The organism is Paraburkholderia sp. EG304 (assembly GCF_046543485.1).
In the GTDB taxonomy this organism is placed as follows: domain Bacteria; phylum Pseudomonadota; class Gammaproteobacteria; order Burkholderiales; family Burkholderiaceae; genus Paraburkholderia; species Paraburkholderia youngii.
The window spans coordinates 1-55,593 of the sequence record NZ_JBKGUA010000016.1; the positions used below are offsets into that span (position 1 = coordinate 1).

At 61.1% G+C, this 55,593-nt stretch carries 60 protein-coding genes and 4 tRNA genes (1 of these 64 only partly in view); 59 read left to right on the forward strand and 5 right to left on the reverse strand.

Annotated features, from left to right (window positions below):
- Positions 1–241: 241 nt before the first annotated feature.
- The 49 genes from ACLFKU_RS19745 (at position 242) to dsbD (ending at position 38,196) form a co-directional block, all read left to right on the forward strand.
- Positions 242–327: transfer RNA gene (locus tag ACLFKU_RS19745), tRNA-Tyr, on the forward strand.
- 39 nt (positions 328–366) lie between these two features.
- Positions 367–440 (forward strand) — tRNA-Gly (locus ACLFKU_RS19750).
- A gap of 16 nt (positions 441–456) precedes the next feature.
- Positions 457–531 (forward strand) — tRNA-Thr (locus ACLFKU_RS19755).
- Between the two features lie 62 nt (positions 532–593).
- Entirely contained in the window at positions 594–1,784 is a 1,191-nt protein-coding gene (gene tuf, locus ACLFKU_RS19760) for an elongation factor Tu (protein WP_013090760.1), read from the forward strand.
- A 64-nt stretch (positions 1,785–1,848) separates the two neighbouring features.
- Positions 1,849–1,924 (forward strand) — tRNA-Trp (locus ACLFKU_RS19765).
- A 34-nt stretch (positions 1,925–1,958) separates the two neighbouring features.
- A complete protein-coding gene (gene secE / locus ACLFKU_RS19770) occupies positions 1,959–2,339 on the forward strand; it encodes a preprotein translocase subunit SecE (protein ID WP_410850202.1) in 381 nt (126 codons plus the stop codon).
- 1 nt (position 2,340) lies between these two features.
- Positions 2,341–2,898 carry a transcription termination/antitermination protein NusG gene (nusG, locus tag ACLFKU_RS19775; protein WP_075303275.1) on the forward strand — a complete coding sequence of 186 codons (558 nt, stop codon included), beginning with the start codon at positions 2,341–2,343 and terminating at the stop codon, positions 2,896–2,898.
- Positions 2,899–3,058: 160 nt separating this feature from the next.
- A complete protein-coding gene (gene rplK, locus ACLFKU_RS19780; protein WP_008922976.1) occupies positions 3,059–3,490 on the forward strand; it encodes a 50S ribosomal protein L11 in 432 nt (143 codons plus the stop codon).
- A complete protein-coding gene (gene rplA, locus ACLFKU_RS19785) occupies positions 3,491–4,189 on the forward strand; it encodes a 50S ribosomal protein L1 (protein WP_013090766.1) in 699 nt (232 codons plus the stop codon).
- A gap of 303 nt (positions 4,190–4,492) precedes the next feature.
- A complete protein-coding gene (gene rplJ / locus ACLFKU_RS19790) occupies positions 4,493–4,996 on the forward strand; it encodes a 50S ribosomal protein L10 (RefSeq protein WP_115781228.1) in 504 nt (167 codons plus the stop codon).
- A 63-nt stretch (positions 4,997–5,059) separates the two neighbouring features.
- Positions 5,060–5,437 (forward strand): 50S ribosomal protein L7/L12, encoded by a 378-nt coding sequence (rplL, locus tag ACLFKU_RS19795; protein WP_018420143.1) that lies wholly within the window; start codon positions 5,060–5,062, stop codon positions 5,435–5,437.
- A gap of 369 nt (positions 5,438–5,806) precedes the next feature.
- On the forward strand, positions 5,807–9,913 hold the full coding sequence (rpoB, locus tag ACLFKU_RS19800) for a DNA-directed RNA polymerase subunit beta (protein WP_410850203.1): 4,107 nt from the start codon (positions 5,807–5,809) through the stop codon (positions 9,911–9,913).
- A gap of 21 nt (positions 9,914–9,934) precedes the next feature.
- Positions 9,935–14,173 (forward strand): DNA-directed RNA polymerase subunit beta', encoded by a 4,239-nt coding sequence (rpoC, locus tag ACLFKU_RS19805; RefSeq protein ID WP_410850204.1) that lies wholly within the window; start codon positions 9,935–9,937, stop codon positions 14,171–14,173.
- Between the two features lie 226 nt (positions 14,174–14,399).
- Positions 14,400–16,247: a DNA helicase RecQ gene (gene recQ, locus ACLFKU_RS19810; protein ID WP_410850205.1), complete on the forward strand. Its 1,848-nt coding sequence runs from the start codon at positions 14,400–14,402 to the stop codon at positions 16,245–16,247.
- Between the two features lie 220 nt (positions 16,248–16,467).
- A complete protein-coding gene (rpsL, locus tag ACLFKU_RS19815; RefSeq protein WP_006053290.1) occupies positions 16,468–16,848 on the forward strand; it encodes a 30S ribosomal protein S12 in 381 nt (126 codons plus the stop codon).
- A gap of 180 nt (positions 16,849–17,028) precedes the next feature.
- Complete coding sequence (rpsG, locus tag ACLFKU_RS19820; RefSeq protein ID WP_006053291.1) at positions 17,029–17,499, forward strand: 30S ribosomal protein S7; 471 nt, start codon at positions 17,029–17,031, stop codon at positions 17,497–17,499.
- 133 nt (positions 17,500–17,632) lie between these two features.
- Positions 17,633–19,735, forward strand: coding sequence for an elongation factor G (fusA, locus tag ACLFKU_RS19825; RefSeq protein WP_368587865.1), 2,103 nt, complete (start codon positions 17,633–17,635; stop codon positions 19,733–19,735).
- A 48-nt stretch (positions 19,736–19,783) separates the two neighbouring features.
- On the forward strand, positions 19,784–20,974 hold the full coding sequence (gene tuf / locus ACLFKU_RS19830) for an elongation factor Tu (protein WP_013090760.1): 1,191 nt from the start codon (positions 19,784–19,786) through the stop codon (positions 20,972–20,974).
- Between the two features lie 127 nt (positions 20,975–21,101).
- A complete protein-coding gene (gene rpsJ / locus ACLFKU_RS19835; RefSeq protein ID WP_006998489.1) occupies positions 21,102–21,413 on the forward strand; it encodes a 30S ribosomal protein S10 in 312 nt (103 codons plus the stop codon).
- Between the two features lie 199 nt (positions 21,414–21,612).
- A complete protein-coding gene (gene rplC / locus ACLFKU_RS19840; RefSeq protein ID WP_368584403.1) occupies positions 21,613–22,272 on the forward strand; it encodes a 50S ribosomal protein L3 in 660 nt (219 codons plus the stop codon).
- On the forward strand, positions 22,272–22,892 hold the full coding sequence (gene rplD / locus ACLFKU_RS19845) for a 50S ribosomal protein L4 (protein WP_008923346.1): 621 nt from the start codon (positions 22,272–22,274) through the stop codon (positions 22,890–22,892). The genes rplC and rplD overlap by 1 nt, the downstream gene beginning before the upstream one ends.
- A complete protein-coding gene (rplW, locus tag ACLFKU_RS19850) occupies positions 22,889–23,203 on the forward strand; it encodes a 50S ribosomal protein L23 (RefSeq protein WP_008923345.1) in 315 nt (104 codons plus the stop codon). The genes rplD and rplW overlap by 4 nt, the downstream gene beginning before the upstream one ends.
- Positions 23,204–23,205: 2 nt before the next feature.
- Entirely contained in the window at positions 23,206–24,033 is an 828-nt protein-coding gene (gene rplB, locus ACLFKU_RS19855; RefSeq protein ID WP_008923344.1) for a 50S ribosomal protein L2, read from the forward strand.
- A gap of 10 nt (positions 24,034–24,043) precedes the next feature.
- Entirely contained in the window at positions 24,044–24,319 is a 276-nt protein-coding gene (gene rpsS / locus ACLFKU_RS19860) for a 30S ribosomal protein S19 (protein ID WP_006998484.1), read from the forward strand.
- A gap of 12 nt (positions 24,320–24,331) precedes the next feature.
- Positions 24,332–24,661 (forward strand): 50S ribosomal protein L22, encoded by a 330-nt coding sequence (rplV, locus tag ACLFKU_RS19865; RefSeq protein WP_007730533.1) that lies wholly within the window; start codon positions 24,332–24,334, stop codon positions 24,659–24,661.
- A gap of 11 nt (positions 24,662–24,672) precedes the next feature.
- Positions 24,673–25,479, forward strand: coding sequence for a 30S ribosomal protein S3 (gene rpsC, locus ACLFKU_RS19870; protein ID WP_008923343.1), 807 nt, complete (start codon positions 24,673–24,675; stop codon positions 25,477–25,479).
- Between the two features lie 2 nt (positions 25,480–25,481).
- Complete coding sequence (gene rplP, locus ACLFKU_RS19875; protein ID WP_008923342.1) at positions 25,482–25,898, forward strand: 50S ribosomal protein L16; 417 nt, start codon at positions 25,482–25,484, stop codon at positions 25,896–25,898.
- 10 nt (positions 25,899–25,908) lie between these two features.
- Complete coding sequence (gene rpmC / locus ACLFKU_RS19880) at positions 25,909–26,103, forward strand: 50S ribosomal protein L29 (protein WP_007180130.1); 195 nt, start codon at positions 25,909–25,911, stop codon at positions 26,101–26,103.
- Positions 26,100–26,372: a 30S ribosomal protein S17 gene (gene rpsQ, locus ACLFKU_RS19885; protein ID WP_410850206.1), complete on the forward strand. Its 273-nt coding sequence runs from the start codon at positions 26,100–26,102 to the stop codon at positions 26,370–26,372. Before rpmC ends, rpsQ begins: the two co-directional genes overlap by 4 nt.
- A 290-nt stretch (positions 26,373–26,662) precedes the next feature.
- On the forward strand, positions 26,663–27,031 hold the full coding sequence (rplN, locus tag ACLFKU_RS19890; protein WP_006998478.1) for a 50S ribosomal protein L14: 369 nt from the start codon (positions 26,663–26,665) through the stop codon (positions 27,029–27,031).
- 9 nt (positions 27,032–27,040) lie between these two features.
- Positions 27,041–27,349: a 50S ribosomal protein L24 gene (rplX, locus tag ACLFKU_RS19895; RefSeq protein WP_410850207.1), complete on the forward strand. Its 309-nt coding sequence runs from the start codon at positions 27,041–27,043 to the stop codon at positions 27,347–27,349.
- A 16-nt stretch (positions 27,350–27,365) separates the two neighbouring features.
- Complete coding sequence (rplE, locus tag ACLFKU_RS19900; RefSeq protein ID WP_008923339.1) at positions 27,366–27,905, forward strand: 50S ribosomal protein L5; 540 nt, start codon at positions 27,366–27,368, stop codon at positions 27,903–27,905.
- A gap of 7 nt (positions 27,906–27,912) precedes the next feature.
- The gene (gene rpsN, locus ACLFKU_RS19905; RefSeq protein ID WP_090802162.1) at positions 27,913–28,218 is read left to right on the forward strand and encodes a 30S ribosomal protein S14; all 306 of its coding nucleotides are present in this window, start codon (positions 27,913–27,915) and stop codon (positions 28,216–28,218) included.
- Positions 28,219–28,232: 14 nt separating this feature from the next.
- Positions 28,233–28,628 carry a 30S ribosomal protein S8 gene (gene rpsH, locus ACLFKU_RS19910; RefSeq protein WP_006052216.1) on the forward strand — a complete coding sequence of 132 codons (396 nt, stop codon included), beginning with the start codon at positions 28,233–28,235 and terminating at the stop codon, positions 28,626–28,628.
- 18 nt (positions 28,629–28,646) lie between these two features.
- Positions 28,647–29,177, forward strand: coding sequence for a 50S ribosomal protein L6 (gene rplF, locus ACLFKU_RS19915; RefSeq protein WP_368584394.1), 531 nt, complete (start codon positions 28,647–28,649; stop codon positions 29,175–29,177).
- A 12-nt stretch (positions 29,178–29,189) separates the two neighbouring features.
- Positions 29,190–29,555, forward strand: a complete 366-nt coding sequence (gene rplR, locus ACLFKU_RS19920) for a 50S ribosomal protein L18 (protein WP_008923336.1) — start codon at positions 29,190–29,192, stop codon at positions 29,553–29,555.
- A gap of 14 nt (positions 29,556–29,569) precedes the next feature.
- Complete coding sequence (rpsE, locus tag ACLFKU_RS19925) at positions 29,570–30,088, forward strand: 30S ribosomal protein S5 (protein WP_004197945.1); 519 nt, start codon at positions 29,570–29,572, stop codon at positions 30,086–30,088.
- An 11-nt stretch (positions 30,089–30,099) separates the two neighbouring features.
- A complete protein-coding gene (rpmD, locus tag ACLFKU_RS19930; RefSeq protein WP_008923335.1) occupies positions 30,100–30,282 on the forward strand; it encodes a 50S ribosomal protein L30 in 183 nt (60 codons plus the stop codon).
- A 29-nt stretch (positions 30,283–30,311) separates the two neighbouring features.
- Positions 30,312–30,746, forward strand: coding sequence for a 50S ribosomal protein L15 (rplO, locus tag ACLFKU_RS19935; RefSeq protein ID WP_368584393.1), 435 nt, complete (start codon positions 30,312–30,314; stop codon positions 30,744–30,746).
- A gap of 46 nt (positions 30,747–30,792) precedes the next feature.
- On the forward strand, positions 30,793–32,139 hold the full coding sequence (gene secY, locus ACLFKU_RS19940; protein WP_013090753.1) for a preprotein translocase subunit SecY: 1,347 nt from the start codon (positions 30,793–30,795) through the stop codon (positions 32,137–32,139).
- Between the two features lie 8 nt (positions 32,140–32,147).
- The gene (gene infA / locus ACLFKU_RS19945; protein WP_004521905.1) at positions 32,148–32,366 is read left to right on the forward strand and encodes a translation initiation factor IF-1; all 219 of its coding nucleotides are present in this window, start codon (positions 32,148–32,150) and stop codon (positions 32,364–32,366) included.
- A gap of 20 nt (positions 32,367–32,386) precedes the next feature.
- Entirely contained in the window at positions 32,387–32,503 is a 117-nt protein-coding gene (rpmJ, locus tag ACLFKU_RS19950) for a 50S ribosomal protein L36 (protein WP_004199844.1), read from the forward strand.
- A 41-nt stretch (positions 32,504–32,544) separates the two neighbouring features.
- Complete coding sequence (rpsM, locus tag ACLFKU_RS19955; protein ID WP_008923332.1) at positions 32,545–32,910, forward strand: 30S ribosomal protein S13; 366 nt, start codon at positions 32,545–32,547, stop codon at positions 32,908–32,910.
- A gap of 28 nt (positions 32,911–32,938) precedes the next feature.
- Positions 32,939–33,343 (forward strand): 30S ribosomal protein S11, encoded by a 405-nt coding sequence (gene rpsK, locus ACLFKU_RS19960; protein WP_006052224.1) that lies wholly within the window; start codon positions 32,939–32,941, stop codon positions 33,341–33,343.
- 147 nt (positions 33,344–33,490) lie between these two features.
- Positions 33,491–34,114: a 30S ribosomal protein S4 gene (rpsD, locus tag ACLFKU_RS19965; RefSeq protein WP_013090752.1), complete on the forward strand. Its 624-nt coding sequence runs from the start codon at positions 33,491–33,493 to the stop codon at positions 34,112–34,114.
- Positions 34,115–34,238: 124 nt separating this feature from the next.
- On the forward strand, positions 34,239–35,216 hold the full coding sequence (locus ACLFKU_RS19970) for a DNA-directed RNA polymerase subunit alpha (RefSeq protein WP_040050462.1): 978 nt from the start codon (positions 34,239–34,241) through the stop codon (positions 35,214–35,216).
- 191 nt (positions 35,217–35,407) lie between these two features.
- On the forward strand, positions 35,408–35,800 hold the full coding sequence (gene rplQ / locus ACLFKU_RS19975; protein WP_013090750.1) for a 50S ribosomal protein L17: 393 nt from the start codon (positions 35,408–35,410) through the stop codon (positions 35,798–35,800).
- A gap of 190 nt (positions 35,801–35,990) precedes the next feature.
- Complete coding sequence (gene cutA / locus ACLFKU_RS19980) at positions 35,991–36,323, forward strand: divalent-cation tolerance protein CutA (RefSeq protein ID WP_410842521.1); 333 nt, start codon at positions 35,991–35,993, stop codon at positions 36,321–36,323.
- Entirely contained in the window at positions 36,316–38,196 is a 1,881-nt protein-coding gene (gene dsbD / locus ACLFKU_RS19985; RefSeq protein WP_410850208.1) for a protein-disulfide reductase DsbD, read from the forward strand. Before cutA ends, dsbD begins: the two co-directional genes overlap by 8 nt.
- A gap of 127 nt (positions 38,197–38,323) precedes the next feature.
- Here dsbD and hemB read toward each other — a convergent pair whose 3' ends face one another.
- Both hemB and yihA read right to left on the reverse strand, forming a co-directional pair.
- Positions 38,324–39,322: a porphobilinogen synthase gene (hemB, locus tag ACLFKU_RS19990; protein ID WP_410850209.1), complete on the reverse strand. Its 999-nt coding sequence runs from the start codon at positions 39,320–39,322 to the stop codon at positions 38,324–38,326.
- Positions 39,323–39,607: 285 nt separating this feature from the next.
- Complete coding sequence (gene yihA, locus ACLFKU_RS19995) at positions 39,608–40,270, reverse strand: ribosome biogenesis GTP-binding protein YihA/YsxC (RefSeq protein WP_410850210.1); 663 nt, start codon at positions 40,268–40,270, stop codon at positions 39,608–39,610.
- 220 nt (positions 40,271–40,490) lie between these two features.
- Between yihA and ACLFKU_RS20000 the strand changes: the two genes are divergently transcribed.
- From ACLFKU_RS20000 to msrQ, 5 genes are all read left to right on the forward strand, one after another.
- Positions 40,491–41,144 (forward strand): c-type cytochrome, encoded by a 654-nt coding sequence (locus ACLFKU_RS20000; protein ID WP_026228372.1) that lies wholly within the window; start codon positions 40,491–40,493, stop codon positions 41,142–41,144.
- Positions 41,145–41,262: 118 nt separating this feature from the next.
- Positions 41,263–43,473: a cytochrome c biogenesis protein ResB gene (locus ACLFKU_RS20005; protein ID WP_410850211.1), complete on the forward strand. Its 2,211-nt coding sequence runs from the start codon at positions 41,263–41,265 to the stop codon at positions 43,471–43,473.
- A 4-nt stretch (positions 43,474–43,477) separates the two neighbouring features.
- Positions 43,478–44,683 carry a c-type cytochrome biogenesis protein CcsB gene (gene ccsB / locus ACLFKU_RS20010; RefSeq protein ID WP_368584386.1) on the forward strand — a complete coding sequence of 402 codons (1,206 nt, stop codon included), beginning with the start codon at positions 43,478–43,480 and terminating at the stop codon, positions 44,681–44,683.
- A gap of 206 nt (positions 44,684–44,889) precedes the next feature.
- On the forward strand, positions 44,890–45,885 hold the full coding sequence (gene msrP / locus ACLFKU_RS20015) for a protein-methionine-sulfoxide reductase catalytic subunit MsrP (RefSeq protein WP_410850212.1): 996 nt from the start codon (positions 44,890–44,892) through the stop codon (positions 45,883–45,885).
- A gap of 10 nt (positions 45,886–45,895) precedes the next feature.
- Complete coding sequence (msrQ, locus tag ACLFKU_RS20020; RefSeq protein ID WP_410850213.1) at positions 45,896–46,597, forward strand: protein-methionine-sulfoxide reductase heme-binding subunit MsrQ; 702 nt, start codon at positions 45,896–45,898, stop codon at positions 46,595–46,597.
- A gap of 122 nt (positions 46,598–46,719) precedes the next feature.
- Here msrQ and lysA read toward each other — a convergent pair whose 3' ends face one another.
- Positions 46,720–47,982 carry a diaminopimelate decarboxylase gene (lysA, locus tag ACLFKU_RS20025; protein ID WP_368584383.1) on the reverse strand — a complete coding sequence of 421 codons (1,263 nt, stop codon included), beginning with the start codon at positions 47,980–47,982 and terminating at the stop codon, positions 46,720–46,722.
- A gap of 9 nt (positions 47,983–47,991) precedes the next feature.
- Positions 47,992–48,336 carry an LPS translocon maturation chaperone LptM gene (gene lptM / locus ACLFKU_RS20030; RefSeq protein WP_368584382.1) on the reverse strand — a complete coding sequence of 115 codons (345 nt, stop codon included), beginning with the start codon at positions 48,334–48,336 and terminating at the stop codon, positions 47,992–47,994.
- Between the two features lie 35 nt (positions 48,337–48,371).
- Between lptM and cyaY the strand changes: the two genes are divergently transcribed.
- Positions 48,372–48,692 (forward strand): iron donor protein CyaY, encoded by a 321-nt coding sequence (gene cyaY / locus ACLFKU_RS20035; RefSeq protein WP_176110110.1) that lies wholly within the window; start codon positions 48,372–48,374, stop codon positions 48,690–48,692.
- A 101-nt stretch (positions 48,693–48,793) separates the two neighbouring features.
- On the opposite strand, the gene ACLFKU_RS20040 is transcribed toward cyaY, so the two are convergent.
- Positions 48,794–51,190: a penicillin-binding protein 1A gene (locus tag ACLFKU_RS20040; RefSeq protein ID WP_410850214.1), complete on the reverse strand. Its 2,397-nt coding sequence runs from the start codon at positions 51,188–51,190 to the stop codon at positions 48,794–48,796.
- A gap of 249 nt (positions 51,191–51,439) precedes the next feature.
- On the opposite strand from ACLFKU_RS20040, the gene pilM reads away from it, so the two are divergent.
- The 4 genes from pilM to ACLFKU_RS20060 form a co-directional block, all read left to right on the forward strand.
- The gene (gene pilM, locus ACLFKU_RS20045) at positions 51,440–52,429 is read left to right on the forward strand and encodes a pilus assembly protein PilM (protein ID WP_368584379.1); all 990 of its coding nucleotides are present in this window, start codon (positions 51,440–51,442) and stop codon (positions 52,427–52,429) included.
- 136 nt (positions 52,430–52,565) lie between these two features.
- Positions 52,566–53,120: a fimbrial assembly protein gene (locus ACLFKU_RS20050; RefSeq protein WP_410850215.1), complete on the forward strand. Its 555-nt coding sequence runs from the start codon at positions 52,566–52,568 to the stop codon at positions 53,118–53,120.
- Positions 53,117–54,043 carry a hypothetical protein gene (locus ACLFKU_RS20055; RefSeq protein WP_410850216.1) on the forward strand — a complete coding sequence of 309 codons (927 nt, stop codon included), beginning with the start codon at positions 53,117–53,119 and terminating at the stop codon, positions 54,041–54,043. Before ACLFKU_RS20050 ends, ACLFKU_RS20055 begins: the two co-directional genes overlap by 4 nt.
- Positions 54,040–55,593, forward strand: partial view of a type IV pilus secretin PilQ gene (locus tag ACLFKU_RS20060; RefSeq protein ID WP_410850217.1) — the 5' portion only. 165 nt of this gene lie beyond the right edge of the window; 1,554 of the gene's 1,719 nt are visible here — the first part of the coding sequence; it begins with the start codon at positions 54,040–54,042; its stop codon lies off the right edge, out of view. Before ACLFKU_RS20055 ends, ACLFKU_RS20060 begins: the two co-directional genes overlap by 4 nt.

Consider the following 55,593-nt stretch of genomic DNA (forward strand, 5'->3'; position numbering starts at 1 on the left):
CTTCCCATCCCGAACAGGACCGTGAAACGACTCCACGCCGATGATAGTGCGGATTGCCCGTGTGAAAGTAGGTAATCGTCAGGCTCCCCCACAAGCCAGAAACCCCACCCCCAGCGGTGGGGTTTTTCCGTTTACGGAAAGCTAACAGCCAATCACTATATAAGTGAGAGCTTTGCGATCGGAACGGTCAAGCAGGTCTTGACAAAACGATGTTGTTCCCCCATAATCGTTAGTTCTCTGCGGAGGGGTGCCCGAGTGGCTAAAGGGGGCAGACTGTAAATCTGTTGGCTTACGCCTACGTTGGTTCGAATCCAACCTCCTCCACCAGAATGCAAGTTGTAGCAGTTGTTGGGAATCCATGGCCTTGCGGGTGTAGCTCAATGGTAGAGCAGAAGCCTTCCAAGCTTACGACGAGGGTTCGATTCCCTTCACCCGCTCCAGCAACACAGATGTAACGCCCATGTGGCTCAGTGGTAGAGCACTCCCTTGGTAAGGGAGAGGTCGGCAGTTCGATCCTGCCCATGGGCACCAGAAGTACTCGGTGATTGTTTGCGCCCGGCGCAACGTACGGAAAATCCTCTTAGGAGTCGAAAATGGCCAAGGGTAAGTTTGAGCGGACCAAGCCGCACGTGAACGTGGGCACGATCGGTCACGTTGACCACGGCAAGACCACGCTGACGGCAGCGATCACGACGGTTCTGACGCAGAAGTTTGGCGGCGAGGCGAAGGCCTACGACCAGATCGACGCGGCGCCGGAAGAAAAGGCACGTGGCATTACCATCAATACCGCGCACGTCGAGTACGAAACGGCTAACCGCCACTACGCACACGTCGACTGCCCGGGCCACGCTGACTACGTGAAGAACATGATCACGGGCGCGGCACAGATGGACGGCGCGATCCTGGTGTGCTCGGCTGCTGACGGCCCGATGCCGCAAACGCGTGAGCACATCCTGCTGGCGCGTCAGGTTGGCGTTCCGTACATCATCGTGTTCCTGAACAAGTGCGACATGGTGGACGACGCCGAGCTGCTGGAGCTCGTCGAGATGGAAGTGCGCGAACTTCTGTCGAAGTACGACTTCCCGGGCGACGACACGCCGATCATCAAGGGTTCGGCCAAGCTGGCGCTGGAAGGCGACAAGGGCGAGCTGGGCGAAGTGGCGATCATGAACCTGGCCGACGCGCTGGACACGTACATCCCGACGCCGGAGCGCGCGGTTGACGGTTCGTTCCTGATGCCGGTGGAAGACGTGTTCTCGATCTCGGGTCGTGGCACGGTGGTGACGGGCCGCGTCGAGCGTGGCGTGATCAAGGTCGGCGAGGAAATCGAGATCGTCGGTATCCGGGCAACGGCCAAGACGACCTGCACGGGCGTGGAAATGTTCCGCAAGCTGCTCGACCAGGGTCAGGCCGGCGACAACGTTGGTATCCTGCTGCGCGGCACGAAGCGTGAAGACGTGGAGCGTGGTCAGGTTCTGGCCAAGCCGGGTTCGATCAACCCGCACACGCACTTCACGGCTGAAGTGTACGTGCTCAGCAAGGACGAAGGCGGCCGTCACACGCCGTTCTTCAACAACTACCGTCCGCAGTTCTACTTCCGTACGACCGACGTGACGGGCTCGATCGAGCTGCCGAAGGACAAGGAAATGGTGATGCCGGGCGACAACGTGTCGATCACGGTGAAGCTGATCAACCCGATCGCGATGGAAGAAGGCCTCCGCTTCGCAATCCGCGAAGGCGGCCGTACGGTCGGCGCTGGTGTCGTCGCAAAGATCATCGAGTAACGCCAGACAGTTCTCGATAATCGGCTGTATCGGGGTTGGCGGTGTCGTCAACCCCACATGGTTTAGGGGTATAGCTCAACTGGCAGAGCGTCGGTCTCCAAAACCGAAGGTTGGGGGTTCGATTCCCTCTGCCCCTGCCAACTATCGCGTCGTAGTGGCGCTCGTTAAGGTGTTATGGCGAATCCTTCCGTCGAAACTGTGAATACATCCGGCGACAAGATGATGTTGATCGCCGGTGTGTTGCTGGTCTTGGCCGGGTTCGTGGGGTTCTTCTGGCTTAGTGGCCAGGAATGGTACATCCGCGGAGCCGCCTTGGCTGTTGGTGCGATCGCGGGTGTCGCAGTCGGGCTTCTCTCAGCGCCGGGCAAGGGTTTCATCGCTTTCGCCAGAGACTCGTACAAAGAAGTCCGTAAGGTCGTTTGGCCGACTCGCAAAGAAGCCACCCAAACGACGCTTGTAGTGTTCGGCTTCGTAGTCGTGATGGCCATCTTCCTCTGGATTTGTGATAAATCCATTGAGTGGGCGATTTTCTCGGCGATTCTGGGTTGGAAATGATATGAGTGATACTCCGGCATCCCCGAGCGGCAAACGTTGGTACGTGGTGCACGCATACTCAGGTATGGAGAAGAGTGTGCAGCGAGCGCTCCAAGAGCGCATTGAGCGGGCTGGCATGCAGGATCAGTTTGGCCAGATCCTCGTTCCCACAGAAGAAGTTGTTGAGGTAAAGGGCGGTCACAAATCAGTGACGGAACGCCGTTTCTTCCCCGGCTACGTTCTAGTCGAGATGGAAATGACGGATGAAACGTGGCACCTGGTGAAGAACACGGCCAAGGTGACCGGTTTTGTAGGGGGGGCGCGCAACCGCCCTAGTCCGATTTCCCCGCGGGAAGTCGAAAAAATCATGTCGCAAATGCAGGAGGGCGTGGAGAAGCCACGTCCGAAGACCCTGTTCGAAGTGGGCGAGATGGTGCGGGTAAAAGAAGGCCCGTTCACAGATTTCAACGGCAGCGTCGAAGAAGTGAACTACGAAAAGTCGCGAGTCCGTGTTTCCGTTACGATCTTCGGCCGGGCAACGCCGGTCGAGTTGGAATTCGGTCAGGTCGAAAAGTTGTAGTCCTAGTTTTACGGAACGCACCGCTGGGTGCGTTCCGTATTTCGCGCTTACGGTCCGCGTAATGGCCGTTGAGGAGCGTAATTAGCCAAGCGTCGGCGAACACGCGCTACTACTCACTGAGCGTCCGCACGTAGGTCGGCGTTCCAAAGAGGTTCTCGAAATGGCAAAGAAAATTATCGGCTTTATTAAGCTGCAGATTCCTGCAGGTAAAGCCAACCCGTCGCCGCCGGTTGGTCCGGCACTGGGTCAGCGCGGCCTAAACATCATGGAGTTCTGCAAGGCGTTCAACGCGCAGACTCAAGCAATGGAGCCGGGTCTGCCGATTCCTGTTGTGATCACGGCATTCGCAGACAAGAGCTTCACATTCGTTCTGAAGACGCCGCCGGCAACGGTTTTGATCAAGAAGGCAGCGAAGCTCGACAAGGGTTCAAGCAAGCCGCATACCGACAAGGTCGGCAAGATCACCCGCGCTCAAGCCGAAGATATCGCCAAGACCAAGATGCCCGATCTGACGGCTGCTGATTTGGACGCAGCGGTTCGTACGATCGCTGGTAGCGCCCGCTCGATGGGCATCACCGTGGAGGGCGTGTAAATGGCTAAGCTTTCGAAGCGTCTGCAAGCATTTGCAGCCAAAGTGGATCGTCAGAAGCTGTATCCGATCGAGGATGCTTTGTCGCTCGTGAAGGAATGTGCAAGCGCGAAGTTCGACGAGTCGATCGACGTCGCCGTGCAACTCGGCATCGACGCAAAGAAATCGGATCAAGTGGTTCGTGGCTCGGTCGTGCTGCCGGCTGGTACTGGTAAGTCGGTCCGTGTCGCTGTGTTCGCGCAGGGCGACAAGGCTGAGCAGGCTCGTGCGGCTGGTGCTGACGTCGTCGGTATGGAAGACCTCGCTGAACAGGTCAAGGCCGGCAACCTGAACTTCGACATCGTGATCGCTTCGCCGGACACGATGCGTATTGTCGGTACGCTCGGTCAGATCCTCGGCCCGCGCGGTCTGATGCCGAACCCGAAGGTCGGCACGGTCACGCCGGACGTCGCGACTGCGGTCAAGAACGCCAAGGCGGGTCAGGTGCAATTCCGTGTCGACAAGGCCGGTATCATCCACGCAACGATCGGCCGTGCTTCGTTCGAACCGGCAGCTCTGCGCAACAACCTGAACGCGCTGATCGAAGCGCTGCAAAAGGCGAAGCCGGCAACGAGCAAGGGTGTGTACCTCCGCAAGGTCGCTCTGTCGAGCACGATGGGTGTTGGCGTTCGCGTCGACCAAACGTCGATCGCTGCACAGTAATGAATTTGGCCGCTCCGGTGCGAATCGGAGCGGTTTTTATGGGCTTTGGGCGGTTGCGAGGTGGCAGTCTGCACTGCGCAACCGGTTGTCAAAGACCGTTGGCGGGCACGCAGCAGGTAGGCGGGTCCTTAATGTAAAGCCAACGCAGATGGCGAACCCGAAAAGGTTTTGTAGTGATGAAGCCGTCGGATGTCCGTGGGAATGCGGGCTTCGGACGGTCGAAATACTCCTGACTGGTCGGACGCCGTTATTGAATGCGGTACACATGGCGCACGCTGCGTGTATCGAATCTGGAGGTTAACCGTGCCACTCAACAAAGAAAGCAAGCAGGCCGTCGTCGCTGAGGTTGCCGCGCAAGTCGCGAAAGCTCAGACCGTGGTTCTGGCTGAGTATCGTGGAATCGCGGTTGGCGATCTGACCAAGCTGCGCGCGAAAGCGCGTGAGCAACAGGTTTACCTTCGCGTGTTGAAGAACACGCTGGCGCGTCGCGCCGTTGAGGGTACCCCGTTTGCTCCGCTGGCAGAGCAGATGACTGGCCCCCTGATCTACGGCATCTCGGAAGATGCAATTGCTGCTGCTAAGGTCGTCAATGACTTCAGCAAGAGCAATGACAAGTTGGTCATCAAGGCTGGTTCCTACGAAGGCAAGGTGATGGACAAGGCGGGCGTGCAAGCGCTGGCAAACATCCCGAGCCGCGAAGAACTGCTCTCCAAGCTGTTGTTCGTTATGCAGGCACCTGTTTCTGGCTTTGCGCGCGCTCTGGCCGCGCTTGCAGAAAAGAAACAAGGCGAAGAAACCGCTGCGTAATGCACTTCAGTCGAGCGTAATTGATCGCTGGCTGTATCCGAATTCAATTTAGGAGTATTTCAAATGGCAATCGCAAAAGAAGACATCCTCGAAGCCGTAGGCTCGATGTCGGTTCTGGAACTGAACGAGCTGGTCAAGGCGTTCGAAGAAAAGTTTGGCGTGTCGGCAGCTGCTGTTGCAGTGGCAGGCCCGGCAGGTGCAGCCGGCGGCGCAGCTGCTGCTGAAGAGCAGACCGAATTCACGGTCATCCTGGCTGAGACCGGTGCAAACAAGGTTTCGGTCATTAAGGCTGTTCGCGAACTGACGGGTCTCGGCCTGAAGGAAGCGAAGGATCTGGTCGACGGCGCACCGAAGCCCGTTAAGGAAGCGGTGCCCAAGGCTGCTGCTGAAGAAGCCAAGAAGAAGCTGGAAGAAGCCGGCGCGAAGGTTGAAATCAAGTAAGCTTCAGCGCGCTGTGCGAAGGCTGGCGGTTTTCCACCGCCGGCCTTTTTGTGCTTTGTGGAGGACGCGTTTTTGCAGGTGTATGCCAGCAGGAATGTGATTTCCAGAAGCCAAAGAGAAACGCCCTCGGTAATATTGACCGGCGTTTCTCTTTGTCTTCTGAAGCGACTGCAGAAGGCAAGTTTGGTCGGGTAGCGGGCAACACAGGCATCCGCTGCCGTCAGCCAGCGGTTGGTAGCGGCCAACCACCAAGCTTCTAGGCTCGTTCAAGCCATCGGACGGCCATCGGGTCTCAGTCGGTGAACACTCGGGTTGTCTCATCAAGGTATCCTGCCTCGACAACTATGCCCGCCGTGATTCGGAGATCGTATGCAATATTCCTTCACCGAGAAGAAGCGTATTCGCAAGAGTTTTGCGAAGCGCCCCATCGTTCACCAAGTACCTTTCCTGCTGGCTACCCAGCTTGAATCATTCAGCACGTTTCTGCAAGCAGATACGTCGTCTACTCAACGCAAGCCGGAAGGCCTGCAGGCCGCGTTCACTTCCGTTTTCCCGATCGTTTCGCACAACGGTTTCGCGCGTCTCGAGTTCGTCAGCTACATGCTGTCTCCGCCGGCATTCAACATCAAGGAATGCCAGCAGCGCGGTCTGACGTACTGCTCGGCGCTGCGCGCCAAGGTGCGTCTGGTGCTGCTCGACAAGGAATCGCCGAGCAAGCCGGTCGTCAAGGAAGTGAAGGAACAGGAAGTATACATGGGCGAAATTCCGCTCATGACACCGACCGGTTCGTTCGTCATCAACGGCACGGAACGTGTGATCGTTTCGCAGCTGCACCGTTCGCCGGGTGTGTTCTTCGAACACGACAAGGGCAAGACGCACAGCTCGGGCAAGCTGCTGTTTTCGGCACGTATCATTCCTTACCGTGGCTCGTGGCTCGACTTCGAGTTCGACCCGAAGGACGTGCTGTACTTCCGCGTCGACCGCCGCCGCAAGATGCCGGTCACGATCCTGTTGAAGGCAATCGGCCTGACGCCGGAACAGATCCTCGCAAACTTCTTCGTGTTCGACAATTTCACGCTGATGCCGGAAGGCGCGCAGATGGAATTCGTGCCGGAGCGTCTGCGCGGTGAAGTCGCGCGCTTCGATATCACGGACCGCGACGGCAACGTGATCGTCCAGAAGGACAAGCGGATCAACGCCAAGCATATTCGCGACCTCGACAACGCGAAGACCAAGTTCATCTCGGTACCGGAAGACTATCTGCTCGGCCGCGTGCTCGCGAAGAACGTGATCGACGGCGATACGGGTGAAGTCATCGCGAACGCGAACGACGAAATCACGGAATCCGTGCTCGAGAAGCTGCGCGAAGCGAAGATCAAGGACATCCAGACGCTCTATACGAACGATCTGGACCAGGGTCCGTACATCTCGTCGACGCTGCGTATCGACGAAACGGCCGACAAGATGGCCGCGCGCATCGCAATCTACCGCATGATGCGCCCGGGCGAGCCGCCGACCGAAGAAGCGGTCGAGGCGTTGTTCAACCGCCTGTTCTACAGCGAAGAAGCGTACGACCTGTCGAAGGTGGGTCGTATGAAGTTCAACCGCCGCGTCGGCCGTGACGAAATCGTCGGCCCGATGACGCTGCAGGACGACGACATCCTCGCGACGATCAAGATCCTCGTCGAACTGCGCAACGGCAAGGGCGAAGTGGACGACATCGACCACCTCGGTAACCGTCGTGTGCGTTGCGTCGGCGAACTCGCGGAGAACCAGTTCCGTGCGGGCCTCGTGCGTGTCGAACGTGCTGTGAAGGAACGCCTCGGCCAGGCCGAAAGCGAAAACCTGATGCCGCACGACCTGATCAACTCGAAGCCGATTTCGTCGGCGATTCGCGAGTTCTTCGGTTCGTCGCAGCTGTCTCAGTTCATGGACCAGACCAACCCGCTGTCGGAAATCACGCACAAGCGTCGTGTTTCCGCACTTGGCCCGGGCGGTCTGACGCGTGAGCGCGCCGGCTTCGAAGTCCGCGACGTGCATCCGACCCACTACGGCCGTGTGTGCCCGATTGAAACGCCGGAAGGACCGAACATCGGTCTGATCAACTCGCTCGCTCTGTACGCGCACCTGAACGAATACGGCTTCCTCGAAACGCCGTATCGTAAGGTTGCCGACGGCAAGGTGACCGACCAGATCGATTACCTGTCGGCGATCGAAGAAGGCCGTTACGTGATCGCTCAGGCGAACGCGGCGGTGGCCGACGACGGCACGCTGACCGACGAACTCGTGTCGTCGCGTGAAGCGGGCGAAACGCTGATGGTCACGCCGGACCGCATCCAGTACATGGACGTGGCGCCGTCGCAGATCGTGTCGGTCGCAGCTTCGCTGATCCCGTTCCTCGAGCACGACGACGCGAACCGCGCATTGATGGGCTCGAACATGCAGCGCCAAGCTGTGCCGTGTCTGCGTCCGGAAAAGCCGGTCGTCGGTACGGGCATCGAGCGCACCGTGGCGGTCGACTCGGGCACGACGGTTCAGGCACTGCGTGGCGGAGTGGTCGATTACGTCGACGCGGGCCGTATCGTGATTCGCGTGAATGACGACGAAGCGGTCGCAGGTGAAGTCGGTGTCGACATTTACAACCTGATCAAGTACACGCGTTCGAACCAGAACACGAACATCAACCAGCGTCCGATCGTGAAGATGGGCGACAAGGTTGCGCGCGGTGACGTGCTGGCTGACGGCGCATCGACCGATCTGGGCGAGCTCGCGCTCGGCCAGAACATGTTGATCGCGTTCATGCCGTGGAACGGCTACAACTTCGAAGACTCGATCCTGATCTCGGAGAAGGTGGTTGCGGACGACCGTTACACGTCGATCCACATCGAAGAACTGAACGTCGTTGCTCGCGACACGAAGCTCGGACCGGAAGAAATCACGCGCGACATCTCGAACCTCGCGGAAGTGCAGCTTGGCCGTCTCGACGAGTCGGGCATCGTTTACATCGGCGCGGAAGTCGAAGCGGGCGACGTGCTGGTCGGCAAGGTCACGCCGAAGGGCGAAACCCAGCTGACTCCGGAAGAGAAGCTGCTGCGCGCGATCTTCGGTGAGAAGGCGTCTGACGTGAAGGACACGTCGCTGCGTGTGCCGTCGGGCATGAGCGGTACCGTGATCGACGTTCAGGTGTTCACGCGTGAAGGCATCCAGCGCGACAAGCGCGCCCAACAGATCATCGACGATGAACTGAAGCGCTATCGTCTCGACCTGAACGACCAGCTGCGTATCGTGGAAGGCGATGCGTTCCAGCGTCTCGCGCGTATGCTCGAAGGCAAGGTCGCGAACGGCGGTCCGAAGAAGCTCGCGAAAGGCACGAAGATCGAGCGCGCTTACCTTGAAGATCTGGACCACTACCACTGGTTCGACATCCGCCTCGCGGATGAAGAAGCAGCAGCCCAGCTCGAGGCGATCAAGAACTCGATCGAAGAGAAGCGTCACCAGTTCGATCTCGCGTTCGAAGAGAAGCGCAAGAAGCTGACCCAGGGCGACGAACTGCCGCCGGGCGTGCTGAAGATGGTGAAGGTGTATCTGGCGGTGAAACGCCGTCTGCAGCCCGGCGACAAGATGGCAGGCCGTCACGGTAACAAGGGTGTCGTGTCGAAGATCGTGCCGATCGAAGACATGCCGTACATGGCCGACGGCCGTCCGGCTGACGTCGTTCTGAACCCGCTTGGCGTGCCGTCGCGGATGAACGTGGGTCAGGTTCTCGAAGTGCATCTCGGTTGGGCCGCGAAGGGTCTCGGCTGGCGTATCGGCGAAATGCTCCAGCGTCAGGCGAAGATCGCAGAACTGCGCGAATTCCTGATCAAGATCTACAACGAATCAGGCCGTGCCGAAGAGCTGGATAGCTTCAGCGACGACGAAATCCTCGAACTGGCGAAGAACCTGCGCGAAGGCGTGCCGTTCGCAACGCCGGTGTTCGACGGTGCGACGGAAGAAGAAATGTCGCGCGCGCTGGATCTGGCGTTCCCGGACGACATCGCTGAAAACCTCGGCATGACGCCGTCGAAGAACCAGGTGCGTCTGTTCGACGGCCGCACGGGCGAGATGTTCGAACGTACGGTGACGGTCGGCTACATGCACTACCTGAAGCTGCACCACCTGGTCGACGACAAGATGCACGCGCGTTCCACGGGCCCATACTCGCTCGTGACGCAGCAGCCGTTGGGCGGTAAGGCGCAGTTCGGTGGCCAGCGTTTCGGTGAGATGGAAGTGTGGGCGCTCGAAGCGTACGGCGCATCGTACGTGCTGCAGGAAATGCTGACGGTGAAGTCGGACGACGTGACCGGCCGGACCAAGGTTTACGAGAACCTGGTGAAGGGCGATCACGTGATCGATGCCGGCATGCCTGAGTCGTTCAACGTGTTGGTGAAGGAAATCCGGTCGCTGGGTATCGACATCGACCTGGACCGGAACTAATCGGACTACTGGAGAGAAGCGATGAAAGCTTTGCTCGATCTATTCAAGCAAGTCCAACAACCTGAAGTTTTTGACGCGATCAAGATCGGTCTGGCCTCGCCTGACAAGATCCGTTCGTGGTCGTTCGGTGAAGTCAAAAAGCCGGAAACCATCAACTACCGCACGTTCAAGCCGGAGCGCGATGGTCTGTTCTGCGCGAAGATCTTTGGTCCGATCAAGGACTACGAATGCCTTTGCGGCAAGTACAAGCGCCTGAAGCACCGCGGCGTGATCTGCGAGAAGTGCGGCGTCGAAGTGACGCTCGCGAAGGTGCGTCGCGAGCGCATGGGCCACATTGAACTGGCCTCACCGGTCGCGCACATCTGGTTCCTGAAGTCGCTGCCGTCGCGTCTGGGCATGGTGCTCGACATGACGTTGCGCGATATCGAGCGCGTGCTGTACTTCGAAGCATACGTGGTGATCGATCCGGGCATGACGCCGCTCAAAGCGCGGCAGATCATGACCGAAGAGGATTACTACAACAAGGTCGAGGAATACGGTGACGAATTCCGTGCCGAAATGGGCGCGGAAGGTATTCGCGAGCTGCTGCGTGCGATCAACATCGACGAGCAGGTCGAAATGCTGCGCACGGAACTGCGCAACACCGGCTCGGAAGCGAAGATCAAGAAGTACGCGAAGCGCCTGAAGGTGCTTGAGGCGTTCCAGCGTTCGGGCATCAAGCCGGACTGGATGGTCCTCGAAGTGCTGCCGGTGCTGCCGCCGGAACTGCGTCCGCTGGTGCCGCTCGACGGCGGCCGTTTCGCGACGTCGGATCTGAACGACCTGTATCGCCGCGTGATCAACCGTAACAACCGGTTGAAGCGTCTGCTCGAGCTGAAGGCACCTGAAATCATCGTCCGCAACGAAAAGCGGATGCTGCAGGAAGCCGTCGACTCGCTGCTCGACAACGGCCGTCGCGGCAAGGCGATGACCGGTGCGAACAAGCGTCCGCTGAAGTCGCTCGCTGACATGATCAAGGGTAAGGGCGGTCGCTTCCGTCAGAACCTGCTCGGTAAGCGTGTCGACTACTCCGGCCGTTCGGTGATCGTGGTCGGCCCGACGCTGAAGCTGCATGAGTGCGGTCTGCCGAAGCTGATGGCGCTCGAACTGTTCAAGCCGTTCATCTTCAACAAGCTCGAAGTGATGGGTGTCGCTACCACCATCAAGGCTGCGAAGAAGGAAGTCGAGAACCAGACGCCGGTGGTGTGGGACATCCTCGAAGAGGTGATCCGCGAACATCCGGTCATGCTGAACCGTGCGCCGACGCTGCACCGTCTCGGCATCCAGGCTTTCGAGCCCGTGCTGATCGAAGGTAAGGCAATCCAGCTGCACCCGCTCGTCTGCGCGGCGTTCAACGCCGACTTCGACGGTGACCAGATGGCCGTTCATGTGCCGCTGTCGCTCGAAGCGCAGATGGAAGCGCGCACGCTCATGCTCGCGTCGAACAACGTGCTGTTCCCGGCAAACGGCGATCCGTCGATCGTGCCGTCGCAGGACATCGTGCTCGGCCTGTACTACGCGACGCGCGAAGCGGTGAACGGCAAGGGCGAAGGCCTGACGTTCACGGGCGTGTCGGAAGTGCTGCGCGCGTACGAGAACAAGGAAGTCGAGCTTGCCTCGCGCGTCAACGTGCGGATCACCGAAATGGTCCACAACGAAGACAAGTCGGAAGGCGCGCCGGCGTTCGTGCCGAAGATCACGCTGTACGCGACCACGGTTGGCCGCTCGATCCTGTCGGAAATCCTGCCGCCGGGTCTGCCGTTCTCGGTGCTGAACAAGCCGCTGAAGAAGAAGGAAATCTCGCGTCTGATCAACACCGCGTTCCGCAAGTGCGGTCTGCGTGAGACGGTGATTTTCGCCGACCAGTTGATGCAGTCGGGCTTCCGTCTGGCAACGCGCGCTGGTATTTCGATCTGCGTCGACGACATGCTCGTGCCGCCGCAGAAAGAAACTATCGTCGGCGATGCCGCGAAGAAGGTGAAGGAATACGACCGTCAGTACATGTCGGGTCTCGTCACCGCCCAGGAACGCTACAACAACGTGGTCGACATCTGGTCGGCAACGTCGGAAGCAGTCGGCAAGGCGATGATGGAACAGCTGTCGACGGAACCGGTCACGGACCGTGACGGCAACCAGACGCGTCAGGAGTCGTTCAACTCCATCTACATGATGGCGGACTCGGGCGCTCGTGGTTCCGCGGTTCAGATTCGTCAGCTGGCAGGTATGCGCGGCCTGATGGCGAAGCCGGACGGCTCGATCATCGAGACGCCGATTACGGCGAACTTCCGCGAAGGTCTGAACGTGTTGCAGTACTTCATCTCGACCCACGGTGCACGTAAGGGTCTGGCTGATACGGCGCTGAAGACCGCGAACTCGGGTTACCTGACGCGTCGTCTGGTCGACGTGACGCAGGATCTGGTCGTCGTCGAGGAAGATTGCGGCACGTCGAACGGCGTGGCGATGAAGGCGCTGGTGGAAGGCGGTGAAGTGGTCGAAGCGCTGCGTGACCGTATTCTGGGTCGCGTGGCCGTGGCTGACATCGTCAACCCGGAATCGCAGGAAACGCTGTTCGAAGCGGGCACGTTGCTCGACGAAGACGCGGTCGAAGATATCGAACGCCTCGGCATCGACGAAGTGCGCGTGCGCACGCCGCTCACCTGCGAAACGCGCTACGGTCTGTGCGCGGCCTGCTACGGTCGCGACCTCGGCCGCGGCTCGCTGGTGAACGTCGGCGAAGCGGTCGGCGTGATCGCGGCGCAGTCGATCGGTGAACCGGGCACGCAGCTCACGATGCGTACGTTCCACATCGGTGGCGCGGCGTCGCGTGCGGCGGTGGCTTCGTCGGTCGAAGCGAAGTCGAACGGTACGGTGCGTTTCACGTCGACGATGCGTTACGTCACGAATGCGAAGGGCGAACAGATCGTCATCTCGCGTTCGGGCGAAGCGATGATCACCGACGATCACGGCCGCGAGCGCGAGCGTCACAAGGTGCCGTACGGCGCGACGCTGCTGCAGCTCGACGGTGCGCAGATCAAGGCCGGCACGCAACTGGCCACGTGGGATCCGATGACGCGTCCGATCATCACCGAGTACGGTGGTACGGTGAAGTTCGAGAACGTCGAGGAAGGCGTGACGGTCGCGAAGCAGATCGACGACGTGACGGGTCTGTCCACGCTCGTCGTGATCGACGTGAAGCGTCGTGGTTCGCAGGCGTCGAAGACGGTGCGTCCGCAGGTCAAGCTGCTCGATGCGAACGGCGAGGAAGTGAAGATCCCGAACACCGAGCACTCGGTGCAGATCGGCTTCCAGGTCGGCGCGCTGATCACCGTGAAGGACGGTCAGCAGGTGCAGGTCGGTGAAGTGCTTGCACGTATCCCGACCGAATCGCAGAAGACGCGTGACATTACCGGTGGTCTGCCGCGTGTGGCGGAACTGTTCGAAGCACGTTCGCCGAAGGACGCAGGTATCCTGGCGGAAGTCACGGGTACGACGTCGTTCGGTAAGGACACGAAGGGCAAGCAGCGTCTCGTTATCACGGACCTCGAGGGCAACCAGCACGAGTTCCTGATCGCGAAGGAAAAGCAGGTTCTGGTGCACGATGGTCAGGTCGTCAACAAGGGCGAAATGATCGTCGACGGACCGGCGGATCCGCACGACATCCTGCGTCTGCAGGGCGTCGAGGCGCTGTCGCGTTACATCGTGGACGAAGTGCAGGACGTGTACCGTCTGCAGGGCGTGAAGATCAACGACAAGCACATTGAAGTGATCGTGCGTCAGATGCTGCGCCGCGTCCAGATCACCGACAACGGCGATACGCGTTTCATCCCGGGCGAACAGGTCGAGCGGTCGGACATGCTCGACGAGAACGACCGTATGATCGCGGAAGACAAGCGTCCGGCAACATACGAAAACGTGCTGCTTGGTATCACGAAGGCGTCGCTGTCGACCGATTCGTTTATCTCCGCGGCGTCGTTCCAGGAAACGACCCGCGTGCTGACCGAAGCGGCGATCATGGGCAAGCGCGACGACCTGCGTGGCCTGAAGGAAAACGTGATCGTCGGCCGTCTGATTCCGGCCGGTACGGGTCTCGCGTTCCACAAGGCGCGCAAGAGCAAGGAACTGGCCGACCGCGAGCGTTTCGATCAGATCGCAGCGGAAGAGTCGTTCGAATTCGGTACGCCGGAAACCCCGGCCGCCGAACAGCAGCACTCGGGCGAGTAAGTGCTGGCGGCGCAAGCCGCCTTGCCTGACGCGCCACCAAAGCCGCTCAGTTTCGACTGAGCGGCTTTTTTTTGCTCATTTTTTGCGCGTGCATCGGCGCCATGCGCGGGAGCACCCCTAGGCCGGATGGCCACGGTTGTCGCAAAGCGCGGGCGCGGCGCAAATGCGTTGGTAAAATTCGTCTCACCGCCTGCGTGCCGTTCCCTTCGCCGTCTCTGTCAAATACATGTCCCGTCCGCTCGAAATCCTCAACGAAGTCTTTGGTTATCCCGCGTTCAGAGGGCAGCAGGGCGAAATTGTCGAGCACGTCGCCGATGGCGGCGATTGCCTCGTGCTGATGCCGACGGGCGGCGGCAAATCGCTGTGCTATCAGATTCCGTCGCTAGTGCGGCGCGAACGCGGCTTTGGCACCGGCATCGTGGTGTCGCCGCTGATCGCGCTGATGCAGGATCAGGTGGCCGCGTTGACCGAAGTCGGCGTGCGGGCCGCGTATCTGAATTCGACGCTGTCGAGCTCGGAGGCGATGGCCACCGAACGGGCGCTTCGCGACGGCGAGATAGATCTGCTCTACGTCGCTCCGGAGCGACTGATGACGTCGCGCTTCCAGGAACTGCTCGAGCGCACGCGCATCGGCCTTTTCGCGATCGACGAAGCGCACTGTGTGTCGCAATGGGGACACGATTTCCGGCCCGAATATATCCAGCTGTCGGTACTGCACGAGCGCTTTCCTAATGTGCCGCGCATCGCGCTGACGGCGACCGCCGACGCGATCACGCGCGACGAAATCATTCACCGTCTCGCGCTCGAGGACGCGCGCGTGTTCGTGTCGAGTTTCGATCGGCCGAACATCCGCTATCGCATCGCTGAAAAAGACAACGCGCGCACGCAGCTGCTCGACTTCATCCGCGCCGAGCACACGAGGGCCGACGGCACGACCGACGCGGGCGTCGTCTATTGCCTGTCGCGCCGCAAGGTCGAGGAGACCGCGGAGTGGTTGAAGGAAAAGGGCATGCGCGCGCTGCCATACCACGCCGGCATGGAATTCGAAGTGCGCCAGAAGCATCAGGAAATGTTCCAGCGCGAGGAAGGCATCGTGATGTGCGCGACGATTGCGTTCGGCATGGGCATCGACAAACCCGATGTGCGGTTCGTCGCGCATCTGGATTTGCCAAAGAGCGTGGAAGGGTACTACCAGGAGACCGGCCGGGCGGGCCGCGACGGCCTACCGTCGAATGCGTGGATGGCCTACGGGCTCGGCGACGTCGTGCAGCAGCGCAAGATGATCGACGAATCCGAAGCCGATGACGCCCACAAGCGCGTCCAGACCGGCAAGCTCGATGCGTTGCTCGGTTTGTGCGAAACGGCGACATGCCGGCGGGTGCGCCTGCTCGCGTACTTCGGCGAAACGAGCCAACCGTGCGGAAACTGCGACAACTGCCTCGAGCCGCCTCCGACCTGGGATGCGACGCGCGAGGCGCAGATGGCGCTGTCGTGCGTGTTTCGCGCGCAGCGTGCGAGCGGCTTTCATTTCGGCGCCGGACACTTGATCGACATTTTGCGCGGCAACCGCAGCGAGAAAATCCTGCAGCGCGGGCACGAGAAGCTGACCACGTTTGGGATTGGCGCGGCGCTCGGTGAGCCGGAATGGCGCGCGATCTTCCGTCAGCTTGTCGCATTCGGCTACCTGACGGTCGACCACGAGGGCTTCGGTTCGCTCGTGCTCACGGAGGCGAGCAAGCCGGTGCTCAAGGGCGAGCAGAAGGTGACGATGCGGCGCTACGTCAAGCCCACACGCACGCGTCAATCGTCGGGGCGCACGAGCGAACGCGCCGATCCGACCATTGGGATGGGCCCTCGCGAGCGGGCCCGCTGGGAGCGTCTACGCATGTGGCGCACCGAAACCGCGAAGAGCGACGGCGTGCCGGCTTATGTGATTTTCCATGACGCGACGCTTGCGGAAATTGCCCGTCTCGGCCCCGATTCGATCGAAGATCTGCGTGGGATTCCAGGCATGGGCGCCCGTAAACTCGACCGTTTCGGTTACGAACTGCTGAACGTCGTAGCGGCCGACTGACCCCATCTGGCTATTTCGCCGGATTGACAGCGATGCGAAACATCGCAACCTGTTGACTCCCTTAGTATTTTCGGAATATTATGCTAGGTTCCGGTTCTTGGGATGCGTGCGCGCGGATTCAGTTCGTGCGTAGGTAGGCCAACCGGAAGTTCGATGCGCAGGCGTTTCCGCTTTGCCCGGAAACAGATGCGTCGATTTTGTTCAATTTCAGGAATAAACAATGCCAACCATCAATCAACTGGTTCGCAAAGGCCGCACGTCGGAAACGACGAAGAGCAAGAGCCCGGCTTTGCAGGACTGCCCCCAGCGTCGCGGCGTGTGCACCCGTGTGTACACCACGACGCCGAAGAAGCCGAACTCGGCACTCCGTAAGGTCGCCAAGGTTCGTCTGACGAATGGCTTCGAAGTCATTTCGTACATCGGTGGTGAAGGCCACAACTTGCAGGAACACTCGGTCGTGCTGATTCGCGGCGGCCGTGTGAAGGACTTGCCGGGTGTGCGTTACCACATGGTTCGTGGCTCGCTGGATACCCAGGGCGTCAAGGACCGTAAGCAGGCTCGCTCGAAGTATGGTGCGAAGCGTGCTAAGGCTGGCAAGTAATTAGTCGGTCAATCGTAGTTTCAGGTCGCCTGCAAAGGCGGTAATAGCGATGGTGCCGGAATCGCCGGTGCTGTCGAGTAAGTGGTCACCCGACCAGGCTGGTTAGTCTTACGGATGAATCGGGTTAGTTGGTGGCCGCGGGGCTGCAAGCAGCTCCAACTGAAAAGTAAAGGAAGAAACATGCCGCGTCGTCGCGAAGTCCCCAAGCGGGAAGTGTTGCCGGATCCGAAGTTCGGCAACGTTGATGTAGCAAAATTTATGAACGTGCTGATGCTCTCCGGCAAGAAGTCGGTTGCCGAGCGTATCGTGTACGGCGCTTTCGAACAGATCCAGACCAAGGGTGGCAAGGACCCGCTGGAAGTGTTCACGGTGGCGCTCAACAACGTCAAGCCGGTGGTCGAAGTGAAGAGCCGCCGCGTTGGTGGTGCGAACTATCAGGTTCCGGTCGAAGTGCGCCCGTCGCGTCGTATGGCATTGGCGATGCGTTGGCTGCGTGAAGCCGCGAAGAAGCGCAGCGAGAAGTCGATGGCCCTGCGTCTGGCAGGTGAACTCTCCGAAGCGGCCGAAGGCCGTGGCGGCGCGATGAAGAAGCGCGACGAAGTTCACCGGATGGCAGAAGCCAACAAGGCGTTCTCGCACTTCCGTTTTTAAGCTTTCCCGACCCCGGGTTTAGCGGAAAAGCGGAAAGAAATTCCGGGCGGGTGCGCTTCAAAGGCGCCTCGCCCGTTTGTGTTACAGCGCGATGGGCATCTCACGCATCGCGTCATCCCAATAGAGGATCAAAGTGGCTCGCAAGACTCCTATCGAGCGCTACCGTAACATCGGTATTAGCGCTCACATCGACGCCGGCAAAACGACGACGACCGAGCGCATTCTGTTCTACACGGGCGTGAACCACAAGATTGGTGAAGTTCACGACGGCGCTGCCACCATGGACTGGATGGAGCAGGAACAGGAACGCGGCATCACGATTACTTCCGCTGCTACCACGGCATTCTGGAAGGGCATGGCGGGCGACCGCGCCGAACACCGTATCAACATCATCGACACCCCGGGCCACGTCGACTTCACGATCGAAGTCGAGCGCTCGATGCGTGTGCTCGATGGCGCGTGCATGGTGTACTGCGCTGTGGGCGGCGTGCAGCCCCAGTCGGAAACCGTGTGGCGTCAGGCTAACAAGTACAAGGTCCCCCGTCTCGCGTTCATCAACAAGATGGACCGTACCGGCGCGAACTTCTTCAAGGTCTACGACCAGCTCAAGCTGCGTCTTAAGGCGAACCCCGTTCCGGTCGTCGTGCCTATTGGCGCGGAAGAGAACTTCACGGGCGTCGTCGATCTGTTGAAGATGAAGGCGATCATTTGGGACGACGCGTCCCAAGGCACCAAGTTCTCGTACGAAGACATCCCGGCAGAACTCGTCGACACGTGCAACGAATGGCGTGAAAAGATGGTCGAGGCTGCGGCTGAGGCGAACGAAGACATGATGAACAAGTACCTCGAGTCAGGTGAGCTGACCGAAGAGGAAATCATCAAGGGTCTGCGCGACCGTACGATCGCTTGTGAAATCCAGCCGATGCTGTGCGGCACCGCGTTCAAGAACAAGGGTGTGCAGCGCATGCTGGACGCCGTGCTCGACTTCCTGCCGTCGCCGATCGACATTCCGCCGGTTACCGGCGAACTGGAAAACGGTGAAAAGGCTGAGCGCCGCGCGGCCGACGACGAAAAGTTCTCGGCACTGGCATTTAAGATCATGACCGACCCGTTCGTCGGCCAGCTGATCTTCTTCCGTGTGTACTCGGGCGTCGTCAATTCGGGCGACACGGTGCTGAACGCGACCAAAGACAAGAAGGAACGTCTGGGTCGTATTCTGCAGATGCACGCGAACCAGCGCGAAGAAATCAAGGAAGTGCGCGCTGGCGACATCGCTGCTGCGGTCGGCCTGAAAGAGGCGACCACGGGCGACACGCTGTGCGATCCGCAGAACCCGATCGTGCTCGAACGCATGATTTTCCCGGAGCCGGTGATTTCGCAGGCTGTCGAGCCGAAGACCAAGGCTGACCAGGAAAAGATGGGTCTGGCACTGAACCGCCTGGCTCAGGAAGATCCGTCGTTCCGCGTTCAGACGGACGAAGAATCGGGTCAAACGATCATTTCGGGTATGGGCGAACTGCACCTCGAAATTCTGGTCGACCGGATGAAGCGTGAATTCGGCGTGGAAGCGACCGTCGGCAAGCCGCAGGTGGCTTACCGCGAAACGATCCGCAGCACGGCGGCTGACGTTGACGGCAAGTTCGTCAAGCAGTCGGGCGGCCGCGGTCAGTACGGTCACGCAGTCATCACGCTCGAGCCGAACGAACAAGGCAAGGGTTACGAATTCCTCGACGAGATCAAGGGCGGCGTGATTCCGCGCGAATACATTCCGGCAGTCGACAAGGGTATCCAGGAAACGCTGAAGGCTGGCGTGCTGGCAGGCTTCCCGGTCGTTGACGTTAAGGTTCACCTGACGTTCGGTTCGTATCACGACGTTGACTCGAACGAAAATGCGTTCCGCATGGCCGGTTCGATGGCGTTCAAGGAAGCAATGCGTAAGGCAAGCCCGGTCATCCTCGAACCGATGATGGCTGTAGAAGTCGAAACGCCGGAAGATTACATGGGCAACGTGATGGGCGACCTGTCGGGCCGTCGCGGTATCGTTCAGGGCATGGAAGACATGGTTGGTGGCGGCAAGATCGTTCGCGCCGAAGTGCCGCTGTCGGAAATGTTCGGCTACTCGACGTCGCTGCGTTCGCTGACGCAGGGTCGTGCAACGTACACGATGGAGTTCAAGCACTACGCTGAAGCTCCGCGTAACGTGTCGGAAGCGATCATCAACGCGAAGTCGAAGTAATCGCGCGGCAAAGTCATTCAACGATTAACTTACTGAAAGAAGAGAAACATGGCTAAAGGTAAATTCGAACGGACCAAGCCGCACGTGAACGTGGGCACGATCGGTCACGTTGACCACGGCAAGACCACGCTGACGGCAGCGATCACGACGGTTCTGACGCAGAAGTTTGGCGGCGAGGCGAAGGCCTACGACCAGATCGACGCGGCGCCGGAAGAAAAGGCACGTGGCATTACCATCAATACCGCGCACGTCGAGTACGAAACGGCTAACCGCCACTACGCACACGTCGACTGCCCGGGCCACGCTGACTACGTGAAGAACATGATCACGGGCGCGGCACAGATGGACGGCGCGATCCTGGTGTGCTCGGCTGCTGACGGCCCGATGCCGCAAACGCGTGAGCACATCCTGCTGGCGCGTCAGGTTGGCGTTCCGTACATCATCGTGTTCCTGAACAAGTGCGACATGGTGGACGACGCCGAGCTGCTGGAGCTCGTCGAGATGGAAGTGCGCGAACTTCTGTCGAAGTACGACTTCCCGGGCGACGACACGCCGATCATCAAGGGTTCGGCCAAGCTGGCGCTGGAAGGCGACAAGGGCGAGCTGGGCGAAGTGGCGATCATGAACCTGGCCGACGCGCTGGACACGTACATCCCGACGCCGGAGCGCGCGGTTGACGGTTCGTTCCTGATGCCGGTGGAAGACGTGTTCTCGATCTCGGGTCGTGGCACGGTGGTGACGGGCCGCGTCGAGCGTGGCGTGATCAAGGTCGGCGAGGAAATCGAGATCGTCGGTATCCGGGCAACGGCCAAGACGACCTGCACGGGCGTGGAAATGTTCCGCAAGCTGCTCGACCAGGGTCAGGCCGGCGACAACGTTGGTATCCTGCTGCGCGGCACGAAGCGTGAAGACGTGGAGCGTGGTCAGGTTCTGGCCAAGCCGGGTTCGATCAACCCGCACACCCACTTCACGGCTGAAGTGTACGTGCTCAGCAAGGACGAAGGCGGCCGCCACACGCCGTTCTTCAACAACTACCGTCCGCAGTTCTACTTCCGTACGACCGACGTGACGGGCTCGATCGAGCTGCCGAAGGACAAGGAAATGGTGATGCCGGGCGACAACGTGTCGATCACGGTGAAGCTGATCAACCCGATCGCGATGGAAGAAGGCCTCCGCTTCGCAATCCGCGAAGGTGGCCGTACGGTCGGCGCTGGTGTCGTCGCAAAGATCATCGAGTAAAATCGTAGAGTGCTGTAGCAGTATCTAGCGCCCGGGCTCGGGCGCTCGCTCTCCGCCAGCGCCCGAGCCTACGTTCTTTTTCTATTCGGCGGTGCAATACCGCCTCGCTCTTTCTAAGGAATTTGTCATGCAGAACCAGAAAATCCGCATTCGCCTGAAGGCTTTCGACTATCGCCTGATCGATCAATCGGCAGCCGAAATCGTCGACACGGCAAAGCGGACTGGCGCAATCGTTCGTGGCCCGGTGCCCCTGCCGACCCGCATTCAACGCTTCGACATCCTGCGTTCGCCGCACGTCAACAAGACGTCGCGCGATCAGCTCGAAATCCGCACGCACCAGCGTCTGATGGACATCGTCGACCCAACGGACAAGACCGTTGACGCGCTCATGAAGCTTGATCTGCCGGCTGGCGTGGACGTTGAAATCAAGCTGCAATAAGGCTTCAGCCGTTGTCCGGCGATCCGGACACCGCTAAGTCTTTGATTGCTTGCGGAAAACGAAAAGGCTCGCTATACTAGTGAGCTTTTCGCGCATTTGCGTAAAAAGTCGGCGTGCCGCAGCATGGTCTCATGTCCGAAACGGCGCCGACATTTTGTAAATTAGCCCCGACCAATCGCAGTCGGGAATGGAGAAAACGATGAGCCTTGGACTCGTAGGTCGCAAGGTTGGCATGACCCGTATCTTCACGGCTGAAGGGGATTCGATTCCCGTCACCGTGCTGGACGTGTCCGACAACCGCGTGACGCAGATCAAGACTGTTGAAACCGACGGCTACACCGCCGTGCAGGTTGCCTTCGGTACGCGCCGTGCGTCGCGCGTGACGAAGCCGTTGGCAGGTCATCTCGCCAAAGCTGGCGTTCAAGCCGGCGAAATCCTCAAAGAATTCCAGGTCGATGCCGCTAAGGCTGCCGAACTGTCGAACGGCACTGTGGTTGGTCCCGAGTTGTTCGAAGTGGGCCAGAAGGTCGACGTGCAAGGTGTGTCGATCGGTAAGGGCTACGCCGGTACCATCAAGCGTTACAACTTCTCGTCTGGCCGTGCATCGCACGGTAACTCGCGCTCGCACAACGTGCCGGGCTCGATCGGTATGGCGCAGGATCCGGGTCGTGTTTTCCCGGGTAAGCGCATGACCGGTCATATGGGTGATGAGAAGGTAACGGTGCAAAACCTCGAAATCGCTCGTATCGACGCTGACCGCAAGCTGCTGCTGGTCAAGGGCGCCGTTCCGGGTGCGAAGGGTGGCAAGGTATTCGTTACGCCGGCCGTGAAGACGCGTGCCGTGAAAGGAGCGAAATAATGGAACTTAAGCTCCTGAATGCCAATGGTCAGGAAGGTGCGGGCGTTAGCGCGTCGGACGTCGTGTTCGGCCGCGATTACAACGAAGCCCTGATTCACCAGGTGGTGGTTGCGTACCAGGCGAATGCACGTAGCGGCAATCGCGCGCAGAAGGATCGTGAGCAGGTCAAGCACACGACCAAGAAGCCGTGGCGCCAGAAGGGTACGGGCCGGGCTCGTGCCGGTATGTCGTCGAGCCCGCTGTGGCGCGGCGGTGGCCGTATCTTCCCGAATTCGCCGGAAGAAAACTTTTCGCACAAGGTCAACAAGAAGATGCATCGCGCAGGTCTCTGCTCGATCTTCTCGCAGCTGGCCCGCGAAGGCCGCATTTCGGTGGTCGACGAGCTGACGCTCGAAGCGCCGAAGACGAAGCTGCTGGCCGAAAAATTCAAGGCGATGGGTCTCGACTCCGTGCTGGTGATTACCGACACGGTTGACGAAAACCTGTACCTCGCGTCGCGCAACCTCGCCCACGTGGCGGTTGTCGAGCCGCGTTACGCCGACCCGCTGTCGCTGATCTACTTCAAGAAGGTCCTGATCACGAAGGCTGCGGTCGCCCAGATCGAGGAGTTGCTGTCATGAGCGAGATTCGCAAGAACGATCATCGTTTGATGCAGGTCCTGCTCGCGCCGGTGGTCTCCGAAAAGGCGACGCTGGTTGCCGACAAGAACGAGCAGGTAGTGTTCGAAGTCGCGCCGGATGCCACGAAGCAGGAAGTGAAAGCTGCGGTCGAGCTGCTGTTCAAGGTGGAAGTTGATTCCGTCAATGTGCTGGTCGCGAAGGGCAAAGCCAAGCGCTTTGGTCGCTTCATGGGCAAGCGCAAGGACGTGAAGAAGGCGTATGTCTGCCTGAAGCCCGGCCAGGAAATCAACTTTGAAGCGGAGGCCAAGTAATCATGGCAATCGTGAAAGTTAAGCCGACTTCGCCGGGCCGCCGCGCGATGGTCAAGGTGGTCAACAAAGAACTGCACAAGGGCAAGCCGTTTGCGGCACTGCTCGACACGCAGTCGTCGACTGCCGGCCGTAACAACAACGGGCACATCACCACGCGTCACAAGGGTGGTGGTCACAAGCATCACTATCGTGTCGTCGACTTCCGTCGCACGAAGGATGGTATTCCGGCAAAGGTCGAGCGTCTTGAGTACGACCCGAACCGTAGCGCGAACATCGCGCTGGTTCTGTACGCGGACGGCGAGCGCCGCTACATCATCGCTCCGAAGGGTGTCACCGTCGGTCAGCAACTGATGTCGGGTTCGGAAGCACCGATCCGCGCAGGTAACACGCTGCCGATCCGCAACATTCCGGTCGGTACGACCATTCACTGCATCGAAATGCTGCCGGGCAAGGGCGCGCAAATGGCGCGTTCGGCTGGCACGTCGGCGATGCTGCTTGCTCGCGAAGGCGTCTACGCGCAGGTTCGTCTGCGTTCGGGCGAAATCCGCCGCGTGCACGTTGAATGCCGCGCGACGATCGGTGAAGTGGGCAACGAAGAGCACAGCCTCCGTCAAATCGGTAAGGCTGGCGCGAACCGCTGGCGCGGCATCCGCCCGACCGTGCGTGGCGTTGCAATGAACCCGGTCGACCACCCGCACGGTGGTGGCGAAGGCAAGACTGCGGCAGGCCGCGATCCGGTGAGCCCGTGGGGCACGCCGACGAAGGGCTATCGCACCCGCAGCAACAAGCGCACGACGAGCATGATCGTCCAGCGCCGTCACAAGCGTTAAGGAGTAGGCAATGGCACGTTCTATTAAGAAAGGTCCGTTCTGCGACGCCCATTTGCTGAAGAAGGTTGAGGCGGCTGCAGCATCGCGTGACAAGAAACCGATCAAGACCTGGTCGCGTCGCTCGACGATCCTGCCGGACTTCATCGGCCTGACGATCGCCGTGCACAACGGCCGTCAACACGTTCCGGTGTATGTCACGGAAAACATGGTCGGCCACAAGCTTGGCGAGTTCGCACTGACCCGTACGTTCAAGGGTCACGCGGCCGACAAGAAGGCCAAGAAATAAGGGGCAATCAAGATGGAAGTGAAAGCAATTCATCGCGGTGCCCGCATCTCGGCGCAAAAAACGCGCCTTGTGGCTGACCAGATCCGCGGTTTGCCGGTCGACAAGGCGCTGAACGTTCTGACGTTCTCGCCGAAGAAGGCTGCGGGAATCGTGAAAAAGGTCGTGCTGTCGGCGATCGCAAATGCGGAGCACAACGAAGGCGCCGATATCGACGAGCTCAAGATCACGAGCATCTACGTCGACAAGGCAGCGTCGCTGAAGCGTTTTACCGCGCGCGCCAAGGGCCGTGGTAACCGCATCGAGAAGCAATCCTGTCACATCACTGTGACGGTCGGGAATTAAGGGGTCATACGATGGGACAGAAAATTCATCCGACTGGCTTCCGTTTGGCCGTCAGCCGCAATTGGGCTTCGCGTTGGTACGCGAACAACAACAATTTCGCGGCGATGTTGCAGGAAGACATCGGTGTTCGTGAATACCTGAAGAAGAAGCTGAAGAACGCGTCCGTCGGCCGCGTTGTGATCGAGCGTCCCGCAAAGAACGCGCGTATCACGATTTTCAGCTCGCGTCCGGGTGTCGTGATCGGTAAGAAGGGTGAAGACATCGAACTGCTGAAGTCCGAGCTGCAAAAGCGTATGGGCGTTCCGGTTCACGTCAACATTGAAGAAATTCGCAAGCCGGAAACCGACGCGCAACTGATCGCTGATTCGATCACGCAGCAGCTCGAGCGCCGGATCATGTTCCGTCGCGCGATGAAGCGTGCGATGCAGAACGCGATGCGTCTGGGTGCTCAAGGCATCAAGATCATGAGCGCAGGCCGTCTGAACGGTATCGAAATCGCTCGCACGGAATGGTATCGCGAAGGTCGCGTGCCGCTTCACACGCTGCGTGCAGATATCGACTACGCAACGTCGGAAGCAAAGACGACGTACGGCATCATCGGCGTGAAGGTGTGGGTCTATAAGGGCGATACGCTCGGCCGCAATGACGCACCGGTGGTCGAAGAAGTCGCTGAAGAAAAGCGTCCGCGCCGCAACGCACGTCCGGGTGGCGATCGCCGTCCGCGTCGTGATGGTGAAGGTGGTGGCCCGGCAGGTGCACGCCGTGGCGCTCCTCGTCGTACTGGCGGTGCCGGCGGCGACGGGAAGACTGGAGAATAACGATGCTGCAACCGAAACGCAGAAAGTATCGCAAAGAGCAGAAAGGTCGTAACACCGGCGTTGCTACCCGCGGCAACGCGGTGTCGTTCGGTGAGTTCGGCCTGAAGGCTGTCGGTCGCGGCCGTCTGACCGCGCGCCAGATTGAAGCGGCGCGTCGTGCAATGACGCGTCACATCAAGCGCGGTGGCCGCATCTGGATCCGGATCTTCCCGGACAAGCCGATCTCGACCAAGCCGGCGGAAGTGCGTATGGGTAACGGTAAGGGTAACCCGGAGTACTACGTCGCTGAGATTCAACCGGGCAAGATGCTGTACGAAATGGACGGCGTAACCGAAGAACTGGCGCGCGAAGCGTTCCGTCTGGCTGCAGCCAAGCTGCCGCTGAAGACGACGTTTATCGTACGTCAGCTCGGCGCCTAAGGAGCAAATGATGAAGGCTTCCGAACTTCACCAGAAAGATCAGGCCGCGCTCAACAAGGAGCTGTCGGACCTGTTGAAGGCGCAATTCGGCCTGCGCATGCAACTCGCGACCCAGCAGCTCACGAACACGAGCCAACTGAAGAAGGTTCGTCGCGACATCGCACGTGTGCGGACCGTCCTGACTGAGAAGGCGAACCAGAAATGAACGATTGCGTAAAAACCTCGCTCAAGCGGACGCTGGTCGGCAAGGTCGTCAGCAACAAGATGGACAAGACGGTTACCGTGCTGGTCGAGCACCGCGTGAAGCACCCGATCTATGGCAAGTACGTCGTGCGTTCGAAGAAGTACCACGCGCATGACGATGCGAACTCGTACAACGAGGGTGACCTCGTTGAAATCCAGGAAACTCGTCCGATTTCGAAGACGAAGGCTTGGGTTGTGGCTCGCCTGGTCGAGGCTGCTCGCGTCATCTAATGTCGCAAAGCTGTAGAAGTAGTTGAAATCGCAGTAAGTTTCGCTTGCAAGACCGGGATTATTTGATATAATCTCGGTCTTCCCTCTTTATGGGAGCCCCGTCGCGGGCGAAGTTGGTGGGGGAAGCGGTCCGGGCGCCAGCCTGTGCCGAAGGATTCACCGGATTGCGATGGCGGGTTTCGTTTGCCGTCGCTGCTGTTCTAACCCAAGCAGCCGATCGGCTGACGGGACCAAGACTGACCGGGAAGCACCATGGTGGTGTGACCGGATTAAGTTGGGAAAGATAAACCATGATCCAGACCGAAACTCGGCTTGAAGTGGCCGACAACACGGGTGCACGTGAAGTCATGTGCATCAAGGTGCTCGGCGGCTCGAAGCGTCGTTATGCCAGCATTGGCGACATCATCAAGGTGACTGTCAAAGAGGCAACGCCGCGCGGGCGCGTGAAGAAAGGCGAAATCTACAACGCCGTGGTGGTTCGCACCGCCAAGGGCGTGCGCCGTCAGGACGGCTCGCTGATCAAGTTCGACGGCAATGCAGCTGTGTTGCTCAACACCAAGCTCGAACCGATCGGCACCCGTATTTTCGGGCCAGTCACGCGCGAGTTGCGTAGCGAACGATTCATGAAGATCGTTTCGCTGGCGCCTGAAGTGCTGTAAGGAGTCGCGATGAACAAGATTCGCAAGGGTGACGAAGTTATCGTCATCACCGGCAAAGATAAGGGCAAGCGTGGCGTTGTGCTGGCCGTTCACGGCGAGACCGTGACCGTCGAGGGCATCAATCTCGTCAAGAAGCACGTCAAGCCGAACCCGATGAAGGGTACGACGGGCGGCGTGGAAGCCAAGACGATGCCGCTGCAAATTTCGAACGTCGCATTGGTCGACGCGAATGGCAACCCATCGCGTGTAGGCATCAAGGTCGAAGGAGACAAGAAAGTCCGTTTCCTGAAGACGACCGGTGCCGTGCTGAGCGCCTGACGCTGCGGAGTAAAAAATGGCTCGTTTGCAAGAGTTTTACAAAGAAAAGGTTGTACCCGGCCTCATCGAGAAGTTCGGTTACAAGTCCGTGATGGAAGTGCCTCGCATCACCAAGATCACCCTCAACATGGGTCTTGGCGAAGCCGTCGCCGATAAGAAGATCATCGAAAACGCCGTTGGCGATCTGACGAAGATCGCAGGCCAGAAGCCGGTGATCACGAAGGCACGCAAGGCAATTGCTGGCTTCAAGATCCGTCAGGGCTATCCGATCGGCGCCATGGTCACGCTGCGTGGTCAGGCAATGTACGAATTCCTCGACCGTTTCGTGACGGTTGCGCTCCCCCGTGTGCGCGACTTCCGTGGCGTGTCGGGTAAGGCGTTCGATGGTCGCGGCAACTACAACATCGGTGTGAAAGAGCAGATCATTTTCCCCGAAATCGATTACGACAAGATCGACGCACTGCGTGGGCTGAACATCAGCATCACGACGACTGCGAAGACTGACGACGAAGCAAAGGCTCTGCTCGCCAGCTTCAAGTTCCCGTTCAGAAACTGAGGTTACCGTGGCTAAACTGGCACTGATCGAACGTGAAAAGAAGCGTGCTCGCCTCGCCGCCAAGTACGCTCCCAAGCGTGCTGCACTGAAGGCAATCATTGGCGACACGAGCAAGTCGGAAGAAGAGCATTACGCAGCACGTCTGGAACTGCAGCAACTGCCGCGCAACTCTAACCCGACCCGTAAGCGCAACCGTTGCGCAATTACCGGTCGTCCGCGCGGCACGTTCCGTAAATTCGGCCTGGCGCGTAACAAGATTCGTGAAATCGCGTTCCGCGGCGAGATCCCTGGCCTGACCAAGGCGAGCTGGTAATAGGAGAAACATAAATGAGCATGAGTGATCCTATCGCCGATATGCTGACTCGCATCCGCAATGCGCAGATGGTCGAGAAGGTTTCGGTGACTATGCCCTCGTCGAAAGTCAAGGTTGCGATTGCGCAGGTCCTGAAGGACGAAGGTTATATCGACGATTTCGCAGTGAAGTCCGAAGGTGCGAAGTCGGAATTGAACATCGTGTTGAAGTATTACGCTGGCCGCCCGGTCATCGAGCGCATCGAACGCGTCTCGAAGCCTGGTCTGCGTGTGTACCGCGGCCGTAACGACATCCCCGTGGTCATGAATGGCCTGGGCGTGGCAATCGTATCGACGCCCAAGGGCGTGATGACGGACCGCAAGGCACGTGCAACGGGCGTTGGCGGCGAAGTCATCTGCTACGTCGCTTAAGGCCGAAAGGAGAGAAACATGTCTCGAGTAGGTAAGAGCCCGATCGCGCTGCAAGGCGCGGAAGTGGCCCTGAGCGCCGACAGCATCACTGTCAAGGGTCCGCTGGGTACGATTTCGCAGGCTGCCAACAGTCTCGTGAAAGTGGTGAACGACAACGGCACGCTGAAGTTCGAGCCGGTCGACGAAAGCCGCGAAGCGAATGCGATGTCGGGCACGATGCGCGCACTGGTTGCGAACATGGTGTACGGCGTGACGAAGGGTTTCGAGCGCAAGCTGACGCTGGTTGGCGTCGGTTATCGCGCACAGGCGCAAGGCGACAAGCTGAACTTGTCGCTGGGTTTCTCGCACCCGGTGGTGCACCAGATGCCGACTGGCGTCAAGGCAGAAACCCCGTCGCAAACCGAAATCGTGATCAAGGGGATCAACAAGCAACAAGTCGGTCAAGTCGCTGCAGAAGTGCGCGGCTACCGTCCGCCGGAGCCTTATAAGGGCAAGGGCGTGCGTTACGCCGATGAGGTTGTGATCCTCAAAGAAACGAAGAAGAAGTAAGGGTGCGCAATCATGGATAAGACTCAATCTCGCCTGCGCCGCGCTCGTCAGACGCGTATCAAGATCGCTGAGCTGCAGGTCGCGCGTCTCGCCGTGCATCGCACGAACACGCACATCTATGCGCAAGTGTTCTCGCCGTGCGGCACCAAGGTGCTCGCCAGCGCGTCGACGCTCGAAGCCGAAGTGCGTGCGCAACTGGCCGATCAATCGGGCAAGGGCGGCAACGTTGCTGCTGCAACCCTGATCGGCAAGCGCATTGCAGAAAAGGCTAAGGCTGCCGGCATCGAATCCGTCGCCTTCGACCGTTCGGGTTTCCGTTACCACGGCCGCGTGAAAGCGCTGGCTGATGCGGCGCGCGAAGCCGGACTCAAGTTCTAAGGGAAGAATTCGTCATGGCAAAGATGCAAGCTAAAGTTCAGGCTGACGAACGCGACGACGGCCTTCGTGAAAAGATGATTTCGGTCAACCGCGTGACCAAGGTCGTGAAGGGTGGCCGTATTCTCGGCTTCGCTGCACTGACCGTGGTTGGCGACGGTGATGGCCGCGTCGGTATGGGCAAGGGCAAGGCGAAGGAAGTGCCGGTCGCTGTCCAGAAGGCGATGGAACAGGCTCGCCGCAACATGTTCAAGGTGCCGCTGAAGAACGGTACCCTGCAACACGAAGTGCATGGTAAGCACGGCGCATCCACGGTTCTCCTCGCTCCGGCGAAGGACGGTACCGGCGTGATCGCTGGCGGTCCGATGCGCGCAGTGTTCGACGTGATGGGCGTGCAGAACGTCGTGGCCAAGAGCCACGGTTCGACGAACCCGTATAACCTCGTTCGTGCGACGCTCGACGGCCTGCGCAAGCAGTCCACGCCGGCCGACATCGCTGCGAAGCGCGGCAAGTCCGTCGAAGAAATTCTGGGCTAAAGGTGGACACCATGTCTGATAAAACTGTCAAGGTCCAGCTCGTCAAGAGCCTGATCGGCACCCGTGAATCGCACCGCGCAACGGTGCGTGGCTTGGGCCTGCGCCGACTCAACTCGGTTAGCGAGTTGCAGGATACGCCGGCTGTGCGCGGCATGATCAACAAGGTTTCGTACCTCGTTAAGGTCATCAGCTAAGCGGCTGACCAGGACTCAAGGAGTTGATAATGGAATTGAATAACCTGAAGCCGGCTGAAGGCGCGAAGCACGCAAAGCGTCGCGTTGGTCGCGGCATCGGCTCCGGCCTCGGCAAGACCGCTGGCCGTGGTCACAAGGGTCAGAAGTCGCGTTCGGGCGGCTTTCACAAGGTTGGCTTCGAAGGCGGTCAAATGCCACTGCAACGTCGCCTGCCGAAGCGTGGCTTCACCTCGCTGACGAAGGAATTCGTCGGTGAAGTGCGTCTCTCGGATCTGGAGAAGCTGCCGGTCGACGAAATCGATCTGCTGGCTCTCAAGCAAGCCGGCCTGGTCGGCGAACTGATCCGTAGCGCCAAGATCATCGGGACGGGCGAGCTCAAGCGCAAGGTCGTTGTGAAGGGTCTGGGTGCGACGAAGAGCGCACGCGCTGCCATCGAAGCAGCCGGTGGCTCGTTTGCCGAGTAACGCGCAAGTTATTTGCCGTCACTAGCATTTGCATCGGAGAAGGTACTTGGCTAACAGCCCGAGTCTCGCAAAACCCGGTCGCAGCGCGGCGAAGTTTGGCGATCTGCGTCGGCGAGCAGTGTTCCTGCTGCTGGCGCTGGTCGTCTACCGCATCGGCGCGCATATTCCGGTGCCGGGTATTGACCCGGACCAACTGGCGAAGCTGTTCCAAAGCCAGTCGGGCGGCATCCTTGGCATGTTTAACATGTTCTCGGGTGGCGCACTTTCGCGGTTCACCATTTTCGCGTTGGGGATCATGCCGTACATTTCGGCGTCGATCATCATGCAGTTGCTGGCGATTGTCTCGCCGCAACTCGAAGCGCTGAAAAAGGAAGGGCAGGCAGGTCAGCGGAAGATTACGCAATACACGCGGATCTTCACGGTCGTGCTGGCGACATTTCAGGCGTTCGGTATTGCCGTGGCGCTGGAAAATCAGCCTGGCCTCGTGATCGATCCGGGGATGGTATTCCGGTTGACGACGGTCGTGACGCTTGTGACCGGCACGATGTTCCTGATGTGGCTGGGTGAGCAAATCACGGAGCGCGGGCTTGGCAATGGTATCTCGATCATCATTTTTGGCGGTATTGCGGCGGGCTTCCCGAACGCAATCGGTGGTCTCTTTGAACTAGTGCGAACTGGCTCGATGAGTATCATCTCGGCGATTATCGTCGTCGCGCTGATTGCGGCTGTGACGTATCTGGTGGTGTTCATCGAACGCGGCCAGCGCAAGATTCTTGTGAATTACGCAAAGCGGCAGGTAGGCAACAAGATTTACGGCGGCCAGTCTTCTCATTTGCCGCTGAAGCTGAACATGTCGGGCGTGATTCCGCCGATCTTCGCATCGTCGATCATTCTCTTCCCGGCAACTATCCTGAACTGGTTCAGTTCGGGCTCGCGTACCAGCTGGTTCGCAGACACGTTGCACAATGTGGCCGAAGCCCTGAAGCCCGGTCAACCCGTGTACGTGTTGCTGTACGCGTTGGCGATCGTTTTCTTCTGCTTCTTCTACACCGCATTGGTGTTCAACAGCAGGGAAACGGCCGACAACCTGAAAAAGAGTGGCGCTTTCGTCCCTGGCATCCGCCCGGGCGATCAAACGGCGCGATATATCGACCGCATCCTTACGCGTCTCACGCTGGCCGGTGCGATCTACATCGTGTTCGTTTGCCTGCTGCCCGAATTTCTGGTGCTGCGCTGGAACGTGCCGTTTTATTTTGGTGGAACGTCGCTGCTGATCATTGTCGTCGTCACAATGGATTTCATGGCGCAGGTGCAGTCGTACGTTATGTCGCAACAGTATGAATCGCTGCTGAAGAAAGCTAATTTCAAAGGCGGCGGCGTCCCGATGCGTTGAAAGGACTTATGGCCAAAGACGATGTGATCCAGATGCAGGGCGAAGTAATTGAGAACCTGCCTAACGCTACCTTCAGGGTGAAGCTGGAAAACGGCCATGTCGTGTTGGGACACATATCCGGCAAGATGCGGATGCACTACATCCGAATCCTGCCGGGCGACAAGGTGACGGTTGAATTGACGCCTTACGATCTGTCGCGTGCGCGGATCGTGTTCCGGGCGAAGTGATTTGAAAAAAGGGTAATATCATGAAAGTGATGGCATCGGTTAAGCGCATTTGCCGCAATTGCAAGATCATCAAGCGCAAAGGCGTTGTGCGCGTGATTTGCAGCTCTGATCCGCGCCACAAACAGCGTCAAGGCTGAACGCCGCGCTTTTGCTTGCGCTTTTTGTTTGAGGAAAAACAATGGCTCGTATCGCAGGGGTTAACATCCCGAATCACCAGCATACTGAAATCGGCCTGACGGCTATTTACGGTATCGGTCGCACGCGCTCGCGCGACATTTGCGTCGCTGCTGGTGTGGCATTTTCGAAGAAGGTCAAAGACCTGACTGACGCAGACCTCGAAAAGCTGCGTGAAGAAGTCGGCAAGTTCATCGTTGAAGGCGATCTGCGCCGTGAAACGACGATGAACATCAAGCGCCTGATGGATCTCGGCTGCTATCGTGGCGTGCGGCATCGTAAGGGTCTACCCCTGCGCGGCCAGCGTACGCGTACGAATGCCCGTACGCGCAAGGGTCCGCGTCGTGCAGCGCAATCGCTGAAGAAGTAAGCGGAACTGACAGTTACAGGAAAACGTAATGGCTAAGGCTTCGAACAACTCCGCGGCGCAACGCGTTCGCAAGAAGGTCAAGAAGAACGTCGCCGAGGGCGTGGTTCACGTTCACGCGTCGTTCAACAACACCATCATCACGATCACCGACCGTCAAGGCAACGCGCTTGCCTGGGCAACGTCGGGTGGTCAGGGCTTCAAGGGTTCGCGTAAGTCGACTCCTTTTGCAGCTCAGGTCGCAGCTGAATCGGCTGGCCGCGTGGCGATGGAATACGGCGTGAAGAACCTCGAAGTGCGGATCAAGGGCCCCGGTCCTGGCCGCGAATCGGCGGTGCGCGCGTTGCATGGTCTTGGGATCAAGATCACCGCGATCTCCGACGTGACGCCGGTCCCGCACAACGGCTGCCGTCCGCCGAAGCGTCGTCGTATCTAAGACGACGGTTTCGCGAGCGCCTGTTGCCGCCTTGCGCGGCGGCGGGCTGCGCGCATTATTTAAATGACTAAGCCCACCGTTCGAACCAAAGGGTTCGGACTAGCGCGAGTGGAAGCATTCGCGTGATAAATCACAGAAGGAATCAACGTGGCACGTTATATCGGCCCCAAGGCCAAGCTGTCCCGCCGTGAAGGCACTGACCTCTTCCTGAAGAGCGCACGCCGCTCGCTCGCTGACAAGTGCAAGCTGGACAGCAAGCCCGGCCAGCACGGCCGTACCTCGGGCGCGCGTACGTCCGACTATGGCACGCAGCTGCGCGAGAAGCAAAAAGTAAAGCGTATCTACGGTGTCCTCGAGCGCCAGTTCCGTCGCTACTTCGCTGAAGCAGACCGTCTGAAGGGCAACACGGGTGAAAACCTGCTGCAACTGCTCGAGTCGCGTCTGGACAACGTCGTGTATCGGATGGGCTTCGGCTCGACGCGTGCTGAAGCACGTCAGCTGGTCGGCCACAAGGCGATCACGGTGAACGGCGTCGTGACGAACATCCCGTCGATGCAAGTCAAGGCTGGCGACGTCGTCGCCGTGCGCGAACAGAAGCGCAAGCAGGCTCGCATCATCGAGGCGTTGTCGCTCGCTGAACAAGGCGGCATGCCGAGCTGGGTCGCGGTCGACGCGAAGAAGTTCGAAGGTACGTTCAAGCAGAAACCGGAACGCAGCGACATCGCTGGCGACATCAACGAAAGCCTGATCGTCGAATTGTATTCGCGGTAATCGGATTGACGGCCGGGGCGCCCTGATTGCGTTGCGCAAGGGGGCGTCTCGGCTGTTTATTTTCAGGTTGTTACCGGTCAGCCTTATCGGTGTAACGAGCCGAGGGTATTGAAAAGGAAAACCTATGCAAACCAGTTTGTTGAAGCCCAAGATCATTGCAGTTGAATCGCTTGGCGAGAGCCACGCGAAAGTGGTCATGGAACCGTTTGAACGCGGTTATGGCCACACCTTGGGTAACGCGCTTCGGCGCGTGCTGTTGTCGTCGATGGTTGGCTATGCCCCGACCGAGGTGACGATTGCAGGCGTCGTGCACGAGTACTCGACGCTCGACGGTGTGCAAGAGGATGTGGTCAACCTGTTGTTGAACCTGAAGGGCGTCGTCTTCAAGCTGCATAACCGTGACGAAGTGACGGTTACGCTGCGCAAGGAAGGCGAAGGCGTGGTTACCGCCGGCGATATCGAACTCGCACACGATTGTGAAGTAATCAATCCGGATCACGTGATTGCGCATCTGTCGAAGGGTGGCAAGCTCGACGTGCAGATTAAGATTGAAAAGGGCCGCGGCTATGTGCCGGGCAATGTGCGTCGCTACGGTGAAGAGTCGGCCAAGATCATCGGCCGAATCGTGCTGGACGCGTCGTTTTCGCCGGTTCGTCGCGTGAGCTACGCGGTCGAAAGCGCTCGCGTCGAGCAGCGCACCGACCTCGACAAGCTCGTGATGAACATCGAAACCAACGGTGTGATTTCGCCGGAAGAAGCGATCCGCCAATCGGCGCGCATTCTGGTCGATCAGCTGTCGGTCTTCGCGGCGCTGGAAGGCACCGAAGCAGCGGCGGAAGCGCCGTCGCGCGCACCGCAGATCGATCCGATCCTGCTGCGCCCGGTCGACGATCTGGAACTGACGGTTCGTTCCGCGAACTGCCTGAAGGCCGAGAACATCTACTACATCGGCGACCTGATCCAGCGTACCGAGAACGAGCTGCTCAAGACTCCGAATCTGGGTCGCAAGTCGCTGAATGAGATCAAGGAAGTTCTGGCATCGCGCGGACTGACGCTCGGCATGAAGCTCGAGAACTGGCCGCCGGCAGGTCTCGACAAGTAAGCGGACAACTCGGTCGGGTGTAACCCGCGAATTGCACTGCTGCACTAGACTGGCAAAGACGCGGATTTTCCTTTAAAATCCGCGTCTTGTCTTTTTTAACTACCGGCCCGTGCGCTCACTGTGTGCTGCCAATGCTGCAGAACGAGTGCGATAGAAGAGCTGGACCAAAACTTTGAACTGAAGGAATTAACATGCGTCACCGTCATGGTCTGCGGAAACTGAACCGCACGAGCAGCCACCGTCTGGCAATGCTCCGTAACATGTCCAACTCGCTGATCGAGCACGAAGTCATCAAGACCACCCTGCCGAAGGCGAAGGAACTCCGTAAAGTCGTCGAGCCGTTGATCACGCTCGGCAAGAAGCCGTCGCTCGCAAACCGTCGTCTGGCTTTCAACCGCCTGCGCGACCGTGACTCGGTCACGAAGCTGTTCGACGTGCTCGGCCCGCGCTACGCAAACCGTCCGGGCGGCTACCTGCGCGTGCTGAAGTTCGGCTTCCGCGTCGGTGACAACGCGCCGATGGCACTGGTCGAACTGCTCGACCGTCCGGAAGTTGAAGAAACGGAAGTGCAAGAAGCTGAGTAAGCTTTTTGGTTTCGACGAAAAGCCAGGCGCATCGCCTGGCTTTTTTGTTTCTGTCGGCGATTTTTTCATCGATGCCGAAAGCCGTGTCGCGGTGACCAAATGCCGCGGCCGCGCCGCGGGGCGCTCTGCGGGGCGACATGGCCAGGTGATACGATATCGGGATCGAAATCCTGCGCCGCCGGAGCCTGGTGTGAGTGTGAATGTGACCTTGGTGCTGACGACGGTGCCGGATGTGGCCGTCGCGGAAAAGCTCGCCGCCGACGCGCTCGCCGCGCGCCTTTGTGCATGCGTCACGCAGCTGGGCAGCGTGCATTCGAGCTATCACTGGCAGGGCGCGATCGAAACCGCGCAGGAAATCCAGTTGCTGTTCAAGACCAGCGCCGCTCGCGCGCTCGAACTGGAACAATACCTTCAGGCTCACCATCCCTACGACACGCCGGAAATACTCTCCTGGCAAGCGACGGCCTCGGCCGCCTACGGCCAGTGGATCACTGCTGAAACCCAACGCCCTCTTCATGTTTAATGGTCTCGACCAGCGCGCGCGCGCTGCGCTGCGCACTGCATTCTTTCTGCTCGGCTGCGCGTTCCTCGCGCAACTCGCCACGCTCGCACGGGCCGCGGACGACTTCCTCGACCCGTCGGTCGCATTCCGGTTCAGTGCGACCGAGCAGCCTGGGCAAGTCGTCGTCACCTACAAGATTGCGGACGGTTACTACATGTACCGCGAGCGCTTCGCTTTCGCGACCCGGAATGGCACAGCGACGCTTGGCGAGCCTCAACTGCCCGACGGTCACGTGAAGTTCGATCAGACATTCAACAAGAATGTCGAGACGTATCGCGACGAGCTGACGATTCATATTCCGGTCAAGCAGGCTGCCGGACCGTTCGATCTCGCGGTGACGTCGCAGGGCTGCGCCGACGCTGGCATCTGCTACCCCCCGATGGAGCGCGTTTATCACGTGAGCGGCGTGGCGCTGCAGTCGGCTGGCGGCGCGGCAGCGGGTCCAACCGCGCAACAATCCGCGCACACTGAGGACGAGCCGTGGTACGAACGCGCGACCAGCGCCGACTACGCGCAGACGCTGCTACAGCGAGGCGGTTTCTTTGCGATCGTAGGGCTTTATTTTGTTGCGGGCGCAATTCTGAGCCTGCTGCCGTGCTCGTATCCGATGATTCCCATCCTGTCTGCGATCATCATCGGTGAGGGGGCGCGCGTCACACGTGGGCGTGGTTTTGCGCTGTCGCTCGCATATGTAATCGGGATGGCGCTCGTCTACACGGTGCTGGGCGTCGCGGCGGCACTCGTCGGGCAGAGTCTCGGCGCATGGCTGCAGAACCCGTGGGTGCTCGGCGCGTTCGGCGGCCTTCTGACGATTTTCGCGCTGCTGCTGATCGCTGGTGTGGATCTCGAACTGCCGCCGCGCTGGCGCGATCGGATGTCGAGCGTGTCAGCGGGACGCTCGGGCGGCAAATTTACCGCGGTCGCCGTGATGGGCGCGCTGTCGGCGCTGGTTGTCGGCGCCTGCATGACCGCGCCGCTTTTCGCGGTGCTCGCGTTCATCGCGCACACCGGCAATGCCGTGCTCGGTGGCGCGGCGCTGTTCTCGATGGGGATCGGCCTCGGGCTGCCGCTACTGATCATCGGCCTCGGCGCGGGCACGCTGCTGCCGCGCGCGGGCAAGTGGATGGACAGCGTAAAGGTGTTTTTCGGCGTGGTTTTGCTTGCCGCGGCGCTGTGGATCATTTGGCCGGTGCTCGGCGGCCCGGCGACGATGCTGTTGAGTGCCCTCTGGCTGCTGATCGCTGCGGTCGCCCTCGGCCTGTTTTCCAGGTCGGCCGCGGGTGGCTCGATATGGCACCGGCTAGGCCGGTCGGTCGGCGTCGTGATGGCGGTCTGGGCGGCCGCGCTTGTGATTGGCCTCGCCGCGGGATCATCGGACCCACTGCGCCCGCTGGCCGTGCTCGCTGCTCGCGCCGGCAGTCAGGCGGGCATCGCGAAAGATGGTTCTAGCGAGGCCGCAACGGCGTCGCAAAGCGATTTGACGTTCGCACCGGTTCGTTCATCGGCGCAGCTTGACCAGGCCGTCAAAACGGCGGCACAGCCTGCCATGCTCGATTTTTACGCGGACTGGTGCGTGAGCTGCAGGGAAATGGAGAAATTCACCTTCAGCGACCCGCGCGTTCAGGCGAAGCTGAAGCAGATGAATCTGCTGCGCGCCGACGTCACTGCGAACAATACCGACGATCAGGCGCTGCTCAAGCGCTTCAACCTGTTCGGGCCGCCGGGGATTATTTTCTTCGATCAGGATGGCAAGGAGGTGCTGCGGGTGGTCGGCTACGAATCGGCGGATAAATTCCTGCGCACACTGGATCGAGCGAGCGCGTCGGGGGTGTAATCGAACGCCGGGGGGGCGTTGCAGGCCGCGGCGGCGAGAATGAGCAGCACAAAAAAACGGAGGCGAAACCCTAAGGTTCGCCTCCGTTTTCTTCTCACGGCAGCCGCGTGCCAAGCCTCGTGCTGATTTATTTCTGCGAACGCAGGATCTTCGCGGCATCTAGCGCGAAATACGTCAGCACGCCGTCCGCGCCGGCACGCTTGAACGCCAGCAGCGATTCCATCATGACCTTGTCGTGATCGAGCCAGCCGTTCTGCGCGGCGGCCTTCAGCATCGCGTATTCGCCGCTTACCTGGTACACGTAGGTAGGAAACTGGAACTCGTCCTTCACGCGACGCACGATGTCCAGATACGGCATGCCCGGCTTGACCATCACCATGTCCGCGCCTTCATTGATGTCGGCCTGCACTTCGCGCAGCGCCTCGTTCGAATTGGCCGGGTCCATCTGGTAGGTCATCTTGTTGCTCTTGCCGAGGTTCGTCGCCGAACCGACGGCATCGCGGAACGGGCCGTAGAACGCTGAAGCGTACTTCGCCGCATACGCCATGATGCGCGTGTGGATGTGGTCCTCGCTCTCGAGCATTTCGCGGATCGCACCGATGCGGCCGTCCATCATGTCCGACGGCGCGACGATATCGACCCCGGCTTCCGCCTGCGCACGCGCCTGCTCGACGAGGATCTCGACGGTCTCGTCGTTCATCACGTAGCCAGCTTCGTCGAGCACGCCGTCCTGACCGTGGCTCGTGTACGGATCGAGCGCGACGTCGGTGAGTACGCCGAGCTCCGGAAAATTCTTCTTCAAGTCACGCACCGCGCGCGGGATCAACCCCGCCGGGTTGGCCGCTTCGCGGCCGTCGGGCGTCTTCAGCGAGGGCTCGATCGCGGGAAACAGCGACAGCACTGGCACGCCCAGTTCGACGCACTGCTCCGCGACGCCCATGAGCAGATCGACCGACACGCGCTCGACGCCCGGCATCGACGGCACGGCTTGTCGAACGTTGGTGCCTTCGACGATGAATACGGGGTAGATCAGGTCATTAGTGGTGAGGATGTTTTCGCGCATCATGCGGCGCGAGAAGTCGTCACGGCGCATGCGGCGCGGACGGTAGTGCGGGTAGAAGCTCATATCGAATCGAAGATCGTGGATAGGTGGAGTGGACAAATGGCACCTGGCTCCGCTCCCGGAAACTTTTCGAGACAATGGTATATCATACCGATCGAGCAAGGCGCCTAGCGCTGACCTCCCCGCTTCTCCTCCCTGAGCGGGTGCCTGTCGTTTTTCGATTAGGCTGTTTGACCCGCCGTTCAAGCGGCGGGTTTTTTTATGGGTGGCCAGAAATGCGCTCTGATACGGGTATTCAATGCGACTCCCGCGTCACACGCGCGGCGGGACTCGGGCATCGACAGTGACTCAGCCCGCGGCCGGCTTTTCACCTGCTTCGTCCACTGCGCCCGGGATCAGCCAGCTCTCGATCAGTTCATGCGCTTCGTCTAGGCCCGTGCGTTTGAGCGCGGAAAAGAGCTGTGCGCTCAACTCACCGCGATAGCCCGCCGCCCGATATTCGGCGAGTCCCTTCTGCGCGGTGCGCAATGCGTTCGTGCTTTCCTGCCGCGTCAATTTGTCGCATTTGGTGAGCAGCGTATGGATCGGCTTGCCGGTCGGCGCGAACCACTCGATCATGCGTCGATCGAGATCCGTCAGTGGGCGGCGCGAATCCATCATCAGGATCATGCCGCGCAGTTGCGAGCGCGATTGCAGATACGAAGACAGCAGCGCTTCCCAGTGCGCCTTCGCCGCTCCCGGCACTTCCGCATAGCCGTAGCCCGGCAGGTCGACCAGATAGCCGGCCGGTTCATCCGGCTTGCCAACCGAAAAATAATTGATGTGCTGCGTGCGGCCAGGCGTCTTACTCGCGAACGCGAGTCGCTTCTGATTGCAGAGCACGTTGATCGCCGTCGACTTGCCTGCGTTCGAGCGTCCCGCGAAAGCGATCTCGGGCTGCGCGGTGGCCGGCAGGTCACGCAGATGATTGACGGTGGTATAGAAGCGGGATTCGTGGAGCAGGAAGGGCATGGTGGAAGCCAGATTGGAGACGCCGCGGGGCCCGCAGCGGGAACGGGGTCAAGCCCGACTGGCGTCTAAGCGATTAGCGAGTTATTGTACAATACGATGGTTTACTGAATACCTTGGGAGCCCGCCCCACGTGCCTTGGCGGCTCCTGGCGGTCACTCGGTCGCCGTCGTCGTACTTTGCAGAACCTCTAAAATCCCACAAGACGAGACAGGGTGTGCGAATGAATCGACTGTGCAAGACTCTGATGGTGCTTCATGTAACGGCAGGTCTTTCAGGTTTGGCAATTCAGGCACGAGCAGCAGATCCGGCAAAGCCGGACATCAATCGGGGGCAGGCAATCGCGGTACAAGTGTGCGCGTCATGTCACGGGGCAGACGGCAACAGTGCCGGCGGTGCATATCCGAAGCTGGCGGGCCAGCATCCGGAGTATCTCGTCAAGCAGCTCAGAGATTTCAAGACGCAACCGGGCGCCAAACAGGCCGCGCGCAATAATGCGATCATGGCAGGCATGGCTGCCGCGCTCTCCGATCAGGACATGATCAACGTTGCGGCTTACTTCTCGACGCAGACACCCAAGCCGGGCTATGCGCACAATAAGAACACGGTCGCGGTGGGGCAGCAGATCTATCGCGGTGGGATTGCCGACCGGGGCGTGCCGGCCTGCGCGGCCTGCCACGGCCCCACGGGACAGGGCATTCCGATCCAGTATCCGCGCCTGTCGGGACAGTGGGCCGAGTACTCGGTGACGCAGCTGACCGCGTTCACGCAAGGTCCGGGCGCTCGTAATAACAGCGACGCGATGCATGCGATAGCATCACGTTTGTCGGACAACGAGATCAAGGCGGTTGCCGACTACATCGCGGGTCTGCATTAAGCGGTTCGCCTGCGCGAGTCCAACCGGCCCGGCGAGGTCGGTGAAAAACAAGAAAAGGGTGAGGGTGTCGTAGCTGCGACAGCCCTTCACCCTTTTTTGCTGTTCAGTCGGAGTTTGAATGAGCGTCACCACGTCGGGTCTGCAGTCGAAGTCGGGCAATCGCGTCATGCGCAGCACCATCGAGCTCCTGAGCTCCATGCGTTTCGCCATTGCGCTGCTCGTGATTCTGTCGATCGCCAGCATCATCGGTACCGTCCTCACGCAGGACGATCCATATCCCAACTACGTCAACCAGTTCGGTCCGTTCTGGGCGGACATCTTCCGCGCGCTGAGCCTGTATACGGTGTACAGCTCGTGGTGGTTCATGCTGATTCTTGGCTTCCTGATGGTGTCGGTGTCGCTATGCGTGATCCGCAATGCGCCGAAGATGCTCGCCGATGCGAAGAGCTGGAAGGACAAGGTTCGCGAAGGCAACCTGCGTGCGTTCCATCACAAGGGCGAGTTCGCCATGCACGGCACGCGCGCGCAGACTGCGGCAGTGCTCGCGAAACTGTCGGCGAAGCTCGGCTACAAGTTCGTCACGCGTGAGTCGGACGGCGCGACGCTGATCGCCGCGAAGCGTGGCGCGCTGACGAAGTTCGGCTACATCTCCGCGCACATTGCGATCGTCGTGATCTGCCTCGGCGGCCTGCTCGACAGCAATCTGCCGATCAAGCTGCAAATGTGGCTGTTCGACAAGTCGCCGATCAACTCGAACACCGCGATCAACGAGATTTCGCCCGACCATCGGCTGTCGGAGTCGAACCCGACGTTCCGCGGCTACGCGTGGGTGCCCGAGGGGCAGCACGTGTCGACCGCGATCCTGAATCAGCCCAACGGTTCGCTGATCCAGGACCTGCCGTTTTCGATCGAACTGAACAAGTTCATCGTCGATTACTACACGACCGGCATGCCGAAGCTGTTCGCGAGCGACATCGTCGTGGTCGATCACAAGACCGGCGCGCGCGTGCCGGCGCGCGTCGAGGTCAACAAGCCGTTCGAATACGACGGCGTGTCGATTTATCAATCGAGCTTCCAGGATGGCGGCTCGCAGATGCAGATGACCGCGTTCCCGATGTCCGGCCCGAGCGCGAAGCCCGCGCCGTTTGGCGGCACGATCGGCGGCAGCGCGCCGCTGAGCTCCGCCACGCCGCTCGCCGATGGCCAGACCGTCGAATTCACGGACTTCCGCGCGATCAACGTCGAAAACATCTCGAACGCCAATGGCCAGAACGATGCGCGCGGGGTCGCCGCGCAGCACTCGCTGAAGGAAGCGTTCGACGACCGTCTCGGCTCCGGCGCGAAATCCTCGAAGCCGCTCGATCTGCACAACGTCGGCCCGTCGGTGCAATACAAGATTCGCGGCAAGGACGGCCAGGCGCGCGAGTACAACAACTACATGCTGCCCGTCGACGTCAACGGCGAGAAGATGTTCCTCGCCGGCATGCGCCTGAATCCAGACGATCCGTTCCGCTACCTGCGAATTCCCGCCGACAGCGGCGGCACGCTGAAGGAATGGATGAACCTGCGCGCCACGCTCGAAGACCCGAACCAACGCGCCATCGCCGCTCATCAGTTTGCGCAGCGCTCGGTGCCAGGCTCGAACGCGGAGTTGCAGCAGCATCTGGAGGAAAGCGCGCTGCGCGTGCTGACCCTTTTTGCGGGCGCGGACGCCAGCATGAAGATGCCGAACGGCGAAACGCTCGGCGGCTTCCAGGCGGTGGCTGGCTTTATCGACCGCTCGGTACCGAAGGGCGAGCAGGAAAAGGCCGCGGGCTTGCTGCTTCGGATGCTCGAAGGCGTCACGTGGGACTTGTGGCAACTGTCGCGCCAGCGGCTCGGCGAGCCCGCCGCGCCGGCCAATGCCGACACGAGCCGCTTCATCCAAAGTTCGCTTAATGCGATATCCGACAGCTTTCTGTATGGATCGCCGGTCTATTTGCAGCTTGACTCATTCAAGCAGGTGCAAGCTTCGGTATTTCAGTTGACGCGCGCGCCGGGCAAAAAAGTCGTGTATCTTGGCAGCCTGCTTCTCGTATTGGGCATCTTCTCGATGTTCTACGTCCGCGAACGCCGTCTGTGGTTCTGGCTGAAGGATACGGACCACGGCACGAACGTCGTGATGGCGATGTCGAGCGCGCGTAAGACGCTAGACTTCGAGAAGGAGTTCGTCCAGACGCGCGACGCCGTGAGCGCCGCACTGGGCGCGAAACTCATCGAAGCTGCCGATACCACCCCGGCCGCTCAGGCCGCAGCCCCGTCGGCAAGCTCACAGGATTCGACCCGGTAAGATCATGGACTTGACTCAGGTTTCCTCCTCCTCTGCTTCACGCGCCGACAAGGCGTTTGCGAGCAGCACGCCCGAACTCCAGCAATTCGACGAACGGCCGTTCCTGAAACGCCTGGGTATCTTTGACTGGCTGTTCGCGCTCGCGCTGGTCGGTGGCGCCGGGTTCGCGCTGTCGCGCTATTACCCGTTCATGAATTACTACGACAAACTGGTGCTGGCCTGCTCGGTGCCGGTTTTCGTGGTGCTGGGCTGGCGCTGGAAGCCGGTGCGTCCGCTGATGGTGGGAATCGCCGCGCTGTCCCTGCTTGCGATCCAGATATACCAAGGCGATCTGAGCCGCGCCGACAACGCGTTCTTCCTCAAATATTTCCTGTCGAGCCAGTCCGCGATCCTGTGGATGAGCGCGCTGTTCGTCTTCGCGACCGTGTTCTACTGGATCGCGCTGCTGTCGCGCTCGCCGACCGGCGCCGCGATCGGCTCGAAGATGACGTGGGTGGCGGTGCTGATGGGCTTCGTCGGCATGATGGTGCGGTGGTACGAGTCGTACCTGATCGGCTCGGACGTCGGCCATATTCCGATTTCGAACCTGTATGAAGTATTCGTGCTGTTCAGCCTGATCACCGCGCTGTTCTATCTGTACTACGAGCAGCACTACAACACGCGCGCGCTCGGCGCGTTTGTGCTGCTCGTGATCAGCGCGGCCGTCGGCTTCCTGATGTGGTACTCGGTTTCGCGCGACGCGCAGCAGATCCAGCCGCTCGTGCCGGCGCTGCAAAGCTGGTGGATGAAGATTCACGTGCCGGCGAACTTCATCGGCTATGGCAGTTTCGCGCTGTCGGCGATGGTCGGCGTTGCATATCTGGCGAAGGAACGCGGCGTGCTCGCGGATCGTCTCCCGGCGCTCGACGTGCTCGACGACGTGATGTACAAGTCGATCGCGGTCGGCTTCGCGTTCTTCACGATCGCGACGATTCTCGGCGCCCTGTGGGCCGCGGAAGCGTGGGGCGGCTACTGGAGCTGGGACCCCAAGGAGACGTGGGCGCTGATCGTCTGGCTGAACTACGCGGCCTGGCTGCACATGCGTCTGATGAAGGGCCTGCGCGGCGCGGTCGCCGCATGGTGGGCGCTGACCGGCCTGCTGGTCACGAGCTTCGCGTTCCTCGGCGTGAACATGTTCCTGTCGGGCTTGCATAGCTACGGCAAGCTGTAAGATCCGCCGCGCTGAACCGACTAAGAACCGCCGCGTGCTTTTGCACCGGCGGTTTTTTCATGGCGGACGGAATATTCGTCGCGCCCCGGTGTTCACCCATCAAGCACCTGAGCAGGTACCCGTGGATGACAGGCGCCCCCAAACGGGCGATCATCAATATGGCACCGCAACGCGCACGACGCGGCGGGCCGGCAAGGAGCAGCACGATGTGGATCAAGCGAAGCGACAGAATTCAACTGACCGGGGATGACATCGCGCGCAGCGAAATCGCGCCGCGGCACGTGTTCGAGAACCGCCGACGCATCCTGCAGGCAGCCGGCGCGGTGGCGCTCGGCAGCCTGATCGGCGTGAGCGGCGAGGCGCTCGCGACATACTCGTCCCCCGATCCGAAGGCGCAGAAGCTCGCGGCGAAAACCAACACCAGGTTCGTCGCGCTCGACAAGATCACGCCGTACAAGGACATCACCACCTACAACAATTTCTACGAGTTCGGCACCGACAAATCCGACCCCTCGCAGCACGCGGGCACGCTGCGGCCGCATCCGTGGAAGGTGAGCGTAGAGGGCGAGATCAAGAATCCGAAGGTCTACGACATCGACGACCTGCTGAAGCTCGCACCGCTCGAGGAACGTGTGTACCGGCATCGCTGCGTCGAAGGCTGGTCGATCGTGGTGCCGTGGATCGGCGTCTCGCTTTCCGAGTTAATTAAACGCGTCGAGCCGACCGGCAATGCGAAGTACGTGCAATTCATCACGCTCGCCGATCCATCGCAGATGCCCGGGCTGTCGCAGCCCATACTCGAGTGGCCGTACTCCGAAGGCCTGCGGATGGACGAAGCGATGCATCCGCTGACGCTGCTGACGATGGGCCTCTACGGCCAGGTGCTGCCGAACCAGAACGGCGCGCCGATTCGCGTCGTGGTGCCATGGAAGTACGGCTTCAAGAGCGCGAAGTCGCTCGTGAAGATCCGTTTCGTCGACAAGCAGCCGCCGACCAGCTGGAACACGTACGCGTCGAACGAATATGGGTTTTATTCGAATGTGAATCCGAATGTCGATCATCCGCGCTGGAGCCAGGCGACCGAACGGCGCATCGGCGAAGACGGCTTTTTTACGCCGAAGCGCAAGACGCTGATGTTCAACGGTTACGGCGATCAGGTTGCATCGCTCTATCAAGGCATGGACCTGAAGAAGAACTTTTAAGGCGAGCGCGATGGCTTCCGATACGCAAACTGTCACCCGCAGCGCGCCTGCGACACGGCGCACGGCGCCGATGTCGGCGGCCAGGCGGCGGGCCGCGGGCAGCGCGCTCTGGGTCGTACCGGCGAAAGTCGCGGTCTTCGTCGCGGCGCTCTATCCGCTCGCACGCCTCGTGCTGTTTGGCCTGACCGACCGGCTCGGCGCGAATCCGATCGAATTCATCACGCGCTCGACGGGCCTGTGGACGCTCGTGTTCCTGTGCATCACGCTAGCGGTGACGCCGCTGCGCCGTCTGACCGGCGTCGCCGCGCTCGTGCGTTTCCGCCGGATGGTCGGGCTCTTTACGTTCTTCTACGCGACGCTGCATTTCACCACGTACCTGTGGTTCGACAAGTGGTTCGATGTGGCGGAGATTCTGAAGGACATCGGCAAGCGGCCGTTCATCACGGTGGGCTTCGCCGCGTTCGTGCTGCTGATCGCGCTTGCGGTGACGTCGCCGCGCGCAATGGTGCGCAAGCTCGGACGTCGCTGGCAGACGCTGCATCGCGCGATCTACGCGATCGGCGCGCTCGCGATCCTGCATTTCTGGTGGATGAAGGCGGGCAAGCACGATCTGCTGCTGCCGGAGATTTACGGCGCGGTGATGATTGCGCTGCTGGGATGGCGGCTGGTGGTCTGGATACGCGAGCGAAGGATGACGACGCGCCGACGGTGATTGCGCGAAACTTTCGCGTCACGCACGCGGCTGCAAAGAAAAATGGCGATGCCGAGGAGGCATCGCCATTTTTTTCGTTGCTGCGCTTTATTTACCGTTGGCTGTACAGCCAGCTCTGACGTTTACGCCGGCAGAATCGCTTCGCCCGCAAACAGCTGCCTGATCTCTTCGCGTGCGCGGACTACGTGCGCTTGTGTACCATCCACCATCACCTCGGCGGCGCGCGCACGGGTGTTGTAGTTCGAGCTCATCACGAAGCCATAGGCACCGGCCGAACGGATCGCGAGCAGATCGCCGGGTTCGACAGCGAGCAGCCGTTCGCGGCCGAGCCAGTCGCCGCTTTCGCAGACCGGGCCGACCACGTCATAGACGTGCGCAGGGACGTCGCGCTTCACGACCGGCTCGATTGCGTGATACGCGTCGTACATCGCGGGGCGTGCGAGATCGGTCATCGCCGCGTCGACGATCGCGAAGTTCTTGTCCTCGCCCGGCTTCAGAAACTCGAGACGCGTGAGCAGCACACCCGCGTTGCCGACCAGCGAGCGACCCGGCTCGAAATAGACTTCGCGGTGACCGTGGCCACGCGCTTCGATGCGATCGAGCACCGTGCGCACGAACTCGCCGATTTCCGGCGGCGTTTCGTCGTCGTAGGTGATGCCGAGGCCACCGCCGACGTCGATATGGCGAATCGACACGCCGTCCTGCTCGATCTGCTCCACGAGCTCCAGCACTTTGTCGATTGCGTCGAGGTAAGGCGCGACTTCGGTGATTTGCGAGCCGATATGGCAGTCGATGCCGACCACCTCGAGATTCGCCATCGCCGCGGCCGCCTGATAAGTGGCGCGTGCATCTTCGAACGCGACGCCGAACTTGTTCGTCTTCAGGCCGGTGGAAATGTACGGATGCGTTTTCGCGTCGACGTCGGGATTCACGCGCAGCGACACCGGCGCCTTCTTGCCCATCTCGCCCGCCACAGCGTTGAGTCGATCGAGCTCGGGAATCGATTCGACGTTGAAGCATTTGACGCCCGCCGCGAGCGCGTCGCGCATTTCGCTCGCCTGCTTGCCGACGCCCGAAAACACGGTGTTTTCCGCTTTGCCGCCGGCCGCGAGCACGCGCGCGAGTTCGCCGCCTGACACGATGTCGAAGCCCGCGCCGAGGCGCGCGAATACGTTCAGCACCGCGAGATTGCTGTTGGCCTTGACGGCCACGTGCACGCTCGCGCGACGCCCGGCGCAGGCGCCCGCATAGGCGTTCCACGCCGCGGTGAGCGCGGCGCGCGAATAGACGTACAGCGGCGTGCCGAACTGCTCGGCGAGGGAAACGGCGGACACGCCTTCGGCGTGCAATACGCCGTCGACGTAGTCAAATGCGGATCGAGTCATGCGAAAGTCTTATTGAGCGGAAGGGACGGCAGAGGCGGGCAGCGGTACTGCGGGAGCCGATGCCGCCGAAGCGGGCGGCGTCTTGAGTTGGTCTTCGGGGGCGAGCGTGAGCGGCGTGCCCGAGGTGTCCGGGATCGAATCCGCGTCGGCCGCGCTGCCGGTAGCCGGTTGCGTTTGATCGGTCGACGGCGTTTGCGTGCGATGAGCCGGCGGGGCAGGCAGCGGCGGTACGGTTGGCAGATAGAGCGCGCCGCGTTGGCCGCAGCCGGTAAGCGCACAACCTGCGAGAATGGCTAAAACCGCTACAATCGCGCGGCCGGGCGCTGCCGCGCGCATCCGAGTTACGACTCGCATGACTGTCCCTGAATGAATAATCGATGGAGTTTAGCATGTCCGATAGTGATTACCTGACCCGTGCGGAAGCCGTACTGGCCGCCATCGAGAGCGCGCTCGACGACATCGACGCCGACATCGAACTCGAGCGCAGCGGCAACGTTCTGACGCTCGAATTCGAGAACCGCACGAAGATCATCGTCAACCTTCAGCCCCCGATGAGCGAGATCTGGATCGCGGCGAAGGCCGGCGGTTTCCACTTCCGTTTCGTCGACGGCGAATGGCGCGACACGCGCAGCGGCTCGGAGTTTTTCGCGGCGCTGTCGCAGTATGCGACCGAGCAGGCTGGCGAGCCGGTGCAGTTCGCCGCGCAATGAGCACGGCGCAACAAGCGCGAAGCACGAGAGGCTCTCAAAACAAAACCGCCGCGTAATCAACGCGGCGGTTTTTTCTTTTCTAACGGTACGTCGACGCGGCCTCAGTGCCCGCGGAACAGATTCATGATGTCCTGCTTCTCCTGCTCGCCGACCTGTTCCGGCGCGGCGGCCGCGGCGCTCGCCTGGGCGTCGAGCGTCGCCTGACTGACGCCGACCGTTGCGATGAAACCGTGGCCCGGCGTGAAATCGTCGAAATAAAGTTCCGAGCCGATTTCGCTGACGTCGTCGGGGCGTGCCATCTTGTACTCGGGCACGCCCTTCAGCGCGCGTCCCATGTACTCGATCCACACCGGCAGCGCGAGGCCGCCGCCGGTTTCCTTGTCGCCGAGGCTGCGCGGATTGTCGTAGCCGATCCACGCGATCGCGGTGAGCGTGTGCTGATAGCCGGCAAACCACGCGTCGCGCGAGTCGTTGGTCGTGCCGGTCTTGCCGGCGAGATCGGTGCGCTTGAGCACGTTGCTCTTTGCGCCGGTGCCGTGCTGCGCGACGCTTTGCAACAGACTGTTCATCACATAGGCGTTGCGCGGGTCGATCGCATACGGCGCGTTTTGGCCGGCCACGAGCGGATGCGCTTGCGCGACGACGCCGCCGCGCTGATCGGTGACTTCCGCGATCAGGTAAGGATTGATCCGGTAGCCGCCGTTGGCGAACACCGAGAACGCGCCCGCCATCTGCAGCGGTGTCACGAGGCCCGCGCCGAGCGCCATCGGCAGATAGGCGGGATGGCGGTCCGCGTCGAAGCCGAAGCGCGTGATGTATTGCTGCGCGTACTTCGGGCCGATCTGATTCAGGATGCGGATCGACACGAGATTCTTCGATTTCTGCAGCGCGGTGCGCATCGTCATCGGACCGTCGAAGCCGCCGCCGTAGTTCTTCGGTTCCCACGCCTGGCCGCCGGTTTCGGCGGCGCTGAAAAAGAGCGGCGCGTCGTTGATGATCGTCGCGGGCCCAAGGCCTTTTTCGAGCGACGCCGAATAGATGAACGGCTTGAAGCTCGAGCCCGGCTGACGCCACGCCTGCGTCACGTGATTGAACTTGTTCTTGTTGAAGTCGAAGCCGCCGACCAGCGAACGGATCGCCCCGTCCTGCGGCACCACCGAGATGAACGCGCCTTCCACCTGCGGCAATTGCGTGATCGACCAGTCGCCCTCGTCGTTCTTCACGAGCCGCACGATCGCGCCGGGCCGGATGCGCTGATTCGGCTGCGCGCGCGGGCCGAGCGCGAACTGCGCATAGCGCAGGCCATCGCCCTGAATCGTTGCGACGTTGCCGTCGATGAAGGCCGCCTGCACCTCCTTCGGGCTCGCCGCCGTGACGACGGCCGCGATGATTTCGCCGTTGTCGGGATGCTCGAGCAGCGCGTCGTCGATGGCCTGCTCGCGCTCGTCGGCGTCGGCCGGCAGATCGATGAACGCCTCCGGGCCGCGATAGCCGTGACGGCGCTCGTAGTCCATCAAGCCTTTGCGCACCGCGTGATAGGCGACGTCCTGATCGGCCGAGTCGATCGTGGTCACGACGTTCAGGCCGCGCGTGTAGGCTTCCTCGCGATATTGCGCGTACATCATCTGCCGCACCATTTCCGCGACGTATTCCGCGTGCACGCTGTACTCCTTGCCCATGCCCTTCACGACGAGCCGCTGCCGGCTCGCCTCGTCGTACTGTTCCGGAGTGATGTAGTGCAACTCGTACATGCGCTGCAGGATGTACTCCTGGCGCACCTTCGCGCGCTTCGGATTGACGACGGGGTTATACGCGGACGGCGCCTTCGGCAGACCGGCGAGCATCGCCGATTCGGCGAGCGTCAGGTCTTTCAGATCCTTGCCGAAGTACACGCGCGCGGCGCTCGCGAATCCATACGCCCGCTGACCGAGATAGATCTGATTCATGTACACCTCGAGAATCTGATCCTTGCTCAGCTTCGACTCGATCTTGTACGCGAGCAGCATCTCGTAGATCTTGCGCGTATAGGTTTTCTCGCTGGACAAAAAGAAATTGCGCGCCACCTGCATCGTGATCGTGCTCGCGCCTTGCGTCGCATGGCCGTTGGTCAGCGCGACGATGCCGGCTCGCGCGATGCCGGTCAGGTCGACGCCGCCGTGTTCATAGAAGCGCGCGTCCTCGATCGCGAGGATCGCTTTCTTCAGGCTGTCGGGCACGTCCTGAATGTGCACGATGTCGCGCCGCTCCTCGCCGAATTCGCCGATCAGCACGTGGTCGGCCGTATAGATCCGCAGCGGCACTTTGGGTTGGTAGTCGGTCAGCGCATCGAGTGACGGCAGGTTCGGCGTTGCGACGACGAGCGCGTAGCCGAGCACCAGCGCTACGCACACGATGCCCGCCACTATCAACCCGACAAAGCCGAGGATCAGCTTCAGCCATAGCGGACGTTTGCGCTTTTTCGGCGCGGGCGGCGGAGACGTAGGAGACGTGGCTTGCATAGGAGTACCGGAAAAACAGTCCCGCGATTATAGCCGCCAGGGTTTTGCTGCTTTCGGAAGCCTTACGAATGGCGTGCAATCGGCACTCGCCAGGCGGCGCGGGAACGACTTCGCTGTAGTCCCAACTGTAGTCGCTTTGATGCCGCTCGGGGCGGCTTCGCAGCCGCGTTAGCCATTCGGCTGAATGTCGTTAGGACGCGCGTCTGCCGACAATGATCCCTCGTTATTCGCGTTCCGAGGGAGGACGGTATGGCTTATAAAAATTCATGGCTTCAGGCGGTGCGGGAGGGCCGGCAGCGTTTCGCCGCCGGCATCGACGTCGGTCCGCAAAACGTGCGTCTCGTGGTGGTGAGTCAACGCGCACGGGGTGCGCTGCATCTCGAACATATCAGCACGGTGCCGCTCGCGGCCGGCGTAATGGCGGGCGCGGAGATAGTCGATCGGCAGGCCGTTTCGCGGGCATTGCGCGATGCGTTCGCCGGCTTGCCGCGCGTATGCGCGACGCACGCGCTGCGCTGCGCGATGGCCGTGCCTTCGTCGGCCACGCTGACGACGACAGTGCCGCTCGCGCGGCTCGCCGCACAGAGCGACTGCGAGGCGGAGGACGGTGGCGTTGCGCTCGCCGGACTTGCGCCCGCGGTGATGGGCGAAGCGGAGCGTATCGCCGGGCTCGAGCGTCATGCGCTCGCGGTCGACTGGTACGTCGACGAGACGCCGTCGCCGCAGCGCTCGGTCAAGATCGCGGCGACCTCGCGTCAGCATCTGGAAGCGCGGATCGAATGCGCGGCGACCGCGGGCATTTCGTTATCCGCTATCGATGGCGAACCGCACGCGGCATTGCGCGCACTGCGCCATGCGGCGAGTCGCGAGCTCGACCCGAACGAACCATACGCGGCGGTGTGGGTCGGCACGGACGGCGTGTACGGCTGGAGTGTCGTCGATGGCGCGAACGTCGGCGAGATGCGCTATCCGGCGCCCGAGCATGCCGATCTCGCCGACGCGTTGCGCGATCTCACGCACGGGCCGGAGTTCGACTGCGCGCTGATCGGCGGCGAAATCGATCTGCTCGACGGCGTTGGCTTCTCGCTCGCCGATATCGGCGACGTGCTCGGCTGCTCGGCCCTCCCGTTCGAGTGCGCGCTGCTCGGCAGCCACGCGCGGCCGCTCGACGACGCGTTGCTGCACGAGCCGGCTGGCGCGGTGGCGTTTGGGCTCGCGTTGCGCGGGGTGCTGGAATGAGGGGCGTTCTGTCGTTTTCTTCTGGCGTGGCAGCGAGTCCCGATCGGGGTGATCAGCGTGCCGCTGTGCCGTGGCTCGGCGGCTTCAATTTGCTGCCGTATCGCAACGCAACGCGCGACTCGCGCGGCGCCGCTGCATGCGCGACTGGGCTGTGGCGGCTTGCGTCGGTGCCGCAGGCGTGTTGCTCGTCGCCGGTTGGCAGAGCTTCGCCGCGGCGCGGTTGGATGCGCGGCGCGCTGCGATCGAACAGGCGTTGGCCCCGCTCGCCGCGCCGCTCGCGGAGCACGCGAAGTTGTCGCGGGCTGAACAGGACCAACGCGAAGCCGCGGCGCGCGCCGCGAGTCTCGCGAAGCCGCTCGCGCATCTGCGGAATCTGCTCGACGCGCTGAGCTTCGAGCCCGGCGATCGCATCGTGTTGCGGCAGTTCCGGCAGCGCGAGTACGAGACCGAATTGCTGGCGACTTCGAGCGGCCATATCGCATCCGCTGAGTGGCTCAAGCGGCTCGGCGCAATCCACGGCGTGCAGGGTGCGGAGATGCGCGATTTGCGTCGGCCGACGGGGAAGGGCGGCGCGTCGACGGAACCGGCGATCGGCGGACCGGTGGAATTCGATGCGCGACTGCGCTGGGGCGATCCGCCGCCTCGGGCGACGCACGCGTCGAGGGCCGCACGAAAGGGAGGGGCGCGATGAGCACGACCTTTTTCGAGCCGGGCGGTGCGGCGCACGGCACCGCGGTTTTATCACGCTGGGTCAAGCGGGCGCGTATGCCGCTCGAGGCGTGGAGCTCGCGCCGTCGCTGGCTCGTCGCGGCGGCGATCGCTGCGCTCGTGTTCGGCTTCGGCGCGTACAGTTGGAACACGGCCGATCTCGCCGGACTGGAAGCGAGCCGCGCGGCGCTCGCGCTCAGTTCGCAGCGTCTCGCGGAGGCGCGGCACGTGCTCGCACAGCTGCCGTCGCTGCGCCGGGCAGCCGCGGCGATGTCGGCCACGGTGTCGAGCGCCACGCCGTGGAATTCCGCCGACGACGTGCGCATCGTCTCCGAGCTGGCTACGCAGAGCGGCGTCGCGTTGCTCGCAGTTGAACCGGGCGCGGCGAGCGGCGAGGGCGTCGAACGCAAGCGCGAGCTGCAGCTCACCGCGCTCACGGACTTCGTCCATCTGATGGCGTTTTTTCACGGGCTCGCGCAACTGCCGGTGCTGATCGTTCCCGCCGATGTGACCGTCAAGCAGGACGGCAAAGTTCTCGCGGTGGCCGCGACGCTGCAGGTGCACGACGCGCTGCGACCGGCGCCTGAGACCCCGGCTGCGAGCGCCGGCGTAAGCACTGACGCCGACGATGACGACGAAGGCCTCGTATTCTTCGATCCGTTCGCGAAGCCGCAGATCTCCGCGAGCGGCGAGCCGGGCGATGTTTCCGAGTTGCGCCTTATTGGTCTGCTGCGCGATCGTACCCGCGGGCTCGCCCTGCTCGACACACCAGACGGCACGACGACGGTCGCGGCCGGGCAGCAACTGGGCGTCGAGCGAGGCACGCAGCTCGACGCGCTCGGCATTACGCTCGCGAACGGCGGCGCGACGCGCACCCTGACGCTGACGCAGACGGAGGCGTCATGATGCGCATACTCAAACGATGGAGCGTGGCGAGATTGACGGGCGAACGCGAGGTCCGCGTCGTCGCCGGGCTGTGTGTCGGGCTCTACGCCGCAGCGACGCTCGGCGCGGGCGTCGCACGGGCAGCGACGCCACCGCTGCTGCCGCCGTTGCCGACTTACGCCGCGCTCGACGATCCAGCCGCATCGACCGAGACCGCCCTCGAGACAGCGCCGCTGCCGAGCGGCGGCATCGGTCAGGCAGCGAATCCGTTCGCCTACGTCTCTGCGTCAAGCGCGGCCCCAGAACCGGACACCCTTGAGCCGGCCCCGCGTGCCGCCGTCGCGCCCAACGCTTCCCCGGACGACGCCGCCAACGGCCCGAACCTGCCGCCGCCGCCAAAACAACCCGCGGCTCCGGCTCGCGACGACGGCGCCGGCACGCCCAGTCTGGAGGGCCCGCCGGTCCCGCTGCCGCCGCGGCCGCGCCTCGCCGACGCAGCGGCCGATGCCGACTCGGGCCTTCCCGCGGGCAACAAGCCGATCTCGCTGAACTTCCAGCATGCGCAACTGGGCGCGGTCCTGAAAGCGTTCGCCGAGTTCACCGGCCTGAACATTGTCGCCAGCGACAAGGTGCGCGGTGCCGTGTCGATACGGCTCGATCAGGTGCCGTGGCGCACCGCGTTCGACACGCTGCTCGATGTCAACAATCTGGCGATGGAGCGCCACGGCAACGTCATCTGGGTCGCGCCCGCCGCTGAACTCGCCGCGCGCGAACGTCAGCGCTTCGAAGCTCACGCGCGCGCCGCGGACCTCGAACCGCTCGCGAGCCGCACGTTCGAGCTGCACTACGCGCACGCAGAGGACGTGCGGCGCCTGCTGACCGGTTCCGGCACCCAGCGCGTGCTGTCCAAACGCGGCGCCGTCACCGCCGATCCGCGTACCAACCTGCTGTTCGTCACCGATCTCGCGGGGCGGCTCGAGCAGATCGCGGCGCTGGTCGCCTCCGTCGACCGGCCGACTCGCCAGGTGCTGATCGAGGCTCAGATCGTCGAAGGCGACCAGGGTTTTTCGCGCAATCTTGGGGTGCGGCTGTCGCTGGCCGGCACGAGCGCGGATGGTACGTCGAGGGGGCTGACGGGAGGAACGGACGGCACCGTGTACGATCTGTCGGCCCGTCCGATCTCCGGATTCGATGCCGCGACCGCTGGTCTCACGCTATTCGCCGCGCACGCGACACGGCTGCTGAATATCGAACTCTCGGCGCTCGAATCAGAGGGACATGGGAAAATCGTGTCGAGCCCGCGGGTCGTCACCGCCGACCGGATGAAGGCGATCGTCGAGCAGGGCACCGAACTGCCATATCAGGCGAAGGTCGGCCAGGGCGTATCTGGCGTGCAGTTTCGCCGCGCGACGCTCAAACTGGAGGTCGAGCCGCAGATCATGCCGGATGGCCGCGTAGTGCTCGATCTCGACGTCGCGAAGGACAGCGTCGGCGAGCAGACCGACGCCGGGCCCGCGATCAACACCAAGCACGTGCAAACGCGCGTCGAGGTCGAGGATGGTGGTACGGTG

Excerpts from the sequence above, each read along its gene's own strand:
- cyaY (WP_176110110.1), top strand. The coding sequence starts at position 48,372 with ATGTCCGATAGTGATTACCTGACCCGTGCGGAAGCCGTACTGGCCGCC.
- infA (WP_004521905.1), top strand. The coding sequence starts at position 32,148 with ATGGCCAAAGACGATGTGATCCAGATGCAGGGCGAAGTAATTGAGAAC.
- rplN (WP_006998478.1), top strand. The coding sequence starts at position 26,663 with ATGATCCAGACCGAAACTCGGCTTGAAGTGGCCGACAACACGGGTGCA.
- tuf (WP_013090760.1), top strand. The coding sequence starts at position 594 with ATGGCCAAGGGTAAGTTTGAGCGGACCAAGCCGCACGTGAACGTGGGC.
- yihA (WP_410850210.1), bottom strand. The coding sequence starts at position 40,270 with ATGCCCTTCCTGCTCCACGAATCCCGCTTCTATACCACCGTCAATCAT.
- rplK (WP_008922976.1), top strand. The coding sequence starts at position 3,059 with ATGGCAAAGAAAATTATCGGCTTTATTAAGCTGCAGATTCCTGCAGGT.
- ACLFKU_RS20040 (WP_410850214.1), bottom strand. The coding sequence starts at position 51,190 with ATGCAAGCCACGTCTCCTACGTCTCCGCCGCCCGCGCCGAAAAAGCGC.
- rpsC (WP_008923343.1), top strand. The coding sequence starts at position 24,673 with ATGGGACAGAAAATTCATCCGACTGGCTTCCGTTTGGCCGTCAGCCGC.
- ccsB (WP_368584386.1), top strand. The coding sequence starts at position 43,478 with ATGGACTTGACTCAGGTTTCCTCCTCCTCTGCTTCACGCGCCGACAAG.
- rpsL (WP_006053290.1), top strand. The coding sequence starts at position 16,468 with ATGCCAACCATCAATCAACTGGTTCGCAAAGGCCGCACGTCGGAAACG.
- rpsJ (WP_006998489.1), top strand. The coding sequence starts at position 21,102 with ATGCAGAACCAGAAAATCCGCATTCGCCTGAAGGCTTTCGACTATCGC.
- rpsM (WP_008923332.1), top strand. The coding sequence starts at position 32,545 with ATGGCTCGTATCGCAGGGGTTAACATCCCGAATCACCAGCATACTGAA.
- rplF (WP_368584394.1), top strand. The coding sequence starts at position 28,647 with ATGTCTCGAGTAGGTAAGAGCCCGATCGCGCTGCAAGGCGCGGAAGTG.
- rplO (WP_368584393.1), top strand. The coding sequence starts at position 30,312 with ATGGAATTGAATAACCTGAAGCCGGCTGAAGGCGCGAAGCACGCAAAG.
- secE (WP_410850202.1), top strand. The coding sequence starts at position 1,959 with ATGGCGAATCCTTCCGTCGAAACTGTGAATACATCCGGCGACAAGATG.
- rpoC (WP_410850204.1), top strand. The coding sequence starts at position 9,935 with ATGAAAGCTTTGCTCGATCTATTCAAGCAAGTCCAACAACCTGAAGTT.
- lptM (WP_368584382.1), bottom strand. The coding sequence starts at position 48,336 with ATGCGAGTCGTAACTCGGATGCGCGCGGCAGCGCCCGGCCGCGCGATT.
- rpsQ (WP_410850206.1), top strand. The coding sequence starts at position 26,100 with ATGAACGATTGCGTAAAAACCTCGCTCAAGCGGACGCTGGTCGGCAAG.
- rplX (WP_410850207.1), top strand. The coding sequence starts at position 27,041 with ATGAACAAGATTCGCAAGGGTGACGAAGTTATCGTCATCACCGGCAAA.
- rpsG (WP_006053291.1), top strand. The coding sequence starts at position 17,029 with ATGCCGCGTCGTCGCGAAGTCCCCAAGCGGGAAGTGTTGCCGGATCCG.
- rplL (WP_018420143.1), top strand. The coding sequence starts at position 5,060 with ATGGCAATCGCAAAAGAAGACATCCTCGAAGCCGTAGGCTCGATGTCG.
- hemB (WP_410850209.1), bottom strand. The coding sequence starts at position 39,322 with ATGAGCTTCTACCCGCACTACCGTCCGCGCCGCATGCGCCGTGACGAC.
- ACLFKU_RS20055 (WP_410850216.1), top strand. The coding sequence starts at position 53,117 with ATGAGCACGACCTTTTTCGAGCCGGGCGGTGCGGCGCACGGCACCGCG.
- rplW (WP_008923345.1), top strand. The coding sequence starts at position 22,889 with ATGAGCGAGATTCGCAAGAACGATCATCGTTTGATGCAGGTCCTGCTC.
- rpmJ (WP_004199844.1), top strand. The coding sequence starts at position 32,387 with ATGAAAGTGATGGCATCGGTTAAGCGCATTTGCCGCAATTGCAAGATC.
- dsbD (WP_410850208.1), top strand. The coding sequence starts at position 36,316 with ATGTTTAATGGTCTCGACCAGCGCGCGCGCGCTGCGCTGCGCACTGCA.
- recQ (WP_410850205.1), top strand. The coding sequence starts at position 14,400 with ATGTCCCGTCCGCTCGAAATCCTCAACGAAGTCTTTGGTTATCCCGCG.
- rpoB (WP_410850203.1), top strand. The coding sequence starts at position 5,807 with ATGCAATATTCCTTCACCGAGAAGAAGCGTATTCGCAAGAGTTTTGCG.
- rpsK (WP_006052224.1), top strand. The coding sequence starts at position 32,939 with ATGGCTAAGGCTTCGAACAACTCCGCGGCGCAACGCGTTCGCAAGAAG.
- rpsH (WP_006052216.1), top strand. The coding sequence starts at position 28,233 with ATGAGCATGAGTGATCCTATCGCCGATATGCTGACTCGCATCCGCAAT.
- rpmC (WP_007180130.1), top strand. The coding sequence starts at position 25,909 with ATGAAGGCTTCCGAACTTCACCAGAAAGATCAGGCCGCGCTCAACAAG.
- rplR (WP_008923336.1), top strand. The coding sequence starts at position 29,190 with ATGGATAAGACTCAATCTCGCCTGCGCCGCGCTCGTCAGACGCGTATC.
- rplV (WP_007730533.1), top strand. The coding sequence starts at position 24,332 with ATGGAAGTGAAAGCAATTCATCGCGGTGCCCGCATCTCGGCGCAAAAA.
- rplD (WP_008923346.1), top strand. The coding sequence starts at position 22,272 with ATGGAACTTAAGCTCCTGAATGCCAATGGTCAGGAAGGTGCGGGCGTT.
- rpsE (WP_004197945.1), top strand. The coding sequence starts at position 29,570 with ATGGCAAAGATGCAAGCTAAAGTTCAGGCTGACGAACGCGACGACGGC.
- lysA (WP_368584383.1), bottom strand. The coding sequence starts at position 47,982 with ATGACTCGATCCGCATTTGACTACGTCGACGGCGTATTGCACGCCGAA.
- ACLFKU_RS20005 (WP_410850211.1), top strand. The coding sequence starts at position 41,263 with ATGAGCGTCACCACGTCGGGTCTGCAGTCGAAGTCGGGCAATCGCGTC.
- tuf (WP_013090760.1), top strand. The coding sequence starts at position 19,784 with ATGGCTAAAGGTAAATTCGAACGGACCAAGCCGCACGTGAACGTGGGC.
- rplE (WP_008923339.1), top strand. The coding sequence starts at position 27,366 with ATGGCTCGTTTGCAAGAGTTTTACAAAGAAAAGGTTGTACCCGGCCTC.
- ACLFKU_RS19970 (WP_040050462.1), top strand. The coding sequence starts at position 34,239 with ATGCAAACCAGTTTGTTGAAGCCCAAGATCATTGCAGTTGAATCGCTT.
- pilM (WP_368584379.1), top strand. The coding sequence starts at position 51,440 with ATGGCTTATAAAAATTCATGGCTTCAGGCGGTGCGGGAGGGCCGGCAG.
- msrP (WP_410850212.1), top strand. The coding sequence starts at position 44,890 with ATGTGGATCAAGCGAAGCGACAGAATTCAACTGACCGGGGATGACATC.
- ACLFKU_RS20050 (WP_410850215.1), top strand. The coding sequence starts at position 52,566 with ATGCGCGACTGGGCTGTGGCGGCTTGCGTCGGTGCCGCAGGCGTGTTG.
- rpsS (WP_006998484.1), top strand. The coding sequence starts at position 24,044 with ATGGCACGTTCTATTAAGAAAGGTCCGTTCTGCGACGCCCATTTGCTG.
- rplQ (WP_013090750.1), top strand. The coding sequence starts at position 35,408 with ATGCGTCACCGTCATGGTCTGCGGAAACTGAACCGCACGAGCAGCCAC.
- rpmD (WP_008923335.1), top strand. The coding sequence starts at position 30,100 with ATGTCTGATAAAACTGTCAAGGTCCAGCTCGTCAAGAGCCTGATCGGC.
- ACLFKU_RS20000 (WP_026228372.1), top strand. The coding sequence starts at position 40,491 with ATGAATCGACTGTGCAAGACTCTGATGGTGCTTCATGTAACGGCAGGT.
- rplB (WP_008923344.1), top strand. The coding sequence starts at position 23,206 with ATGGCAATCGTGAAAGTTAAGCCGACTTCGCCGGGCCGCCGCGCGATG.
- rplP (WP_008923342.1), top strand. The coding sequence starts at position 25,482 with ATGCTGCAACCGAAACGCAGAAAGTATCGCAAAGAGCAGAAAGGTCGT.
- rplA (WP_013090766.1), top strand. The coding sequence starts at position 3,491 with ATGGCTAAGCTTTCGAAGCGTCTGCAAGCATTTGCAGCCAAAGTGGAT.
- rplC (WP_368584403.1), top strand. The coding sequence starts at position 21,613 with ATGAGCCTTGGACTCGTAGGTCGCAAGGTTGGCATGACCCGTATCTTC.
- nusG (WP_075303275.1), top strand. The coding sequence starts at position 2,341 with ATGAGTGATACTCCGGCATCCCCGAGCGGCAAACGTTGGTACGTGGTG.
- msrQ (WP_410850213.1), top strand. The coding sequence starts at position 45,896 with ATGGCTTCCGATACGCAAACTGTCACCCGCAGCGCGCCTGCGACACGG.